This window comes from Microbacterium sp. H83 (genome assembly GCF_001650405.1).
Lineage (GTDB): Bacteria > Actinomycetota > Actinomycetes > Actinomycetales > Microbacteriaceae > Microbacterium.
In genome coordinates, this window is record NZ_LWCU01000013.1 from 1 (window position 1) to 56124 (window position 56124).

At 69.7% G+C, this 56124-nt stretch carries 57 protein-coding genes and 1 rRNA gene (1 of these 58 only partly in view); 33 read left to right on the forward strand and 25 right to left on the reverse strand.

All coding sequences use genetic code 11. The annotated features are described in order from the left end of the window. A 5S ribosomal RNA gene (rrf, locus tag A4X16_RS07085) occupies positions 1–83 on the forward strand; the annotation flags it as partial. Between the two features lie 55 nt (positions 84–138). On the opposite strand, the gene A4X16_RS07090 is transcribed toward rrf, so the two are convergent. After that, the gene (locus tag A4X16_RS07090; RefSeq protein WP_231880296.1) at positions 139–915 is read right to left on the reverse strand and encodes an IclR family transcriptional regulator; all 777 of its coding nucleotides are present in this window, start codon (positions 913–915) and stop codon (positions 139–141) included. A 52-nt stretch (positions 916–967) separates the two neighbouring features. On the opposite strand from A4X16_RS07090, the gene hutH reads away from it, so the two are divergent. From hutH to A4X16_RS07110, 4 genes are read left to right on the forward strand one after another with little or no spacing between them, the layout of a single operon-like run. Continuing rightward, a complete protein-coding gene (gene hutH, locus A4X16_RS07095) occupies positions 968–2509 on the forward strand; it encodes a histidine ammonia-lyase (RefSeq protein WP_067118505.1) in 1542 nt (513 codons plus the stop codon). Then, complete coding sequence (hutU, locus tag A4X16_RS07100) at positions 2502–4175, forward strand: urocanate hydratase (protein ID WP_067118508.1); 1674 nt, start codon at positions 2502–2504, stop codon at positions 4173–4175. Before hutH ends, hutU begins: the two co-directional genes overlap by 8 nt. After that, positions 4172–5383 carry an imidazolonepropionase gene (gene hutI / locus A4X16_RS07105; RefSeq protein ID WP_067118510.1) on the forward strand — a complete coding sequence of 404 codons (1212 nt, stop codon included), beginning with the start codon at positions 4172–4174 and terminating at the stop codon, positions 5381–5383. Before hutU ends, hutI begins: the two co-directional genes overlap by 4 nt. After that, positions 5364–6269 (forward strand): arginase family protein, encoded by a 906-nt coding sequence (locus A4X16_RS07110; protein WP_067118513.1) that lies wholly within the window; start codon positions 5364–5366, stop codon positions 6267–6269. Before hutI ends, A4X16_RS07110 begins: the two co-directional genes overlap by 20 nt. Before the next feature lie 12 nt (positions 6270–6281). Here A4X16_RS07110 and A4X16_RS07115 read toward each other — a convergent pair whose 3' ends face one another. Further along, entirely contained in the window at positions 6282–7559 is a 1278-nt protein-coding gene (locus tag A4X16_RS07115) for a DUF445 domain-containing protein (protein ID WP_067118516.1), read from the reverse strand. A 34-nt stretch (positions 7560–7593) separates the two neighbouring features. On the opposite strand from A4X16_RS07115, the gene A4X16_RS07120 reads away from it, so the two are divergent. Continuing rightward, the gene (locus A4X16_RS07120) at positions 7594–7866 is read left to right on the forward strand and encodes a metal-sensitive transcriptional regulator (protein WP_067118698.1); all 273 of its coding nucleotides are present in this window, start codon (positions 7594–7596) and stop codon (positions 7864–7866) included. A gap of 18 nt (positions 7867–7884) precedes the next feature. On the opposite strand, the gene A4X16_RS07125 is transcribed toward A4X16_RS07120, so the two are convergent. Further along, the gene (locus tag A4X16_RS07125; protein WP_067118518.1) at positions 7885–9432 is read right to left on the reverse strand and encodes an amino acid permease; all 1548 of its coding nucleotides are present in this window, start codon (positions 9430–9432) and stop codon (positions 7885–7887) included. Between the two features lie 158 nt (positions 9433–9590). Here A4X16_RS07125 and A4X16_RS07130 point away from each other — a divergent pair, with 158 nt between their 5' ends. The 5 genes from A4X16_RS07130 to A4X16_RS07150 are packed head-to-tail and all read left to right on the forward strand — an operon-like array spanning position 9591 to position 14623. Continuing rightward, a complete protein-coding gene (locus tag A4X16_RS07130) occupies positions 9591–10946 on the forward strand; it encodes a glutamine synthetase family protein (protein ID WP_067118521.1) in 1356 nt (451 codons plus the stop codon). After that, positions 10927–11679, forward strand: a complete 753-nt coding sequence (locus A4X16_RS07135; protein WP_067118524.1) for a gamma-glutamyl-gamma-aminobutyrate hydrolase family protein — start codon at positions 10927–10929, stop codon at positions 11677–11679. Before A4X16_RS07130 ends, A4X16_RS07135 begins: the two co-directional genes overlap by 20 nt. Continuing rightward, positions 11676–13034: an aldehyde dehydrogenase family protein gene (locus A4X16_RS07140; RefSeq protein ID WP_067118527.1), complete on the forward strand. Its 1359-nt coding sequence runs from the start codon at positions 11676–11678 to the stop codon at positions 13032–13034. The genes A4X16_RS07135 and A4X16_RS07140 overlap by 4 nt, the downstream gene beginning before the upstream one ends. 46 nt (positions 13035–13080) lie before the next feature. Next, a complete protein-coding gene (locus tag A4X16_RS07145; protein WP_067118530.1) occupies positions 13081–13860 on the forward strand; it encodes a 3-oxoacyl-ACP reductase in 780 nt (259 codons plus the stop codon). A gap of 34 nt (positions 13861–13894) precedes the next feature. Then, positions 13895–14623 carry a FadR/GntR family transcriptional regulator gene (locus A4X16_RS07150; RefSeq protein ID WP_067118533.1) on the forward strand — a complete coding sequence of 243 codons (729 nt, stop codon included), beginning with the start codon at positions 13895–13897 and terminating at the stop codon, positions 14621–14623. Here A4X16_RS07150 and A4X16_RS07155 read toward each other — a convergent pair. From A4X16_RS07155 to A4X16_RS07190, 8 genes are all read right to left on the reverse strand, one after another. After that, positions 14620–16008, reverse strand: coding sequence for an aspartate aminotransferase family protein (locus tag A4X16_RS07155; protein WP_067118536.1), 1389 nt, complete (start codon positions 16006–16008; stop codon positions 14620–14622). The genes A4X16_RS07150 and A4X16_RS07155 overlap by 4 nt on opposite strands. Before the next feature lie 19 nt (positions 16009–16027). Then, positions 16028–17512 (reverse strand): CoA-acylating methylmalonate-semialdehyde dehydrogenase, encoded by a 1485-nt coding sequence (locus tag A4X16_RS07160; protein ID WP_067118539.1) that lies wholly within the window; start codon positions 17510–17512, stop codon positions 16028–16030. 131 nt (positions 17513–17643) lie between these two features. Beyond that, a complete protein-coding gene (locus A4X16_RS07165; RefSeq protein ID WP_067118542.1) occupies positions 17644–19038 on the reverse strand; it encodes an aspartate aminotransferase family protein in 1395 nt (464 codons plus the stop codon). Continuing rightward, entirely contained in the window at positions 19035–19502 is a 468-nt protein-coding gene (locus tag A4X16_RS07170) for an Lrp/AsnC family transcriptional regulator (RefSeq protein WP_067118545.1), read from the reverse strand. Before A4X16_RS07170 ends, A4X16_RS07165 begins: the two co-directional genes overlap by 4 nt. An 81-nt stretch (positions 19503–19583) precedes the next feature. Continuing rightward, the gene (locus A4X16_RS07175) at positions 19584–20744 is read right to left on the reverse strand and encodes an acyl-CoA dehydrogenase family protein (protein ID WP_067118548.1); all 1161 of its coding nucleotides are present in this window, start codon (positions 20742–20744) and stop codon (positions 19584–19586) included. Beyond that, positions 20741–21499 (reverse strand): alpha/beta fold hydrolase, encoded by a 759-nt coding sequence (locus A4X16_RS07180; protein ID WP_067118551.1) that lies wholly within the window; start codon positions 21497–21499, stop codon positions 20741–20743. Before A4X16_RS07180 ends, A4X16_RS07175 begins: the two co-directional genes overlap by 4 nt. A gap of 54 nt (positions 21500–21553) precedes the next feature. Beyond that, positions 21554–22483, reverse strand: a complete 930-nt coding sequence (locus A4X16_RS07185; protein WP_067118553.1) for a sugar kinase — start codon at positions 22481–22483, stop codon at positions 21554–21556. Next, entirely contained in the window at positions 22480–23688 is a 1209-nt protein-coding gene (locus A4X16_RS07190) for an MFS transporter (RefSeq protein WP_197491794.1), read from the reverse strand. The genes A4X16_RS07185 and A4X16_RS07190 overlap by 4 nt, the downstream gene beginning before the upstream one ends. Positions 23689–24079: 391 nt before the next feature. Here A4X16_RS07190 and nrdH point away from each other — a divergent pair, with 391 nt between their 5' ends. The 12 genes from nrdH (at position 24080) to A4X16_RS07240 (ending at position 35771) form a co-directional block, all read left to right on the forward strand. Then, positions 24080–24313 (forward strand): glutaredoxin-like protein NrdH, encoded by a 234-nt coding sequence (nrdH, locus tag A4X16_RS07195; RefSeq protein ID WP_067118559.1) that lies wholly within the window; start codon positions 24080–24082, stop codon positions 24311–24313. A gap of 28 nt (positions 24314–24341) precedes the next feature. Then, complete coding sequence (gene nrdI, locus A4X16_RS07200) at positions 24342–24791, forward strand: class Ib ribonucleoside-diphosphate reductase assembly flavoprotein NrdI (RefSeq protein ID WP_067118562.1); 450 nt, start codon at positions 24342–24344, stop codon at positions 24789–24791. Positions 24792–24811: 20 nt separating this feature from the next. Next, a complete protein-coding gene (gene nrdE / locus A4X16_RS07205) occupies positions 24812–26932 on the forward strand; it encodes a class 1b ribonucleoside-diphosphate reductase subunit alpha (RefSeq protein WP_067118701.1) in 2121 nt (706 codons plus the stop codon). 15 nt (positions 26933–26947) lie between these two features. Then, complete coding sequence (locus A4X16_RS17455) at positions 26948–27742, forward strand: NUMOD3 domain-containing DNA-binding protein (RefSeq protein ID WP_082914345.1); 795 nt, start codon at positions 26948–26950, stop codon at positions 27740–27742. Between the two features lie 20 nt (positions 27743–27762). Next, positions 27763–28740, forward strand: coding sequence for a class 1b ribonucleoside-diphosphate reductase subunit beta (gene nrdF, locus A4X16_RS07210; RefSeq protein WP_067118565.1), 978 nt, complete (start codon positions 27763–27765; stop codon positions 28738–28740). 251 nt (positions 28741–28991) lie between these two features. After that, on the forward strand, positions 28992–29288 hold the full coding sequence (locus A4X16_RS07215) for a hypothetical protein (RefSeq protein ID WP_157560014.1): 297 nt from the start codon (positions 28992–28994) through the stop codon (positions 29286–29288). 36 nt (positions 29289–29324) lie between these two features. Then, a complete protein-coding gene (locus A4X16_RS07220; protein ID WP_067118571.1) occupies positions 29325–29702 on the forward strand; it encodes a BlaI/MecI/CopY family transcriptional regulator in 378 nt (125 codons plus the stop codon). Positions 29703–29713: 11 nt separating this feature from the next. Next, on the forward strand, positions 29714–30526 hold the full coding sequence (locus tag A4X16_RS07225) for a M56 family metallopeptidase (RefSeq protein ID WP_067118574.1): 813 nt from the start codon (positions 29714–29716) through the stop codon (positions 30524–30526). 71 nt (positions 30527–30597) lie between these two features. Then, positions 30598–30771 (forward strand): hypothetical protein, encoded by a 174-nt coding sequence (locus tag A4X16_RS17765; protein WP_157560016.1) that lies wholly within the window; start codon positions 30598–30600, stop codon positions 30769–30771. Next, positions 30768–32831: a cytochrome c oxidase assembly protein gene (locus tag A4X16_RS07230; protein WP_082914346.1), complete on the forward strand. Its 2064-nt coding sequence runs from the start codon at positions 30768–30770 to the stop codon at positions 32829–32831. Before A4X16_RS17765 ends, A4X16_RS07230 begins: the two co-directional genes overlap by 4 nt. Beyond that, positions 32828–35086, forward strand: a complete 2259-nt coding sequence (locus tag A4X16_RS07235) for a heavy metal translocating P-type ATPase (RefSeq protein WP_067118577.1) — start codon at positions 32828–32830, stop codon at positions 35084–35086. Before A4X16_RS07230 ends, A4X16_RS07235 begins: the two co-directional genes overlap by 4 nt. 58 nt (positions 35087–35144) lie before the next feature. Next, positions 35145–35771 (forward strand): DUF5134 domain-containing protein, encoded by a 627-nt coding sequence (locus A4X16_RS07240; protein ID WP_067118580.1) that lies wholly within the window; start codon positions 35145–35147, stop codon positions 35769–35771. Between the two features lie 25 nt (positions 35772–35796). Here the strand turns inward: A4X16_RS07240 and A4X16_RS07245 are convergent, their stop codons facing one another. Both A4X16_RS07245 and pgi read right to left on the reverse strand, forming a co-directional pair. Next, positions 35797–37062, reverse strand: a complete 1266-nt coding sequence (locus tag A4X16_RS07245; RefSeq protein WP_067118583.1) for an FAD-dependent oxidoreductase — start codon at positions 37060–37062, stop codon at positions 35797–35799. Positions 37063–37076: 14 nt separating this feature from the next. Continuing rightward, positions 37077–38756, reverse strand: coding sequence for a glucose-6-phosphate isomerase (pgi, locus tag A4X16_RS07250; protein ID WP_067118588.1), 1680 nt, complete (start codon positions 38754–38756; stop codon positions 37077–37079). 58 nt (positions 38757–38814) lie between these two features. Here pgi and A4X16_RS07255 point away from each other — a divergent pair, with 58 nt between their 5' ends. Continuing rightward, complete coding sequence (locus A4X16_RS07255) at positions 38815–39144, forward strand: DUF7882 family protein (RefSeq protein ID WP_067118591.1); 330 nt, start codon at positions 38815–38817, stop codon at positions 39142–39144. 3 nt (positions 39145–39147) lie between these two features. On the opposite strand, the gene A4X16_RS07260 is transcribed toward A4X16_RS07255, so the two are convergent. Further along, complete coding sequence (locus A4X16_RS07260) at positions 39148–39759, reverse strand: flavodoxin family protein (RefSeq protein WP_067118594.1); 612 nt, start codon at positions 39757–39759, stop codon at positions 39148–39150. 107 nt (positions 39760–39866) lie between these two features. On the opposite strand from A4X16_RS07260, the gene A4X16_RS07265 reads away from it, so the two are divergent. After that, positions 39867–40070: a hypothetical protein gene (locus A4X16_RS07265; protein WP_067118597.1), complete on the forward strand. Its 204-nt coding sequence runs from the start codon at positions 39867–39869 to the stop codon at positions 40068–40070. A 4-nt stretch (positions 40071–40074) separates the two neighbouring features. Here A4X16_RS07265 and A4X16_RS07270 read toward each other — a convergent pair whose 3' ends face one another. From A4X16_RS07270 to A4X16_RS07280, 3 genes are read right to left on the reverse strand one after another with little or no spacing between them, the layout of a single operon-like run. Continuing rightward, positions 40075–40677 (reverse strand): GNAT family N-acetyltransferase, encoded by a 603-nt coding sequence (locus A4X16_RS07270; RefSeq protein WP_067118600.1) that lies wholly within the window; start codon positions 40675–40677, stop codon positions 40075–40077. 8 nt (positions 40678–40685) lie between these two features. Further along, entirely contained in the window at positions 40686–41078 is a 393-nt protein-coding gene (locus tag A4X16_RS07275; RefSeq protein ID WP_067118603.1) for an ImmA/IrrE family metallo-endopeptidase, read from the reverse strand. A 42-nt stretch (positions 41079–41120) separates the two neighbouring features. Beyond that, the gene (locus tag A4X16_RS07280; protein ID WP_231880297.1) at positions 41121–41498 is read right to left on the reverse strand and encodes a helix-turn-helix domain-containing protein; all 378 of its coding nucleotides are present in this window, start codon (positions 41496–41498) and stop codon (positions 41121–41123) included. 94 nt (positions 41499–41592) lie between these two features. On the opposite strand from A4X16_RS07280, the gene A4X16_RS07285 reads away from it, so the two are divergent. Genes A4X16_RS07285 through A4X16_RS07295 form a run of 3 tightly spaced genes read left to right on the forward strand, consistent with a single transcriptional unit; the run spans position 41593 to position 43183 of the window. Continuing rightward, a complete protein-coding gene (locus tag A4X16_RS07285; protein ID WP_157560018.1) occupies positions 41593–41811 on the forward strand; it encodes an XRE family transcriptional regulator in 219 nt (72 codons plus the stop codon). Between the two features lie 10 nt (positions 41812–41821). Continuing rightward, on the forward strand, positions 41822–42751 hold the full coding sequence (locus A4X16_RS07290) for an aldo/keto reductase (protein ID WP_067118610.1): 930 nt from the start codon (positions 41822–41824) through the stop codon (positions 42749–42751). A gap of 51 nt (positions 42752–42802) precedes the next feature. Next, entirely contained in the window at positions 42803–43183 is a 381-nt protein-coding gene (locus tag A4X16_RS07295) for a PLD nuclease N-terminal domain-containing protein (RefSeq protein WP_067118613.1), read from the forward strand. On the opposite strand, the gene A4X16_RS07300 is transcribed toward A4X16_RS07295, so the two are convergent. From A4X16_RS07300 to A4X16_RS18250, 6 genes are all read right to left on the reverse strand, one after another. Then, positions 43180–43926: a DUF1731 domain-containing protein gene (locus tag A4X16_RS07300; RefSeq protein WP_067118709.1), complete on the reverse strand. Its 747-nt coding sequence runs from the start codon at positions 43924–43926 to the stop codon at positions 43180–43182. The genes A4X16_RS07295 and A4X16_RS07300 overlap by 4 nt on opposite strands. A gap of 56 nt (positions 43927–43982) precedes the next feature. Continuing rightward, complete coding sequence (locus A4X16_RS07305; protein WP_067118616.1) at positions 43983–44612, reverse strand: DUF4166 domain-containing protein; 630 nt, start codon at positions 44610–44612, stop codon at positions 43983–43985. Positions 44613–44649: 37 nt separating this feature from the next. Further along, positions 44650–45666 carry an NYN domain-containing protein gene (locus A4X16_RS07310; protein ID WP_067118619.1) on the reverse strand — a complete coding sequence of 339 codons (1017 nt, stop codon included), beginning with the start codon at positions 45664–45666 and terminating at the stop codon, positions 44650–44652. Beyond that, positions 45659–46654 (reverse strand): Gfo/Idh/MocA family protein, encoded by a 996-nt coding sequence (locus A4X16_RS07315; protein WP_067118623.1) that lies wholly within the window; start codon positions 46652–46654, stop codon positions 45659–45661. Before A4X16_RS07315 ends, A4X16_RS07310 begins: the two co-directional genes overlap by 8 nt. 37 nt (positions 46655–46691) lie before the next feature. Continuing rightward, positions 46692–47306, reverse strand: coding sequence for an LLM class flavin-dependent oxidoreductase (locus A4X16_RS07320; RefSeq protein ID WP_231880298.1), 615 nt, complete (start codon positions 47304–47306; stop codon positions 46692–46694). Between the two features lie 285 nt (positions 47307–47591). Continuing rightward, positions 47592–48089, reverse strand: a complete 498-nt coding sequence (locus A4X16_RS18250; protein WP_067118625.1) for a PLP-dependent transferase — start codon at positions 48087–48089, stop codon at positions 47592–47594. A 174-nt stretch (positions 48090–48263) separates the two neighbouring features. Between A4X16_RS18250 and A4X16_RS18255 the strand changes: the two genes are divergently transcribed. Genes A4X16_RS18255 through A4X16_RS07345 form a run of 4 tightly spaced genes read left to right on the forward strand, consistent with a single transcriptional unit; the run spans position 48264 to position 50621 of the window. After that, positions 48264–48566, forward strand: a complete 303-nt coding sequence (locus tag A4X16_RS18255) for a hypothetical protein (protein ID WP_067118630.1) — start codon at positions 48264–48266, stop codon at positions 48564–48566. Then, complete coding sequence (locus tag A4X16_RS07335) at positions 48566–49858, forward strand: putative T7SS-secreted protein (RefSeq protein ID WP_067118633.1); 1293 nt, start codon at positions 48566–48568, stop codon at positions 49856–49858. Before A4X16_RS18255 ends, A4X16_RS07335 begins: the two co-directional genes overlap by 1 nt. Then, positions 49855–50340, forward strand: a complete 486-nt coding sequence (locus A4X16_RS07340) for a hypothetical protein (RefSeq protein WP_067118636.1) — start codon at positions 49855–49857, stop codon at positions 50338–50340. Before A4X16_RS07335 ends, A4X16_RS07340 begins: the two co-directional genes overlap by 4 nt. Further along, positions 50337–50621 (forward strand): WXG100 family type VII secretion target, encoded by a 285-nt coding sequence (locus A4X16_RS07345; protein ID WP_067118641.1) that lies wholly within the window; start codon positions 50337–50339, stop codon positions 50619–50621. The genes A4X16_RS07340 and A4X16_RS07345 overlap by 4 nt, the downstream gene beginning before the upstream one ends. 4 nt (positions 50622–50625) lie before the next feature. Here A4X16_RS07345 and A4X16_RS07350 read toward each other — a convergent pair whose 3' ends face one another. Both A4X16_RS07350 and hrpA read right to left on the reverse strand, forming a co-directional pair. After that, positions 50626–51570, reverse strand: a complete 945-nt coding sequence (locus A4X16_RS07350) for a quinone oxidoreductase family protein (RefSeq protein ID WP_067118644.1) — start codon at positions 51568–51570, stop codon at positions 50626–50628. Positions 51571–51594: 24 nt separating this feature from the next. Continuing rightward, the gene (gene hrpA / locus A4X16_RS07355) at positions 51595–55542 is read right to left on the reverse strand and encodes an ATP-dependent RNA helicase HrpA (protein ID WP_442922905.1); all 3948 of its coding nucleotides are present in this window, start codon (positions 55540–55542) and stop codon (positions 51595–51597) included. Here hrpA and A4X16_RS07360 point away from each other — a divergent pair. Beyond that, positions 55535–56124 carry the 5' portion of a heparan-alpha-glucosaminide N-acetyltransferase domain-containing protein gene (locus A4X16_RS07360; RefSeq protein ID WP_231880299.1) on the forward strand. The gene runs 583 nt beyond the window's last position, so the window shows 590 of its 1173 coding nt (coding positions 1–590); its start codon is at positions 55535–55537; its stop codon lies beyond the right edge, outside the window. The genes hrpA and A4X16_RS07360 overlap by 8 nt on opposite strands.

The window sequence follows — 56124 nt, forward strand, 5'->3', positions numbered from 1 at the left end:
ACATTCCGAACCCGGAAGCTAAGCCTCACAGCGCCGATGGTACTGCAGGGGGGACCCTGTGGGAGAGTAGGACACCGCCGGACTCCTTTTAGACAGAGAAGCCACCCAATGCTGGGTGGCTTCTCTGCGTTAACGCGTCTACCGCTTGAGGCGGGACTCGAGCACGGATGCCGTCTCCGCGACGGCCTCCGCGAGCACCTTCTCGTCGAGCTCCTGGTCGGCCCAGGTCACCGCGACAGCGGCGATCGGCCAGCCGGTGTGGTCGCGGACCGCCGCGCCCACGCTGCGCAGGCCGTCGGCGACCTCGCTGTCCTCGGTCGCGAAGCCCCGTGCCCGTACGGTGCGCAACAGCTCTCGCAGCTCCCGCGGGGTGCGAGGGCCGAGCCCTGTGCGATCCGGGAACGCGGAGGTGTCGGGATACAGCGCCCGGACCTGCTCACGGGGGAGAGCGGCGAGCATCGCGCGTCCCGACGCGGTGAGGTGTGCCGGAAGGCGCACGCCGACGTCGGTGACGAGCGCCGGACGTCGGGGGGCGCGCTCCTCGACGATGTACAGGACATCGCCTCCGCTCATGACGGCGAGGTGCGCGCTCTCACCGAGCGCATCGGAGAGACCGGCCACCAGCGGCCGTCCGATCCGTGCCAGCGGCTGCTGACGCGCGTACCCGCCGGCGAGCTCGAACGCGGAGGTGCCGAGACCCCAGCGCCGCTCCTCCCGGAGATGCAGGACGAAGCCGTGCGCGGCGAGCGTCGTCAGCAGATGGTAGACCGTCGACCGGGGCAGCCCGAGCTCGCGGGCTATCGCGGACGCTGCCACCGGTGCCGGGCGTCCCGCCAGATAGCGCAGGATGCGCAGAGTTCCGTCTGCCGCCGGCACCTGGCCGACTGTCGTCGAATTGTCTGGGATCACAGACACAGGATGTCACGATCGCCTGTCCGATGCGACCGGACGGGTGTGGAATCGAGACATGAGTCACGCTTCCCCCGTCGTCATCGGCGACAGCCCGCTGAGCACCGCCGACGTCGTCGCGGTCGCACGCCACGGCGCCGCGGTCACCATCAGCCCTGCCGCTCTCGATCGTGTGGAGCAGACGCGTCGGGTGGTCGACGGGCTCGCCGCCGACCCGCATCCGCACTACGGCGTGTCCACCGGCTTCGGCGCCCTCGCGACGACGTTCATCCCCGGCGAGCGTCGCCTGCAGCTGCAGGCCAGTCTGATCCGTTCGCACGCGGCCGGCACCGGAGCAGAGGTCGAGCGCGAGGTCGTCCGCGGACTCCAGCTCCTCCGACTCCAGACCCTGGCATCCGGCCGCACCGGCGTGCGCGCGGTCGTCGTCGAGACGTACGCGGCTCTGCTGAACGCCGGCATCACTCCTGTCGTGCGGGAGTACGGCTCGCTCGGGTGTTCGGGAGATCTCGCGCCCCTCGCGCACATTGCCCTCGCCGCGATGGGCGAGGGCGAGGTCCGCGATCGCACGGGGGAGCTCGTGCCGGCATCCGCAGCGCTGGCGGCATCCGGCATCGTGCCGCTCACTCTCGTCGAGAAGGAGGGCCTCGCCCTCATCAACGGCACCGACGGGATGCTGGGGATGCTGGTGCTCGCGCTCCACGACCTCGAGGCTCTGCTCCTGACCGCCGACGCGGCAGCCGCGATGTCGATCGAGTCGCAGCTGGGCACGGACGCGGTGTTCGCGGCCGACCTCATGGCGTTGCGGCCTCAGACGGGTCAGGGGGAGTCCGCCGCCCATCTCCGCGCCTTCCTGCGTGACTCGCCCCTCGTCCACAGTCACAAGGGTCCCGAGGACGGCCGGGTGCAGGACGCGTACTCGCTGCGCTGCTCGCCGCAGGTGCACGGCGCCGCGCGCGACACGATGGCCCACGCCGCTACCGTCGCCGGGCGCGAGCTGGCCAGCGTGATCGACAACCCGGTGATCACCCTCGACGGACGCATCGAGTCCAACGGCAACTTCCACGGCGCCCCGGTGGCCGCCGTGCTCGACTTCCTGGCCATCTCGGTGGCGGACGTCGCCTCCGTGTCGGAGCGACGCACCGACCGTGCGCTCGACCCCTCGCGGAGCCGAGGTCTTCCGCCGTTCCTCGCCGACGAGGTGGGCGTCGATTCCGGGCTGATGATCGCGCAGTACGCCGCCGCCGGCATCGTGTCCGAGCTCAAGCGACTCGCCGTCCCTGCATCCGTCGACTCGATCCCGTCGTCGGCGATGCAGGAGGACCACGTGTCGATGGGGTGGGCCGCCGCGCGCAAGCTGCGCCGGGCGATCGACGGACTCGCACGCGTGCTCGCGATCGAGATCCTCACCGCAGCCAGGGCTCTCGACCTCCGGGCGCCGCTGCAGGCGGGGCCGGCGACCGGCGCGGTGCGCGATCTCGTGCGCACCGTCGCGGCGGGGCCCGGCCCCGACCGACACCTCTCACCCGAGATGGAGGCCGTGACCGCGCTCGTGCAGTCCGGCGCCGTCGCCCGTATCGCGAAGGAGCATGCGCATGACTGACATCACCACCCCGAGCCCGGCGGGTCCGCGCGTCGTGCGCGCAGCGCGCGGCAACCAGCGCACCGCGAAGAGCTGGGGCGCGGAGGCCGCGAAGCGGATGCTGATGAACAACCTCGATCCCGAGGTCGCCGAGCATCCGGAGGACCTCGTCGTCTACGGCGGCACCGGGAAGGCCGCCCGCAGCTGGGAGGCCTACGACGCGATCGTGCGCACGCTGGACGAGCTCGAGCCCGACGAGACGCTGCTCGTGCAGTCGGGCAAGCCGGTGGGCGTGTTCCGCACCCACGAATGGGCGCCGCGTGTGCTGATCGCCAACTCGAACCTCGTGGGGGACTGGGCAACCTGGCCCGAGTTCCGCCGGCTCGAGGAGCTCGGCCTCATGATGTACGGCCAGATGACCGCCGGCTCCTGGATCTACATCGGCACGCAGGGGATCCTGCAGGGCACGTACGAGACCTTCGCCGCGGTCGCGCGCTCGCTCGGCAGGGACTCCCTCGCGGGGACCCTGACGCTCACGGCTGGCGCAGGCGGCATGGGAGGCGCGCAGCCGTTGGCCGTGACCCTCAACGAAGGCGCCGTGCTCATCGTCGATGTCGACGAATCCCGGCTCGCCCGCCGCGTCGAGCACGGGTACCTCGACGAGTACACGACCGATCTCGACGCGGCCGTGTCCCGGGTCGTCGCCGCCAAGGAGGCGGGCGAGGCCCTGTCGGTCGGCGTCGTCGGCAATGCGGCGGAGGTGTTCCCGGAACTGCACAGACGCGGAGTGCCGATCGACATCGTCACCGATCAGACGAGCGCGCACGATCCGCTCGCGTATCTGCCGGTCGGCATCCCCCTCGCCGAGTGGAAGGCCGAAGCCGGCCGCGACCCGGCAGGGTTCACCCACCGCTCGCGGGAGTCGATGGCGCAGCACGTCGCCGCGATGGTCGCGTTCCAGGACGCCGGAGCCGCGGTCTTCGACTACGGGAACTCGATCCGCGCCGAGGCGCAGCTGGGTGGATTCGCCCGTGCCTTCGAGTTTCCGGGGTTCGTCCCCGCCTACATCCGCCCGCAGTTCGAGGAGGGGCGGGGACCGTTCCGCTGGGCCGCCCTCTCGGGCGACCCGGAGGACATCCACAGGACCGATCGAGCGATCGCCGAGCTCTTCCCCGAGGACAAGGCGTTGCACCGATGGCTCGACAAGGCGGGGTCGGCGGTGCACTTCGAGGGTTTGCCCGCGCGCATCTGCTGGCTCGGCTACAAGGAGCGTCACCTCGCCGGGCTGAAGTTCAACGAGATGGTCGCATCCGGCGAGCTGTCCGCACCGATCGTCATCGGCCGCGATCACCTCGACTCGGGTTCGGTCGCGTCTCCGTATCGCGAGACCGAGGCGATGAAGGACGGATCGGATGCCATCGCCGACTGGCCCATGCTCAACGCCCTGCTGAACACGGCATCCGGCGCATCCTGGGTGTCTCTGCACCACGGTGGCGGCGTGGGCATCGGCCGATCGATCCACGCGGGCCAGGTCTCGGTGGCCGACGGGTCGGCTCTCGCGGCCGAGAAGCTCGAGCGCGTGCTCACGAACGATCCCGGCACGGGCGTGATGCGCCACGTCGACGCCGGGTACGAGCACGCCCGCGACATCGCGCGCGAGCGCGGCCTGAAGGTGCCGATGCTGTGAGCACCACGCTGATCACGAACATCGGAGAGCTGACGACGAACGTGCCGTCGACCGACGGCGACCGCCTCGGCACCCTGCACGATGCGGCGGTCCTCATCGACCGCGACCGGATCGCCTGGGTCGGAACGACTCAGGGCGCCCCGACCGCGGACACCACGGTCGACGCCGCAGGGCGGGCGGTCGTGCCCGGCTTCGTCGACAGCCACAGCCACGTCGTGTTCGCCGGGGATCGAGCGGCCGAGTTCGAGGCCAGGATGGCGGGCGAGAAGTACGCGGCCGGCGGCATCCGCTCCACGGTCGCGGCGACCAGGGCCGCGAGCGACGACGACCTCCGCACGCGTCTGCGGGGCTTCGTCGACGAGATGCTCGCGCAGGGTACGACGACGGTGGAGATCAAGAGCGGCTACGGCCTGAGCGTCGCCGCCGAGGAGCGCCTCGTGCGCCTGGCCGCCGAGGTGACATCCGAGGTCACGTATCTCGGTGCGCACGTGGTGCCGGCCGAGTACGCCGACCGTGCCGACGAGTACGTCGACCTGGTGACCGGTCCGATGCTCGACGCATGCGCTCCGCACGCGAAGTGGATCGACGTGTTCTGCGAGACCGGCGCGTTCACGGTCGAGCAGTCGCGGCGCGTGCTCGAGGCGGGCATCGCCGAGGGTCTCGTCCCCCGAGTGCACGCGAGCCAGCTCGGCCCCGGCGACGGCGTGCGCCTCGCGGTCGAGCTCGGCGCGGCATCCGTCGACCACGGCACGTACCTGACGGATGCGGACATCGCGGCGCTCGCCGGATCCGACACGGTGCTCACGCTGCTGCCGGGGGTCGAGTTCTCGACGCGTCAGCCGTACCCCGACGCCCGTCGGCTGATCGACGCGGGCGTCACGGTGGCGATCGCCTGCGACACCAACCCGGGATCGAGCTTCACCTCGTCGATGCCGTTCTGCATCGCGCTGGCGGTCCGCGACATGGGGATGACGCCCGCCGAGGCGGTGTGGGCGGCGACCGCCGGGGGAGCGCGGGCGCTGCGCCGCGACGACATCGGCGTCCTCGCACCCGGCGCGCGCGCCGACCTCGTGCTGCTGTCGGCGCCGACCCGCATCCACCTCGCGTACCGTCCGGGTGTCCCCCTGATCGACGGGGTCTGGAAGGACGGTGTCGCGGTCGCTGCGAAGACATCGGGGACGGAGGGCCATGGCGCTGTCGCACGATGACCTCTGGCCGCGCGCCGGATCCTGGCCGGATCACGCCTCGGGACAGGAGGCGGATGCGGCGCTGCTCGGCGTGCCGACCTGGCGCACCTCGCTCTCCCCGACCGGCGCGCACGCGACGCCCGCAGCCGTCCGAGAGGCGCTGACCCGGTACAGCGCGACGCTGATGGGCCCGCCGGCCGTCGATCTGAACGAGGCCCTGCGGGTCGTCGACGGCGGCGATGTGACGGAACCGGACGGCGACGCCGGCATCTCGGCCACCGTCGCTCGCGTGCGGGAGATCGCCGAGGACGCTCGTCTCGTGATCGCGCTCGGGGGCGACAATGCACTGACCTACCCGGTCGCTCGAGGAGCCCGGGCCACCGGACTCATCACCATCGACGCCCACTTCGACCTGCGCGACGGCGTCTCGAACGGATCGCCCGTGCGACGACTGATCGAGGATGCTCCCGACGGCGAGCGGATCGATCCGACGCGGGTCGTCCAGATCGGCATCGCCGACTTCGCGAACTCCGCCGCCTACGCGGCGCGCGCCGCCGAGTGGGGCATCCGTGTGATCACCCTCGACGAGGTCCGACGACGGGGCACCCCAGAGGTGGTCGCCGAGGCGATCGGCGTCGCGGGATCCGGTGCCGCGGCCCGCGTCCATCTCGACGTCGATGTCGACGCGGCCGACCGTGCGGCGGCGCCCGGATGCCCGGCGAGCGTCCCCGGCGGCTTCGCCGCGGGGGAGCTGCGCGCGCTCGTGCGGGCGATCGTCGCGGATCCGCGCGTGGTCAGCGCCGACATCGCCGAAGTCGACGCGACCGCCGATGCCGACGACCTGCGCACCGTGCGGCTGGCGGCTCTGTGCGTGCTCGAGATGCTCGCGGCCCTCGCCGGGCGCTGATCACCCGGCGCGTCAGGCGCCGGGGATCAGCAGGTGCGCCACCGTGAAGATGGCCAGACCGGCGAGCGCGCCGACGAACGTGCCGTTCAGCCGGATGTACTGCAGGTCGCGACCGACCATGAGCTCGATCTTCTCGGTCGTCTCGACCGGATCCCACCGCTCGACGGTGTCGGTGATGATCGAGGCGATGTCGTGGCGGTACCGGTCGACGACGAAGACGGCGGCGTCCGAGACCCAGGTGTCGACACGGCGCTGCAGCGCGGCATCCGTCGTCAGGCGCTCGCCGATCTCCTGCAGCGCCTGCGCCGCACGGACCCGCAGTCCGCTCTCGGGATCGGCGAGGGCTGTGAGCAGACCGGCTTTGGCCGTGTTCCACGCCTCGGCGGCGAGGGCTCCGACCCGGGGGCTGTCGAACAGCGTCGCCTTGGCGTTCTCGAGCTTCGCCCTCGTCGCGGGATCGTTCTGCAGGCTGTCGGCGAGCCGCACCAGGTAGCCGTCGACGGCGAGACGGGCCGGATGCTGCGGATCGGCCTGCATCGCGCGCACGAACTTGACCGCCTCGTTGTACGCGGTGTCGTCGACGAAGCGGTGCGCGAGCTTCGGCACCCACCCGGGCAGTCTGCGCGAGATGAGTCCGGCGAACGACGTCGCATTCGCGTCGAGCCAGCGTCCGACGCTGTCGACGGCGAGGTCGACCGCACCGTGGTGCGCGCCGGCCTCGACGATCTTCTCCAGCCACGCGCCGGCCGGAGGACCCCACTCGGGTGTGACGAGGTGCTCGCGCGCGAGGTCCGTGATGAGGTCGCGCACGTCGTCGTCACTGAGGGCGTTGAGCACGGCGGTCGCGATCGCCGCGCCCTCCGTGCCGACGCGCTGGGCGTGCGCCGGCTCTCGGAGCCACTCGCCGGCTCGCTGCGCGATGGCGGTGCTGGCGAGCTTGGTGCGCACGACGCCCGCTTCGAGGAAGTTCGTCTCGACGAACTCGCCGAGGGTCCGGCCGATCTCGTCCTTGCGGTTCGGGATGATCGCGGTGTGCGGGATCGGGAGTCCGAGCGGCCGACGGAACAGCGCGGTGACGGCGAACCAGTCGGCGAGGGCGCCGACCATGCCGCCCTCCGCAGCCGCGCGCACGTAGCCCAGCCACGGCTGTCGCTCCTGGAGCCAGAACGCGACGACGAAGACCACCGCCATGAAGATCAGCGCGCCGAGCGCCACCGCCTTCATGCGCCGGAGGGCGCGCAGCCGCACCTGATCTGCGGGAGAGAGGAGCGCCATCGGTGTTCGCGGCATGACGCCATCCTTTCACGCGGACTACGCTCGACACGTGATCGAAGACATCAAGAAGCGCGCGCTGCACCGCACCAGCATCCTCGAAGGGCAGATGCGCGGCGTCGCGCGGATGATCGAGAACGAGGAGTACTGCATGGACATCATCACGCAGTCCCGCGCGATCCAGCGCTCGCTGGAGTCGCTGAACCGTCTGCTGCTCGAGAACCACCTCCGCACGCACGTGACCCACATGTTCGACGAGGGCGGGGAGGAGCGCGACAAGGCCGTCGACGAACTGCTCAAGGCGTTCGACTTCGACCGCAGGTAGCGCCCTCCCCGTCGTCGGTCACCGCGTGCCGTCGAAGACCTCGCCCTCCATGGCGTCGTAGCCCTCGGCCTGCGGGTCTCCGTGCGAACCTCCGGACAGCGCGTACTCCTCCTCGGGGGAGAGGACGAGCCGATGCCGGAAGAAGAGCCCGAACCCGAGCAGGATGACGGCGTACACGATGGCGATCGCGATGATCGCCGGACCGAACGTCGGGTTCAGCAGGAAGCCCACGAAGATGAGGGCGGCGATCACGAGGGCGATGACCGCTCCGGGAACGCCCCACGGAGACACGTACGGACGGTCGACGTTCGGGAACTTCCTGCGCAGGATGATGAACGACACGAGCTGCAGGCCGTAGGCGACGACCGCGCCCCAGACCGCGATGTTCAGGACGATCGCGCCGGCGACCGTGCCCGCGCCCTCCGAGTCGACCGCGGTGAGCACGTCGAGCACGATCAGCGCGACGAAGCCGATGGCGGCGCCGACGGTGAGCGCGACCCACGGGGTCTGCCGCTTTCCGGTGAGCGAGAGGAAGCGCGGGTAGTACCCGGCACGCGACAGCGAGTACATGTTGCGTCCGTAGGCGAACATGATGCCCTGCAGCGACGCGAGCAGACCGATCAGCGCGAATAGGGCGAGGACGGCGGCGAGCTGGTCTCCGACGATCGCGCGGAACCCGTCGAGCAGCGGCTCGCCGGCGACGCCGGTCGCCTCCGCCCCGATCACGCCGGTGTTGAGGAACAGCACGAGCAGGCCCGTCACGATGAGGGTGCCGCGGGCCCAGAAGCCGGCCTTCGGGATGTCGCGCGTCGGGTTGTGCGACTCCTCGGCGGCGAGCGGCAGCTCCTCGATCCCGAGGAAGAACCACATCGCGAACGGCAGCGCGAACAGGATCGGCAGCACGCCGTGCGGGAGGAAGGCGGTCTGCCCCTCATCGGGGACGATGTCCCACAGCGCGTCCCACGAGAAGGCGCCTGAGAAGAGGGCCATCGCCGAGAAGACGAGGATGATCCCGATGGAGATCACCGACACCACGATCGCGAACCGGAAGGAGATCGCGGCTCCCGCGGAGTTCAACGCGATGAACACGACGTAGAGGATCAGGTACCAGGCCCACCCCGGCAGCTCGAGACCGAGCAGCTCGCTCGTGATGCCGTTTGCATACGACGCGGAGAAGTAGACGATCACCGCGGTGGTCGCGACATACTCGATCGTCTCGGCGGCGCCGGTCACGAGACCGCCCCAGGGGCCCATCGCCGATCGTGCGAACGAGTACGCACCGCCCGTGTGCGGCATCGCGGCCGCCATCTCGCCGATCGCGAAGATCATGCCGTAGTACATCGCCACGAGGATCACGAAGGCGATCAGCATCCCGCCGAAGCCGGCGAAGTCGATGCCGAAGATCCAGCCGGAGAAGTCGCCCGAGATGACGGCGGCGACGGCGAGACCCCAGAGCCCCCAGACTCCGGCGGATCTCTTGAGGGTGCGTTTCTCGAAGTACTCGCTCCCGGCACGTGTATAGGTCGCTCCGGCGACCTTGCGGGATTCACTGCTCTGCTCAGACATCCGCTCTCCGTTCGCATGCATGCGGGCGCCGGGTGTGCACCTTGCGGATGATTGTGACAGTCAATGGTGGTTTCGTCTACCTTTAGACGGCGCGGTGATCTACTCTGAGGGCGAAGCCGGTCGGCCGATCGCCTCACCGCACGAGAACGGAGCGTCAGATGTCGGGGAACCTCAGCATCGAGCAGCTGGACGCCGGCATCGCCGCCGGCGAGATCGACACGGTGATCGTGGCCTTCGCCGACGCCCAGGGGCGTCTGGTCGGCAAACGCGTGTCGGCCCGGCTGTTCCAGGAGGACATCCTGCATCACGGTGCGGAGGCCTGCGACTACCTACTCTCGGTCGACGTCGACATGAACACGGTCGACGGGTATGCGATGTCGGGATGGGACCGCGGGTACGGCGACATGGTGCTGCGCCCGGATGCCGAGACGCTGCGCCGCATCCCGTGGCTGCCCGGCACGGCGCTCGTGATGGCCGACCTCGTCTGGCAGAACGGCGAGCCCGTCGGCCCGTCCCCGCGCGCGATCCTCGACCGGCAGCGCGACCGGCTCGCGGAACGCGGGTGGACCGCGTACTCCGGCACCGAGCTCGAGTTCATCGTGTTCGAGAACACGTATCGCGACGCCTGGGCCCGACGCTACGAGGGACTCACGCCCGCTTCCGACTACAACGTCGACTACAACCTGCTCGCCTCGACCCGCATGGAGCCGCTGCTGCGCGACATCCGCAACGGCATGGACGGAGCGGGGCTGTACTGCGAGGGCGTGAAGGGCGAGTGCAACCTCGGCCAGCAGGAGATCGCCTTCCGCTACGCCGAGGTGCGCGAGACGGCCGACCAGCACGCGATCTACAAGAACGGCGCCAAGGAGATCGCGGGGCAGCACGGGCAGGCGCTCACCTTCATGGCGAAGTTCAACGAGCGCGAGGGCAACAGCTGCCACATCCACCTGTCGCTGCGCGATGCGTCGGGCGCACCCGTGATGGCGGGGGAGGGAGAGCACGGGTTCAGCCCCGTCATGGAGCACTGGATCGCCGGCATCCTCGCGACGCTGCGCGAGTTCACCCTGCTGTTCGCGCCGAACATCAACTCCTACAAGCGCTTCGCGAAGGGCAGCTTCGCGCCCACCGGCGTGGCGTGGGGCATCGACAACCGCACCTGCGCCCTGCGGGTCGTCGGCTCGGGGTCCGCCCTCAGAGTCGAGAACCGCGTGCCGGGCGGCGACGTCAATCCGTACCTGGCGATCTCCGCGATCATCGCCGGCGGTCTGCACGGCATCGAGAACGAGCTGCCGCTGCCCGAGCGCTTCACCGGCAACGCCTACGAGGCCGGGGTCGACCACCTGCCGACGACGCTGCGGGAGGCCGCGCAGCTGTTCCGAGAGTCGACCGTCGCCCGCGCGGCGTTCGGCGACGACGTCGTCGAGCACTACCTCAACCAGGCGCGCATCGAGCTCGAGGCCTACGACGCCGCCGTCACCGACTGGGAGCGCATCCGTGGCTTCGAGCGCCTCTGACACCGCGCCGCTGATCGGCGTCACCACCTACCTCGAGCGTGCGCAGCAGGGGGTCTGGGACGTGCGGGCGGCGTTCCTCCCCGAGCAGTACCTGACGGGGGTCACCTCGTCGGGCGGCATCGCCCTGCTCCTCCCGCCGCAGGACCCGGATGCCGCGGACGCCGCGATCGCGGGCCTCGACGGTCTCGTGCTCTCGGGCGGAGCGGACGTCGCCCCCGAGCTGTACGGCGCCGATCGCCATCCGCTCACCGACCCGGCGCGCGTCGACCGCGACGCCTGGGAGCTCGCCCTGTTCCGGGCAGCCGAACGGCGCGGCATCCCGGTGCTCGCGATCTGCCGCGGACTGCAGCTCGTGAACGTCGCGCGCGGCGGCACGCTGCAACAGCACCTCCCGGAGTCGCTCGGCACCGAGAAGTACCGCATCGGCGGCGGAGTCTTCGCCGAGAACGACGTGGACGTCTCGACCGACACCCCGTTCGCGCAGATCATCGGAGAGACGGGGATGCGCGTGCACAGCTACCACCACCAGGGCGTCGACCGGCTGGGCGACGGCCTCGTCGCCGCCGCGCACTCCGACGACGGCCTCGTGCAGGCCGTCGTCGACACCTCCTCCGGCCACGTGGTCGGGGTGCAGTGGCATCCGGAGGAGAACGCCGAGGACCGTCGGCTGTTCGCCGACCTCATCGCCCAGTCCCGCGCCTTCGCCGCGCGGCGGAAGGAGGACGCCCGATGAGCGCGTTCACAGTGATCGACCCGTCGACCGGAGCCGCGATCCGCGAGGTCGCCCGCGCGGGAGTCGGGGAGACGGATGCCGCGATCGCGCGCGCCGTCTCGGCCCAGCGCCGGTGGGCGGCGCTCGCCCCCGTCGCCCGGGCCGATGCGCTGCGCGCGTTCGCCCGCACGGTGGAGGCGGCGGTCGAGGAGCTCGCGCAGCTCGAGGTGCGGAACTCCGGGCATCCGATCGGCTCCGCGCGATGGGAGGCGGCGCACGTCGCGCAGGTGCTGAACTACTACTCGGCGGACCCCGAGCGGCTGTCCGGTCGGCAGATCCCGGTCGCCGGCGGTCTGGATGTGACCTTCCACGATCCGTACGGCGTGATCGGTGTGATCGTGCCGTGGAACTTCCCGATGACGATCGCCGCCTGGGCGTTCGCGCCCGCGCTCGCCGCAGGCAACGCCGTCGTGCTGAAGCCCGCAGAGCTCACCCCTCTCACCGCGATCCGGCTCGGCGAGCTCGCCCTCGAAGCGGGGCTTCCCGAGGGACTCTTCGAGGTCGTCACCGGATCGGGCTCGGTCGTCGGTCAGCGTCTCGTCGAGCATCCGGATGTGCGCAAGGTCGTCTTCACCGGCTCCACGGAGGTCGGGATCGGGGTCGCCGCCGGATGCGCCCGCGCCCTCAAGCCCGTGACTCTCGAGCTCGGCGGCAAGAGCGCCAACATCGTCTTCGAGGACGCCGATCTCGAGAAGGCTGCGGCCGCCGTCCCGGGATCGGTGTTCGACAATGCCGGCCAGGACTGCTGCGCCCGCAGTCGCCTGCTCGTGCAGCGCTCGGTGTACGACCGGTTCCTCGAGCTGCTCGAGCCCGCGGTCTCGGCGTGGCGCGTCGGCGACCCGTCGCACACGGACACCGACATGGGTCCGCTCATCTCGGCCGGGCACCGCGACACCGTCGCGTCGTTCCTCGACGGCGCCGACATCGCGTTCCGGGGCACCGCTCCGACGGGGGACGGATTCTGGATGGCGCCGGCCGTGGTGCTCGCGCAGCCCGGCGACCGCATCGCTCAGCAGGAGGTCTTCGGCCCCGTGGTCGCCGTTCTGCCGTTCGAGGACGAGGCCGATGCGATCCGGCTGGCGAACGACACGATCTACGGGCTCGCCGGGTCGATCTGGACCGAGAGCCTCGGCCGGGCGGTGCGTGTCTCGCGCGGAGTCCAGAGCGGCGTGCTGTCGGTGAACTCGCACTCGTCGGTGCGCTACGCCACCCCGTTCGGCGGCATGAAGGCCTCGGGTCTCGGGCGCGAGCTCGGACCGGACGCCGCCGAGCACTTCACCGAGACCAAGAACGTGTTCTTCGCGACCGACGACTGACCGCGACACCTCCTTCCCGCATCCCACCCTGCAACGGAGTACCCACATGAGCATCGATCTGACCCAGCGACTGAAGGACCGCGTCGCCATCATCACCGGCGGAGCGAGCGGCATCGGCTTCGCGACCGCCCAGCGCTTCGCCGCGGAGGGGGCCTTCGTCGTCATCGCCGACGTCGACCCCGCGACCGGCGAGAAGGCCGCCGCGGAGGTGGGCGGTGCGTTCCGTCCCGTCGACGTCGCGGACGAGACGAAGGTGAACACGCTGTTCGACGGCGTCGCCGAGGAGTTCGGCCGCATCGACATCGCGTTCAACAACGCCGGGATCTCGCCGGCCGACGACGACTCCATCGAGACCACCGAGCTCCCCGCGTGGGACCGCGTGCAGGACGTGAATCTCAAGAGCGTCTACCTCTGCAGCCGAGCCGCCCTGCGGCACATGGTGCGGGCAGGTCGCGGGTCGATCATCAACACCGCGTCGTTCGTCGCACTGCTGGGGTCGGCCACCTCGCAGATCAGCTACACCGCGTCGAAGGGCGGCGTGCTGGCGATGTCGCGCGAGCTCGGGGTGCAGTTCGCCCGTCAGGGCGTGCGGGTCAACGCGCTCTGCCCCGGGCCGGTGAACACTCCGCTGCTGCAGGAGCTCTTTGCGAAGGATCCCGATCGGGCGCAGCGTCGCCTCGTGCACGTGCCGATGGGGCGATTCGCCGAACCGTCGGAGCTCGCCGCGGCCGTGGCGTTCCTCGCGTCGGACGACTCGTCGTTCATCACCGCGAGCGCCTTCGTCGTCGACGGCGGCATCACGAACGCCTACGTCACCCCGCTGTGAAGCGGGATCATGTCGCTGTGACAGGCTGAGACGCATGAGCGAGCACCCGAGCGACGGCGATCTCGTCGAGGTGCGTCGCGCGGTCTATCGTCCGCTGCGCCGGGGCAACGCCCTGGAGGATGCCGTCGCCCGCCTGGTGCAGACCATCCGCCTCGGCGTGGTGGCGCCGGGGGAGTCGCTGCCGCCGGAGCGCGAGCTCGCCGCGTCCTTCGGAGTGAGTCGCGACACCGTGCGCGAGGCCATCCGGGAGCTCGCGGACACCGGCTATCTCGTCCCCAAGCGCGGTCGGTACGGCGGCACGTTCGTCGCCGACCCACTCCCGCAGCCCGCGGACGACGGAGCGGTGACCGTGCAGGAGATCGACGACGTGCTCGGGCTCCGCCGGGTGCTCGAGACCGGCGCCGCGCGCGCCGCTGCGGGCCGTCCGCTGGATGCCGCGACCCGGGCCGACCTCTGGGCGCGGCACGAGGCGGCGCTGCCGGCCGGCCCGGAGGAGTACCGGCGCCTCGACACGCTGCTGCACCTCGCGATCGCCGAGGCCGCCGGCATCCCGTCGCTGGTCGCACTCGTCGCCGAGAACCGCGCCGACGTCAACGCGTGGCTCGACACCTTCCCGCTCCTGCCGAGGAACATCCAGCACTCCGGCGAGCAGCACGAGAGCATCGTCACGGCGATCCTGGCCGGTCGGCCGGATGCCGCGGAGGCCGCCATGCGCGACCACCTGGCCGGGTCCGAGGCGCTGCTGCGCGGATTCCTGATCTAGCCGGCGGCGTGCGCGTCGGCGACGGCGAGAGCCTCGTCGATCACGGAGAGGCCGCGCACGAGCTCGTCCTCCTCGATCACGAGCGGCGGCGCCACGTGCACGCGATTGAAGTGCGTGAACGGCCAGACGCCCGCCTTCTTGGCGGCGGCGGCGAAGGCGGCGACAGGCGCGGCATCCGGCCCGCTGGCGTTGAAGGGCACGAGCGGCTCGCGCGTCTCCCTGTCGCGCACGAGCTCGACCGCCCAGAAGAGGCCGCGCCCGCGCACCTCTCCCACGCTCGGGTGCGTGTCGGCCCAGCGCCGCAGCGTCGGCTCGACGACGCGCTCGCCGAGGTCGCGCACGCGCTCGAGGATGCCGTCGCGCCGGAAGACCTCGAACGTGGCCACACCTGCGGCGCACGCGAGCGGGTGGCCCGAGTAGGTGAGCCCGCCCGCGAACGGCGTCGTGTCGAACGCCCGGGCGACGCGCTCGGATATCACGACGCCGCCGAGCGGGACGTAGCCGGAGTTCACGCCCTTCGCGAAGGTGATGAGGTCGGGGCGGCCGTCGTAGGCGTCGATGCCGAACCACTCTCCGAGGCGGCCGAAGCCGACCATGACCTCATCCGCGATGTAGAGGATGCCGTAGCGGTCGCACAGCTCGCGCACGCCTCGCAGGTAGCCGGGCGGCGGCACGAGCACGCCGTTCGTGCCGACGACGGTCTCGATGATGATCGCCGCGATCGTCTGCGGTCCCTCGAGCTGGATCGTCTGCTCGAGGTGCGCGAGCGCGCGCTCGGACTCCTGCTCCGGTGTCTCGGCGTGGAACGGCGAGCGGTACAGGTACGGCCCGAAGAAGCGCACGGCGCCGGAGTCCGGCGTCCCGTTCGCCCATCGCCGCGGATCGCCCGTCAGCGAGATGGCGGTCGAGGTGGAGCCGTGGTAGCTGCGGTACATCGACAGCACCTTGTGCCGGCCCGTCGACTGGCGGGCCATGCGCACGGCGTACTCGTTCGCCTCGGCCCCGCCGTTCGTGAAGAACACCTTCTCGAAGCCCTCCGGGGCGACCTCGACGATGAGGCGGGCGAGCTCGCCGCGCACGTCGTTCGCGATCGCCGGCTGGATCGTCGTGAGTCTCCCCGCCTGCTGCTGGATGGCGGCGACGAGGTCGGGATGCTGGTGCCCGAGGTTGAGGTTCACGAGCTGGCTCGAGAAGTCGAGGTAGGCGTTGCCCTCGTAATCCCAGAACGTCGACCCCTTGCCGGTTGCGACGGGGAGCGGATCGATGAGCCCCTGCGCGCTCCACGAGTGGAACACGTGTCCGCGGTCGTCCGCGCGGACCTGCGCCTCCGCCTCGGGTGCCGGCAGCGGGTGGGAGACGCCGTGGCGGTCGGTGAAGTTCGTCATGTCTCGGTGCCTCCGCTGCTCAGTGGTTGCTCGGGAAGCCCAGGTCGATCTGCGAGGGCGTGTGATCGGGCCAGCGCGTGGTGACCACCTTCGACCGAGTGTAGAAGTGCACGGACTCCGGTCCGTAGATGTGCGCGTCACCGAACAGCGAATCCTTCCAGCCGCCGAACGAGTACGCGCCGACGGGCACGGGGATCGGCACGTTCACGCCGACCATGCCGACCTCGATGTCGAACTCGTACTGCCGTGCGGTTCCGCCGTCTCGCGTGAAGATCGCCGTGCCGTTGCCGTAGGCGTTGGCGTTCACGAGATCGACGGCCTCCGCGTACGAGTCGACCCGCACGACGCTCAGCACCGGGCCGAAGATCTCGTCGTCATAGACGGACATGCCGGGCGCGACCCGGTCGATGAGCGACACCCCGATGAAGAACCCGTCGGAGTCGAACCGCTTCTGCGTGCCGTCGACGACGACCGCGGCTCCCTCGGACGCCGCGCCCGTCACGTACGACGCGACGCGGTCGCGGTGCTCGCGGCTGATGAGCGGACCCATCTCGCTGGCGGCGTCCGTGCCGGGGCCGATCACGAGTCCGTCGATGCGCGCGGCGATCGCCGCGACCAGGTCGTCCGCGATGTCGCCCACGGCGACCAGCACCGAGACCGCCATGCAGCGCTCTCCGGCCGACCCGTAGGCGGCGGACACGGCGGCATCCGCGGCCGCGTCGATGTCGGCATCCGGCATCACGACCATGTGGTTCTTCGCGCCGCCGAGCGCCTGCACCCGCTTGCCGGCCGCTGCGGCGCGCTGGTAGATCGAGCGGGCGATGGGGGTCGAGCCGACGAAGCTCACCGCGTTCACGCGCGGCGAGTCGAGCAGGGCGTCGACGGCCTCCTTGTCGCCGTGCACGACGTTGAGCACGCCGTCGGGCAGCCCCGCCTCCTGGAACAGCCTCGCGAGCCAGATCGCGGCCGACGGGTCCTTCTCGCTGGGCTTGAGCACGACGGTGTTGCCGCACGCGATCGCCGAGGCCACCATCCACAGCGGCACCATCACGGGGAAGTTGAACGGGGTGATCGCCGCGACGACCCCGACCGGCTGCTTGACGGAGTGCACGTCGACGCCTCGGGACACCTGCTCGCTCCGCTCGCCTTTGAGTAGGTGCACGAGTCCGGCCGCGAACTCCACGTTCTCGATGCCGCGAGAGACCTCGCCCGCGGCATCCGACAGCACCTTGCCGTGCTCGGAGGTCACGATCGCGGCGAGCTCGGGCGTGCGGTCCTTGAGCAGCTGACGGAGTCGGAAGAACACGTCGGCGCGCTTGATGACGCTGGTCTCGCGCCACCCGGGCAGGGCGGCGGCGGCCGCCGCGACGGCCTCATCGACCTCGGCCGCCGACGCCAGCGCGACATGCCGGGCGACCGCGCCGGTGGCGGGGTCGAACACCTCGCCGGTGCGGGCGGCCTCGGCGCGCTCGGCGCCGTTGATGAAGTGACGGACGGTGTCCACGGTTCTCCTTCGAAGGGGGTGTGCGGGGGTGGAGCGCAGGTGCTGTTCCGTTCCGGGGGCCGACACGCCACGCGGCGGACGCGCGGACGCGACGCATCCGACCGTCGGTGTGTCGGCCCCCGGAGTGGGCGTCAGAGGACCGACTGCGCCTCGGTCAGCACGCCGCGCAGGATCTGGCCGATCTCGCGGAACTCCGCCGGGCCGACCGTGAGCGGCGGCGCCAGCTGGATCACGGGGTCGCCGCGGTCGTCGGCGCGGCAGTACAGGCCGGCCTCGAACAGCGCGGGGGAGAGGAAGCCGCGCAGCAGGCGTTCGGACTCCGCGTCGTCGAAGGTCTCGCGCGTCGCGGTGTCCTTCACGAGCTCGATGCCGAAGAAGTAGCCGTCGCCGCGCACGTCTCCGACGATCGGGAGGTCGAGGAGCTTCTCGAGCTCCGCGCGGAACAGCGGCGAGTTCTCGCGGACGTGGGCGTTGAGGCCCTCCTCGTCGAAGATGGCCAGGTTCTCGAGGGCGACGGCCGCCGAGACCGGGTGCCCCCCGAAGGTGTACCCGTGCGGGAACGACACGTCGCCGTGCGAGAAGGGCTCGTAGATGCGGTCGCTGACGATGGTCGCGCCGATCGGCGAGTATCCGCTGGTCATGCCCTTCGCGCACGTGATCATGTCGGGCACGTAGCCGAGCCCCGTGCAGGCGAACGTGTGTCCCAGCCGTCCGAACGCGCAGATGACCTCGTCCGAGACGAGCAGCACGTCGTGCCGGTCGCAGATCTCACGGACGCGGGCGAAGTACCCGGGGGGCGGCGGGAAGCATCCGCCCGAGTTCTGCACCGGCTCGAGGAAGACCGCCGCGACCGTGTCGGCGCCTTCGAAGAGGATCATCTCCTCGATGCGGTCGGCCGCCCAGCGCCCGAAGGCCTCGAGATCGTCGCTCGGGGCGCCCATCTCGGCGGCGCGGTAGAAGTTCGTGTTCGGCACCCGGAAACCTCCGGGCGTGACGGGCTCGAACATCGCCTTCATCGCCGGGATGCCGGTGATCGCGAGCGCACCCTGCGGGGTGCCGTGGTACGCCACCGAGCGCGAGATGACCTTGTGCTTGGCGGGCTTGCCCTGCAGCTTCCAGTAGTGCTTCGCGAGCTTGAACGCGGTCTCGACCGCCTCGCCGCCGCCGGTCGAGAAGAACACCCGGTTCAGGTCGCCAGGGGCCTCGGCGGCGAGCCGGTCGGCGAGCTCGATCGCCGCCGGATGCGCGTACGACCACAGGGGGAAGAACGACAGCTCGGATGCCTGCGCCGCGGCGGCCTCGGCGAGCCGTCGCCGACCATGACCGGCGTTCACGACGAAGAGCCCGGCGAGCCCGTCGATGTACTCCTTGCCCTTCGCATCCCAGATGCGGTGCCCGTCGCCCTTGACGATGATCGGCACGCCGCTCTTCTCCATCGTCGACTGGCGCGTGAAGTGCATCCAGAGGTGATCCTTGGCCATCGCCTGCAGCTCGGCCTCGGACGGAGTGGTGCGGTGCGTGCTCATCTGGTCCCCCAGTTGTAGAGCTGCTTCTGCAGCTTGGCATAGATGAAGGTCTCGGTCGACAGCACCCCGTCGATCGGGCGGATGTGGTCGTTGATCATGGCCAGCAGGTCCTCGTCGTCCTCGCAGACCACCTCGGCGAGGATGTCGAACGAGCCGACGGTGATCACGACGTAGTCGATCGCCGGGATCTCGGCGATCGCCTCGGCGACGACCCGGGTGTCGCCCGAGACGCGGATGCCGATCATCGCCTGTCGCGGGAAGCCCAGCTGCATCGGATCGGTGACGGCGACGATCTGCATGACGCCGGACTCGGTGAGCCGCTGCACGCGCTGGCGCACGGCCGCCTCGCTGAGTCCCACGACACGGCCGATGTCGGAGTAGGAGCGGCGCCCGTCCTCCTGCAGCAGCTCGATGATGGTCTTCGCCACATCATCCAGTGGGGGATGCTTCTTCGAGGTCGGCATGATGCGATCCTCGCACTCACAGGCGCTCGCGGCAACCGGATCCGCAGAAATCGCGGTCGGTCAGTGTCGAAAACGGAGGGATCAGGCCTCGACGGGTCCGAGCCACGCGCTCGCCGCCGTCGCGTGCGCCGACTCCGGGTCGGAGGGGTGGAAGGCGCCCGCGAGGACGTCGCGGTACAGGCGCGACAGCTCGGAGGAGGAGAAGTACGATCCGCCGCCCGCGACGAGCATCGCCTGATCGACCACGTGCTTGGCCGTCGTGATCGCGCGGTGCTTGACGCCCGAGAGCAGGGTGAACCACCGGGCGCCGTGGTCGACGCTCTCGTCGACGTCGCGCGCGAGCGAGGCGATCTGCGGCGGCAGCGCGTCATACGACAGTCCCATGTCGGCGATGCGCCAGCGGATGTCGGGATCCTGGCTGTACGTCGTGCCCGTCCTCTTGGACCGCCGCGTCCGCGCGGTGAGCACCGCGAGGTCGAGCGCGCGCCGGGCGATGCCGGTGTAGACCGATGCGAGGAGGATCTCGAACACCGAGAAGATGCCGAACACGATCGGGTCGGGGGTGGGGCCGGGATCGATGCGGCGCACGACGTGGGCGGCATCCGCCGTCGCGCCGTGCAGGCGGGTCGTCCTGCTCTGCGTCGCCCGCATGCCCAGGGTGTCCCAGTCGTCGCCGGTGACGACGGCGTCGGTGCGGTCGACGAAGGCGAAGACGAGCTTCGGCGCGTCGGCGCTCGTGGTGTCCAGGCCGTGCAGGCCGAGCCTCGTCCACACGGGGGCGAGCGACGTGAAGATCTTCGTGCCGGTGAAGGAGTAGCCGCCGTCGCCCGCGGGGATCGCCTCGGTGTCGCTGCCGAACAGCACGAGGTCGTTGCCGCCCTCGCTGATGCCGAACGCGAAGACCTCGCCCGCGACCGCGCCGTCCTGCACGAACTCCAGGCCGGTCACGCCACGGTCGGAGAAGACCTTCGCGACTCCGGTCCAGACGAGGTGCATGTTGATCGCGAGGGCAGTGGCCGGTGCGGCCGTCGCGAGGCGCTGCTGCAGGATCGCGGCCTCTGCGAGGCTCAGCCCGGCGCCGCCGCGCTCGGCCGGCACGAGGATCGAGAGGTAGCCGGCATCCCGCAGCTCCGCGAGGTCCTGCTCGGGGAAGGTGTTCTCGCGGTCGTGGATCGGCGCGCGCTCGCGGATGCGCTCGAGCAGCTCGTCGGGAAGGTGGGTGGTCGGGTCGAACATGCTCATGCGAGCGCCTCTCTCAGCTGGCGGACGGTCTCGTCGGGCTTGTCCCGGTGCAGCGAGTGCCCGGCTCCCTCGACGACCGAGAGCGTGATGAGGGGATTGGCGGCGAGCACCGACGCCGCCACCTCGCCGGTGAAGATGCTGTACACCGCGGGGTCCGAGCCGATGATGTGAGTGGGGACGGTGAGCCGCGCGGCGTGGGCGGTGACGTCCCACGGCGTGTTCTGGGCGCTCGTCTGCTCGACCGCCCAGGCGCTCGTCCGGTGCACCGCGTCGACCTTCAGCTCCCAGTCCTGCGGATGCCAGTGCGGGTGCTCCTGCCGCACGAGCTCGATGCGGTTGTCCGCGAACGCGCGCTCCTGGCTCCGGCGGACGATGCTCGCGTCGCGGCCTCCGACGAGGAGGGCGGGGTCGAGGAGCACGAGGCGACGGGTCCATCCCGGCGCGGATGCCGCGGCGACCGTGCTCGCGGCACCGCCGAGGGAGTGTCCGATCACCGCGTCCCAGGCGAGATCGTGCGGCGGCCGGGTCGCGGCGAGGTCGGCGCCGTACGCATCGACGCTGTAGTCGAGCGCGCGCGGCGCGTCGCCGTGTCCGCGGAGATCGACGGCGGTCGCATGCCATCCCTCGGTCGCGAGCGCATCGCCGAGCCGCCACATGAGAGCACCGGACGAGCCGAGCCCGTGGACCAGGAGAGCGCGACGATCGGACGACGGGTCGCCCCACGAGATCCGGGGCAGCGTGAGCGGAGCGGGCATGTCCTCAGCCTACGACCGGCGCCGCGCGCGAGGCGGTTCTCCGGACGACGTCCCTCAGTCGAGCGGCGGCATGTCGCCGTGGGTCGTGAGCACCCGGGCGGCCGCGGCGTGCCCCGCGGCGAGCCGCTCGGCGACCGCGGCTCCCTCGAGCGTGGCGGCGAGGAAGCCGGCGGCGAACGCGTCGCCCGCGCCCACCGGCTCGACGACCTCGACGCGCGGTGCCGGGACGAACACCGGCTCGTCCTCGCCGGTGAAGGCGGTCGCCCCCACGTCGCCGTCCTTCACGACGAGCAGCCCGCAGTGCGGGAGGTACGCCCTGATCTCCGCCGGCGTGACGGTGCCCCAGATCCGCTCGGCCTCGTCGCGCCCCACGAACGCGATGTCCGCGGCATCCGCGAGCCCCGTCAGCGTCTCGGCCGCATCCTCCTTCGTCCACAGGGCCCTGCGGTCGTTGACGTCGAACGAGACGATCGCGCCGGCGGCCCGCGCGTCGATCGAGAGCTGGTCGACCATGGCGCGGCAGGACGCCGACAGGGCCGGCGTGATGCCGGTGGTGTGCACGATGCGGACACCCGTGAGGCGCGAGGCGCCGAGGAAGCCCGGGGCCATGAGGGAGGCCGCGGATCCGCGGCGGTAGTAGTACACGGACGACGACTCGACGCCGGGGTCCTTGAACATGACGCCGGTCGGAGCGTCGCGGTCGGTCGTCACCCAGAGCTCGACCCCGCGGCGCTCGAGCTCGGTGCGGATCCGCGCGCCGATCGGATCGTCGCCGAGACGGGACGCCCACGCCGCCGTGCGTCCGGCCGCGACGAGTCCCACCGCGACGTTGCCCTCGGCCCCGGCGAGTCCGAGTGCGGCGGTGTCGGTCTCCGCGAGCGGCGCGCCGAGGGCCGTAACGAGACCCATGGATTCGCCGACGCAGACGACGTCGGGCGCCGAGGCGGAGGGGGAGGTGGGGGAGGACGACGGAGCGATGCTCATGAAGGGGTGACCGCCAGGGGTTCGGTGTCGGGGTGGGGGCTCGCGTCGCGGTGACGCAGATCGGGGAAGGAGCGGACGAAGACGATCGAGACGATCAGGCCGACCGCGGCGAACAGGGTGGCGGCGAGGTACGCACCGCGGGGATCGGTCGCATCGACGAGGAAGCCGGCGACCGCCGAACCCGCGGCGGCGCCGATGAGCTGGCCCGTTCCGGCCCAGCCGAAGGCCTCGGCGGTCTCGCTGAACTTGACGCTCGCGGAGGTGATGGCGAAGAGCACGGCCAGGGCCGGTGCGATGCCGATGCCGGCGACGATGAGCGTGCCGCCGAGCCAGAACTCGTTGAGGGACAACATGGTGAGCGAGAGGCCGACCGTCACGATGAGCAGTCGCCGCGCCATCGCCCACGGCCCGATCGGGATGTGACCGAATGCGAGGCCTCCGGCGAGGCTGCCGACGGAGAACACGGCGAGCACGAGTCCCGCCGCGAGGCTGCCGTGCTCGAAGGTCGCGACCACGCCGACCTCGACCGCGGAGCAGGCGCCGATCAGGAGGAAGCCGACCACGGTGGCCAGCATCACCGGCGGCTTGAGGACGACCGTGCCGAGGGCGTTGCGGCTGCGGGGGATCCGCACCCGACCCACTTCGGGGGAGAGGATGAACCACGCGCCCCCGCCGACGAGAACGATCGCGACGAGGAGCAGGCCCTCCGCCGTGCCGACCTGCGTGGACACGAGGGTGATCACGACGGGCGCGATGACCCAGATGATCTCCTGCAGGGAGGCGTCGAGCGAGAACAGCGGCGTGAGCTGCTTCGCGTTGACGAGCTTCGGGTAGATGGTGCGGACCGCCGCCTGGATCGGCGGGGTCGAGAGGCCGGCGATCATGCCGAGCACCATGTATCCGGGGACGTTCAGGGGGAGGAGCGCGAGGCCGAGGATTGCCACGACGCACACGCTGAGAGTCAGCGTGAGGACCCGCCGCATGCCCCACGCCCCCATCCACCGGCTCGTGATCGGGCCGGCGACGGCCTGGCCCACGCTGGTGGCCGCCAGCACGAGGCCGGCGGATCCGTACGACCCCGTCTGCTGCTCGACGTGCAGCAGGATCGCGAGGGAGCTCATCCCGTTGGGGAAGCGAGCCGTCAGCTGAGCAGCGATCATGCGCGCCACGCCGGGCGTGCGAAGAAGGTCCTGATATCCCGCCACGGGTCAACGCTACCGGGACCGGCGGGCGCCCGAGGAAAGGGGGCGATCGCCGACACGCCGCGACACGCCGGAACGCAGTTTCCACAGGAATCCGAATGTCGGAGACCCGCCGTATCGTCCCGCCTGTGGATGGATCGCGTTCAGGTTTCTCCCAGCCGCGATTTCCCGCGGTTCGGAGAGCTCTCCGAGGGTGCTCCGCCTGTGGAAGAAACGGTGGAGAACCTGTGTTGTATCAGTGGAGAGCAGTGGAAAACTACACGGATGTAACTACTACCCCTTGTGGTCACCCCGAATGTCCGTCCCCATATGTAGTATTGAGATCCCGGTGAGGGTCTACCGGAAATCGCCTGGTGGGAGCCAGGCCCAGAGAGATGTGAGGGGAAGCCGAGAGATGTCGATCACGGTCTACACGAAGCCGTCCTGCGTTCAGTGCAACGCGACCTACCGCGCCCTCGATGCCAAGGGCATCGAGTACGAGATCCACGACCTGTCGGAGGACCCGGCGGCGCTCGAGCAGGTCAAGTCGCTCGGGTACATGCAGGCACCGGTCGTCGTCACCGACGAGGACCACTGGTCGGGCTTCCGTCCCGACAAGATCGACGAGCTCGCCTCTCGTCTGGCTTGATCCCGAGCAGCGAAGCGGGGTTGACGAGATGACTGCCGTCGCGACCGCAGCGCCGCTCCTGGTCTACTTCTCGAGCGCGTCGGGAAACACCGCGCGCTTCATCGAGAAGCTCGGGTTCCCCGCCCGACGCATCCCGCTCCACCGTCAGGAGGAGGATCTCGTCGTCGACGAGCCCTTCGTCCTCGTCACCCCCACGTACGGCGGGGGTGAGGGGCGGGGCGTCGAGCGCGGAGCCGTGCCCAAACAGGTCATCCGGTTCCTCAACGACGAGCGCAACCGTTCACACATCCGCGGGGTCATCTCCGCGGGGAACACCAACTTCGGCGAGTCCTTCTGTCTCGCCGGCGACATCATCAGCCGCAAGTGCCACGTGCCTCACTTGTACCGGCTCGAAATCTTCGGCACACAGGACGACGTTGATCGCGTGAGCGACGGATTGGAACGACGGTGGGCAACGCAATTGAAGAGCACGCAGTGACCGACACGGCGACATTCAAGATGAACCCGGCATACGAGGGCCTCGACTATCACGCCCTGAACGCGATGCTCAACCTGTACGACGCGAACGGCAAGATCCAGTTCGACGCCGACAAGCGGGCGGCGCGGGAGTACTTCCTGCAGCACGTCAACCAGAACACCGTCTTCTTCCACTCTCTCAAGGAGCGCCTCGACTACCTCGTCGAGAAGGAGTACTACGAGCCCGCCGTCATCGAGCAGTACTCGATGGAGTTCATCCAGAAGCTCAACGACCTCGCCTACGGCAAGAAGTTCCGCTTCGAGACGTTCCTCGGCGCCTTCAAGTACTACACGAGCTACACGCTCAAGACCTTCGACGGCAAGCGCTACCTCGAGCGCTTCGAGGACCGCGTCGTCATGACCGCCCTCGGCCTCGCCGACGGCGACGAGAAGCTCGCCGTGGCCCTGGTCGAGGAGATCATCTCCGGCCGCTTCCAGCCGGCCACACCGACCTTCCTCAACGCCGGCAAGGCGCAGCGCGGCGAGCTCGTCAGCTGCTTCCTGCTGCGCATCGAGGACAACATGGAGTCGATCGCCCGCGGCATCAACTCCGCCCTCCAGCTCTCCAAGCGCGGCGGCGGCGTCGCCCTGCTGCTCTCGAACATCCGCGAGGCGGGCGCTCCGATCAAGCAGATCGAGAACCAGTCGTCCGGCATCATCCCGGTCATGAAGCTCCTCGAAGACAGCTTCAGCTACGCCAATCAGCTCGGCGCGCGTCAGGGTGCGGGCGCGGTGTACCTCAACGCGCACCACCCCGACATCATGCGCTTCCTCGACACCAAGCGCGAGAACGCCGACGAGAAGATCCGAATCAAGACGCTGTCGCTCGGCGTCGTCGTGCCGGACATCACGTTCGAGCTCGCCAAGAACGGCGAGGACATGTACCTCTTCTCGCCGTACGACGTCGAGAAGGTCTACGGAGTGCCGTTCGGCGACATCTCCGTCACCGAGAAGTACCGCGAGATGGTCGACGACCCGCGCATCAAGAAGACGAAGATCAACGCGCGCGAGTTCTTCCAGACCATCGCCGAGATCCAGTTCGAGTCGGGCTACCCGTACGTCATGTTCGAGGACACGGTGAACAAGGCCAACCCGATCAAGGGCCGGATCAACATGTCCAACCTCTGCAGCGAGATCCTGCAGGTGAACACGCCGACCACGTACAACGACGACCTGTCGTACGACCAGATCGGCAAGGACATCTCCTGCAACCTCGGCTCGATGAACATCGCGCTGTCGATGGATGCCGACGACCTCGGCCAGACCGTCGAGACGGCCATCCGCGCGCTGACCGCGGTGAGCGACCAGAGCCACATCCGCTCGGTCCGCTCGATCGAGGACGGCAACGACCGGTCGCATGCGATCGGTCTCGGCCAGATGAACCTGCACGGCTACCTCGCTCGCGAGCACGTCTACTACGGCTCCGAAGAGGGCATCGACTTCACGAACATCTACTTCTACACGGTGCTGTTCCACGCGCTGCGCGCGTCGAACAACCTCGCGATCGAGCGCAAGCAGGCCTTCGACGGGTTCGAGGACTCGACGTACGCGTCGGGGACGTTCTTCGACAAGTACATCGAGCGCGCCTGGGTGCCCGAGACCGAGAAGGTCAAGGAGCTGTTCGCCGGCAAGCACATCCCGACGCAGGAGGACTGGGTGGCGCTGAAGGCGTCGATCCAGGAGCACGGCATCTACAACCAGAACCTGCAGGCGGTGCCGCCGACCGGCTCGATCTCGTACATCAACAACTCGACGTCGTCGATCCACCCGATCGCGTCGAAGATCGAGATCCGCAAGGAAGGCAAGCTCGGTCGCGTCTACTACCCGGCTGCGTTCATGACGAACGACAACCTGGAGTACTACCAGGACGCGTACGAGATCGGCTACGAGAAGGTCATCGACACGTACGCCGCCGCCACGCAGCACGTCGACCAGGGCCTGTCGCTGACGCTGTTCTTCAAGGACACCGCCACCACGCGCGACATCAACAAGGCGCAGATCTACGCATGGCGCAAGGGCATCAAGACGATCTACTACATCCGTCTGCGTCAGCTGGCGCTCGAGGGCACCGACATGGCGGAATGCGTCAGCTGCATGCTGTAGTCGGGTGAGACGAACATGCCGGAAGTGAAGGATCGCGTAGGCGAGTCGCCGATCATCGGTGTCGTCTACGCGGTCCGTCGCTACGCAGCCTCCGAGTACCGGTATGTCGGGATCACAACGAAGACTGTCGGCATCCGCAGCAGGCAACATCTGAAGTCGGCGCGGGCGGGGCGGAAGACACCTTTCTGCGACTGGATCCGGGCGCACGATTCAGAGAGTGAAGAGGTCTACTTCGAACCCGTCGAGCTCGTGGCGGGTGACCGGCTTGTCGACCTGGGTCTCGCGGAGCAGCGGTGGATCGCGAAGCTGCGAGCGGAGGGCCACCGACTCCTGAACCTCTCAGATGGCGGCCTTGGGCCTCGAGGGTACGTATGGACAGAAGCACAGCGTGCAGCGGCGGGACAACGATCTCGGGGACGGACACGGCCCGATATCGGATCTGGTTCGGATCATCCGAGCTGGGGGACTCGACGCTCCGATGAGCAGCGAGCGAAATGGTCCGTTCAGCGCAAGGGCATGAATGCGGGGGAGCGGAATCCAAACTTCGGAAAGTTCGGCCCTGAGCATCCAAAGTTCGGACACCGGATGTCCGAAGAGTCGAAGGCAAGACTCTCGGAGATGCGGAAAGGTGAGTTGAACCCCAACTTCGGCAAGTCCGCGAGCGCCGAGACCCGAACCAGGATGTCGATCGCCCGCAAGGGTAAGAAGATGCCGTCCAGCCGCCGCAGCGCTCACACCAGATATCACTCCAACAAGGACGTGTTCAAAGACACGTGCGCATACTGCGTCGAAGACCGTCAGAATACTTAGGACGAAATGAGGAAAGACGAATGACCGGGCAGAAGCTTCAGCTTGTCAACGAGGTCCAGGCGATCAACTGGAACCGCATCCAGGACGATAAGGACCTCGAGGTCTGGAACCGTCTGGTGAACAACTTCTGGCTGCCCGAGAAGGTGCCGCTGTCGAACGACGTGCAGTCGTGGAACACACTGACACCGGAGGAGCAGCTCCTCACGATGCGCGTGTTCACCGGACTGACGCTGCTCGACACGATCCAGGGCACCGTCGGCGCCGTGTCGCTGATCCCCGACGCCATCACCCCGCACGAGGAGGCCGTGTACACCAACATCGCCTTCATGGAGTCGGTGCACGCGAAGAGCTACTCCTCGATCTTCTCGACCCTCGCGTCGACGAAGGAGATCGATGAGGCGTTCCGGTGGTCCACGGAGAACCCGAACCTTCAGAAGAAGGCTCAGATCATCATGGACTACTACCAGGGCGACGACCCGCTCAAGCGCAAGGTCGCGTCGACCCTGCTGGAGTCGTTCCTGTTCTACTCGGGCTTCTACCTGCCGATCTACTGGTCGTCCAAGGCCAAGCTCACGAACACGGCCGACCTGATCCGCCTCATCATCCGTGACGAGGCCGTGCACGGGTACTACATCGGCTACAAGTTCCAGAAGGGTCTCGAGAAGGAGACCGAGGAGCGTCGCCAGGAGCTGAAGGACTACACCTTCAACCTGCTGTTCGAGCTCTACGACAACGAGGTGCAGTACACGCAGGACCTCTACGACGGCGTCGGGCTGACCGAGGACGTCAAGAAGTTCCTGCACTACAACGCCAACAAGGCGCTGATGAACCTCGGCTACGAGGCGATGTTCCCCTCGACCGTGACGAACGTGAACCCGGCGATCCTGTCGGCTCTCTCGCCGAACGCCGACGAGAACCACGACTTCTTCTCGGGCTCCGGCTCCTCCTACGTCATCGGCAAGGCCGAGGCGACGGAAGACGACGACTGGGACTTCTGAGGTCCTGTGCGGCGTCACGCATTATGGCGCCGCCACACGTTGAAGTTGGCACGCGTCATAGGGCCTGGCACTGATTCGGTACTTGGCGCTAGAAACCATTGGGAGTGGGGTGGAAGGCTGAGGCCGAACAAGCCGCATCCCACACCCAATGAATCGCCCCGGCATGTCCGGAGAGTGCTTTTCTGGTGTCAGCCGGCTTTGGTGACGACCTGGTACTGCCCGGCAACGGGGTTCGCGAGACGCTCACCCGCATGGATACGCTCGACGAGTGGTTGGCCGATGATCTCGGCGAACCGCTTGTGCGCGCCGAATTCGGTGTTCTGGACGGTGGGCCGCTACCCGGACCGATCGCCGACCCGAGCGTGCTCAAGCTCGTCGGCACGACCACGATGGTGAACTTCGCGCATTTCGGGATGGGTATCGACGAGGTGGCGCTCGAGGGAAGCACGAGGCTGCGACGATGTGCAACCCAGGCGGCCGCAACCAGGACGGATCCGTCTACTCCTCGCAGCATTGCCAGGGCAGGCACTGCGCTCGGTCCGGTCTAGCCTTACGGTGCGTTACCGTGGGGGTGGAGGTGAGCGATGACGGGTGCACGGACCAGGGAATGGGGCGAGCTCGAGCGGGAGCTGCTGCAGCTGCTGCGGGAGCAGAGCGAACCGGTCAGCGCCCGTCAACTGCAGGAGCTGTTCTCGGGGCAGATACCGGCGTATACGACGCTGATGACCGCGCTGACCCGCCTGGAGCGCAAGGGGCGAGTGGTGCGCATCGAGCAGTCGCCGCGGAAAGTGCGCTTCGCCACGCCGCGGCAGGCCGGTCAGGATGCGGGAGCAACGATGATCTCCGCCCTCGACCAGGCGGAGGATCGGAAGGCAGCGCTACTGGCGTTCGCGGGCAACCTCGATGCGCAGGACATCGCGCTGTTGCGTTCCGCGTTCTCGGGCACGGGCCGCACACCGTGACAGCCCAGGGAATGCTCCTGTTCGCGGCCGGGTGCGCGGGCACTGCGATCCTGACAGCAGTGCTGAGCCCGGTGGCGCTGACCGTGGGCCGGTGGCAGCTGCTGCACCCGCGAGCCGCGCTGACCGCCTGGTTCACCGCATTCTTTCTCGGCGTCAGCCTCGCCTTCGCCGCGGTGGCCGGCAGCGTCGCGGCAGCGGTGACAACTTCAGAGGTCAGCTCGCCCGGCCAAGCAGTTCTGCTGACCGGCGGCGGATGGCTCGGTCTCGGGGTGTTGGGGGCGATGATCGCGTTCGTATCCACGTCGGCCGCCGCATCGACCGGAGTCGAACCGACAGGAGACGCCGGGGTCGCGTTGTCGCGTTCGCGGGAGGAGCGGAAGGGATTCACCCTGGTCCGGTTCCGCTCTGACCGGCTCATCGCCTGTGCCGTCCCAGGACAGCGCCCGGAGATCCTGGTCTCTTCCGGAATCGAGGACGCCCTCTCGGAGCCGCAGCTGCAGGCAGTGCTCGCGCACGAATACGCGCACCTCAGGCAACGGCACGGGTGGGCCCTCCGGATCGCGCAGATCAACGCACTGTCCCTGCCCCGTACCCGCCCCGGACGCGCGCTGCATCGTGCCACCGTGCTGCTGATCGAACTGGCGGCGGACGACACAGCCGCCCGGCAGGCCGGCGCCGCCCATCTTGCCAACGCACTGACCATCCTCGCGAACACCACCGGCGATGAGAGCATGCACCTGCGTGCCGTACGACTCACCTCCCGGCGCTGGCCGTCGGCTCGGCATCGACGATTGCCGCAGGCGATTCGGATCGCAGCCGCCTGACACCTCGATCGCGCCACGATGCATGACCTCCTCCCAGCATCGTCTTCTCGGACATCTTGTAGAGTTGAAAGGTGCGTGACGATAAGGGCATGGTGGGTATGGATGAGTCCGAATCCGTCGTGAATGGGATGACCTGCGCGCACTGCGCGCAGGCGCTGCGGGCAGAACTCGGCGGCGTGCCGGGAGTGATCGGGGTCGCCGATGCCGGCTATCCGGTGATGTCAGGGACAACCGACCGACTGTGACCGATCCGACCCCGACCCCGCCCGCACTCGCCGCGCCCTCCCCGTCTGACCGCCGGATCACCCGTCCCGTGTGGCGGCCGCTGATCCTGATCACCGCGCTCGTGGCGGCACTCGCCATAACACCGGCGGTGGTCACCACGATCATCGCCGGGGAAGCCCCCTATGACCGACTGCTCACCAGTTTCCCTGGCATGGACGTGGGGATCTCCACCGCGATCGGGCAGGGTATCGCCGACCTGACGTCGACCATCACCGTCGGCGCGGTGCTGTGGATCCTGTTCTTTCGGAACGTGCGCGGGCGGGACGCGGCGCGAATCCAGGAGACGGTCGAGCTGACCGTGCTGCAGGTCGCCTCGGCGGCATGGGCGACATCGGCCGGCGCGATGGTGCTGTTCGAGATGCTGGACAGCACTGGGATTCCGTTCTCGCGCCTGGGAGAGCCAGGTGCGATCTCGTTCCTGTACGACGCGAGCGCGTTCCCGAAAGCATGGACGGTGGCATTCGTCGCGGCGTCGGTGACTTTCGCGGCCAGCATGTTCGCTGACCGGTGGACGGGTTTGCTGATTCCTCTGTGGACATCGGTGTTCGGCGTGCTGGCGCCGGTGGTGGTGGGGCAGATCCTGGTCGGGCCGAACCATGACCTCGGCAGCGACGGGGGCATCTACCAGACACTGCTGGCCAGCGCGGCATTCGGGCTGCTGCTCGTCGGGAGCGTCCGTGTCCTCACGGGCAGGCTGATCGAACCCGCGATCCTGGCCCGGCTGGGAAAGACGCTGATCGTGATGCTGCCAGTGATCATGGCCAGCGATCTGCTGTTGGCCTGGTTCAAGCTCGCCGGCTCCGGGCTGCTGGACTCGGTCACCGGGTGGCAGATCCTCGTACGCGGACTGTGTCTGCTGATCGTGGTCACAGCGACCGCGACCGGGTGGGTGTGGGGCCGGCGGGGCCGGCTGACCGCACGGCGGATCACGGGGCTCCTGACCGTGGCGACGATCGCGATCGGCGGGTGGCTGGGCGTCACTGCGGCGATGACCCGGATCCCTCCGCCGCAGTATTTCGTTCCGACGAGCATCTCACAGGTGTTCCTCGGGTTCGATGTTCCCGATCCGCCCACCGCGTGGGTGCTCTTCACGCAGTGGCGGCCGAACATCCTGTTCCTCGCCGCTGCGATCGCCGCGATCACCGTGTATCTGTGGGCCGTGCGCAGCCTGCGCCGCCGGGGGGACGCATGGCCGGTGGGGCGGACGGTCGCGTGGATCGCCGGGTGGGCCGTGGTGGTGTTCGTGACCAGTTCGGGGTTCGGGAAGTACTCCGCCCCGGATTTCGGGGTGCACATGATCGTGCATATGAGCCTGAACATGGCCGCCCCGATCCTCCTCGTCCTCGGCGGAGTGATCACGCTGCTGCTGCGCGCGACCCGCTCCGATCCGACCCGGCCGGCCGGATTGCACGACTGGATCACGTGGACGCTGCACTGGCCGGTGCTGCGGATCCTGTTCAACCCGCTCGTCGTATTCATCTTGTTCGTGGGCTCCTATTACGGGCTGTACTTCACCGGCATCTTCGGGGAGTACATGCGCTTCCACTGGGCGCACCAGCTGATGAACGTGCACTTCCTGATCGCCGGATACCTGTTCTATGCGCTCGTCATCGGCGTCGACCGTCCCCCGCGACCGCTGCCGCACATCGGCAAGCTCGGTTTCGTGCTCGCCGCGATGCCGTTCCACGCGTTCTTCGGGGTGATCCTCATGACCGGCGACATCCTGATCGCGGAGAACTTCTACCGGTACTTCGGTCTGCCCTGGTCAGACCTGCGCGCCGCGCAGTATCTCGCCGGCGGGGTCGCGTGGGCCGGGGGCGAGATCCCGCTGCTGCTGGTGATCATCGCGCTGGGAATCCAATGGTCCAGACAGGATGCGAAAGACGCCCGCCGCAAGGACCGGCACCTGGACACCGGTCGCGACGACGAATTCGACCAGTACAACCGGATGCTGGAGCAGCTGGCCGCGCGAGGAGCCGCGCGACCCTCGCCAGGGAACGCCGAGGAGAACGACACATGACCACTACGCCGGCGCCTGTGATCGAGGCCGTGCAGCTGGACGTGTCCGGAATGACCTGCGCCGCCTGCGCAGGTCGGGTCGAACGCGCCCTGAACGGATTGGAGGGGGTGAGCGCGAGCGTCAACTACGCCACCGAACGCGCCTTGGTCGCCGGGCTGTCCCCGGATCGCATCGACGAGGCGGTCGCCCGGGTGGAGAAGGCCGGTTACGGAGCGCATCCGCACGATGAGGCGGACGACGCCTGGTCCCGTCGTGCCACCGAGGTCCGAATCAGCTCGCTGCGACGACGACTGCTGATCTCGGCGATCCTCACCGTCCCGCTGATGGACATCACCATCGTCCTCGCCCTGGTCCCGGGATGGCGTTTCCCCGGCTGGGAACTGGTGTGTCTCCTCTTGGCACTGCCGATCGTGGGGTGGGCGGCCTGGCCATTCCACAAGGCGACCCTGCGCAACCTGCGACACGGCACCGTGAGCATGGACACGCTCGTCTCCCTCGGTATCGCGGCATCGTTCGGGTGGGCGGTCGCCACCCTCCTGTTCGGTCTGGGACAGGACGGCGCCGGGTACTGGCTCGGGTTCGGCGTCACGCCCGAGGGGGCGAACTCCATCTACCTGGACGTCGCCGCCGGGATGACCACCTTCCAGCTCGCCGGCCGCTACTTCGAGACCCGCTCCCGCCGCAAGGCCGGCGACGTGCTCGGCGCGCTGAACCAGCTCGCCGCCACTCACGTCCGCATCCGCACCGGCGACACCGAGACCGTCCAGCCCGCCACGACGCTGCACGCAGGCGACGTCTTCGTCGTCCTGCCGGGGGAGACCGTTCCCGCCGACGGCGTGATCCTCGAAGGGGCCGCAGCCGTGGACACCAGCATGCTCACTGGCGAACCCGTTCCCGCAGACCTCGCACCCGGTGATGCGGTGGTCGGCGGCACGATCAGCACCAACGGGCGCCTGGAGGTGCGGGCGACCTCGGTAGGTGCGCACACCCAGCTCGCGCAGATGGCCGCGCTGGCCGAGCAGGCCCAGGCGCGCAAGGCTCGAGTGCAGACCCTCGTCGACAGAGTCACGAGCTACTTCGTACCCGCGGTGATCGTCCTGGCGATGCTCGTCGTGGCCGGATGGATGCTCGCGGGGACCTCCTTCGAGCACGCGTTCGGGATCGGCATCTCGGTGCTCATCATCGCCTGCCCGTGCGCGCTCGGACTGGCGACCCCGACCGCTCTCATGGTCGGTATCGGCCGGGGCGCGACCCTCGGCATCCTGGTCAAGGGACAGGACGCCCTCGAGGCCAGCGGCACGATCACCACCGTAGTCCTCGACAAGACCGGCACCCTCACCACCGGAGCGATGACCGCCCACCAGCTCACCCCCGCGGATGGCGTCGCCGAGCTGGAGCTCCTCGGCGCCGCGGCGGCGATCGAGCGCGGCTCGGAGCACATCATCGCCCGTGCGATCACAGCCGCGGCCGAGAGGCACGGCATCGAGCTCGATCCGGTCGAGGGGTTCACGGCGCATCCGGGCCGCGGCGCCTCCGGCCAGATCCGCGGTGAGGAGGTTCTCGTCGGCAACCGTGCATTCCTGCTCGAGCAGAGCATCGCCGTGCCGGCTGAGGCGGACGCGCTCGACGGCGGCGGCGTCGACCAGGCCGTTGAGACGTCCGTGCACGTCGCCCGTGCCGGCGTCCACCTCGGCCGGATCGGGCTGCGGGATGCCATCAAACCCGACGCCCGCACCGCTGTCCGCGCCCTGCATGCCCAAGGGATGAAGACGGTCCTCCTCACCGGCGACACCCCGGCCGCGGCCGCGAGCGTCGCCGCCCGCCTCGGCATCGACACCGTGCTCGCCGGGGTGATGCCCGCCCAGAAGGCCGATGCGATCCGCAGCCTGCAAGAGAAGGGGGAGCGAGTGGCGATGGTCGGCGACGGCATCAACGACGCCGTCGCCCTCGCCGCCGCCGACCTGGGACTCGCCGTGGTTTCCGGCTCCGACATCGCCCTCAAGTCCGCCGATGTCATCCTCGTCCGTGATGACCTCGCCGTCATCCCCGACGCCATCGGACTCTCCCGCCGCACACTGCGCACCATCAAGACCAACCTCGGCTGGGCCTTCGGATACAACATCGCCGCGATTCCCATCGCGGCCGCCGGACTGCTCAACCCCCTCATCGCAGCCGGCGCGATGGCGCTGTCCTCTGTCCTCGTCGTCTACAACAGTCTCCGCCTGCAGAACTTTCGCCGCAGCGGCGGCGACTGAGGCCGCCGCGCGCGGGAACAGGCGCAGCTATATCTACAACTTGTAGTACACTGGCGGAGTGATCGCTGCTCCATGGAATCTCATCCTGACCATCGCGTTCGTGTTCACCGGCCTGGTGTGCCTGATCGACCTGATGCCTCGACTCGCGCGTGCCCGTGGGCGGAAGGGACCGTTCGACGGCGAGATCCTCGTCGATGTCAATCACATCCTGATGTCCGCTGCGATGATCTGGATGTCATGGTCGATGGAATCCGAGCTGGCGCTGTGGATCCAGGTCGCCGTGTTCACAGCCCTCACCCTCGCCCTCCTGCCGCTCCTGGGGCGCACTCGCAATGCTCCCGCCCGCATCGGCTTGCTCGGGCATCTCATCTTGAACGCGGCGATGATCTGGATGCTCGCCGCGATGCCGCTGCTGATGGCCGGAATGAACATGGGCCACGACATGGACTCCGGGATGGACATGGGCGGACAGATGCCCATGGATGACACCACGGTCGGTCCGATGATGATGGGCACCCCCATGTGGGCCGATATCGTCAACGTGTTCTTCGTCGCCCTCAGCGCCGCGACCATGCTCTGGTGGCTCTACCGGCTGGCGTGCAGCCGCCACCACCGCCTGCACGCCACCTGCCACATCGTCATGGCCGCAGGCATGGGCGTCATGCTCATTCTGATGAACGGGTGACTGGCCAGGCTGTGCGGATGCATCGTCATGGTGCGGCGCGTCGCGCTGACCCCGCGTCGGCGAGGACTGCGCGTGCGGCACGCTCGCCCGACGCGAGAGCACCCTGGATCGAGGCGGTGTCGCGGTGATCGCCGGCGATGTAGAGGCGTTCCGCGTGGCGCGGCGATCGCGCCGGCTGCAGGGGCGCCGGCTGGGCCGGCAGCGCGTCGACGATGTCGTCCCTCCGCAGCAGGTCCCAGGCGCCGACATCGGCATCCCAGATCTCGCGCAGATGCCGACGCACCTGTTCCTCCGTCGCAAGGGTGCCGTCGTGGGGAAGCAGGCACGTCGCGGCGACGAGGTGGCGTCCGGCCGGAGCGTACGACGGAACGGTGTGCGTCATCACGACGGTGTTCACCACGGGACCGCGGCCGCGGCCGTCGACGGCGAGCAGCGCGGAGGCGGTCGGCGGCTCGTCGGCGGCGAACCACCACGTCTGCAGGCCGTTCGTCGCCGGTCGCGGCAGATCGGTGAGGTCGGCGACGGCATCCGGTCCGACCGCGACGACGGCGCGACGGGCGCGGACGGCATCGCCGCCGCGCGGGTCCACCCGAACGCCTTCGCCGACCACGGACACCCGCTCGGCCCGAGCGCGGAGACGGATGTCGGCGCCGGCTGTGCGCGCACGTGCGGCCAGCTGCTCGGGCACCGCGGCGATCCCCTCGGCGGGGAGGCCGGGGCGACCGAGGGCGAAGTACCGCAGGAGCAGCCGAGCGAACGCGTTCGACGTCGTGCCGCGGTCCTCGGCGATCACCCCGGCGAGGAACGGCGCGAGCACCGCGGTGCGCAGCGGGCCCCGGAGCCCCACCGCGTCCCATCCCTCGCGGAGGGACACGTCATCCTGGGCGAGGCGCGACAGCGGCTGTACCAGCGCCGGCGCCGCCCAGCGGGCAAGTGCGACGGCATCCGCAGTGCTCAGCAGGCCGCTGCGCAGCGTGGTGAGGATCGACAGCGGATGCCGCAACGGATGCCGCAGCTCGGCCATCCCGTGGTCGGTGCGCACCCGCACTCCGACGGGAAAGCTCCCGAGCGCCAGGGCGTCCAGGTCGACGCTGCGACGGAGTGCCGGGTACGCCGGGTTGAGCACCTGGAAGCCGCGATCCACCCGGAAGCCGTCAACCAGGTCAGTGCGCTGGCGTCCGCCGACCGCATCGCCCGCATCGATCACCACGACATCGAGCCCGGCGTCGGCGAGGAGCCCCGCGCAGCGCAGGCCCGCGAGTCCGGCGCCGATCACGACCACGTCATGCATGACGCCGGCCGCCCCTACGTCCGGTTCGCGGCGTAGTACGCGAGCAGCGCCCTCGTCGACGCGTCCTGCGCGGCGACGGCATCCGCATCTCCGCCGATGGCGGGCGCGATCTGCATCGCGAGCTGCTTGCCGAGCTCGACACCCCACTGGTCGAACGAGTTGATGCCCCAGATCGTGCCCTGCGTGAAGGTGATGTGCTCGTACAGCGCGATGAGCTGACCCAGTACCTGCGGGGTGAGGGCCGGCGCGAAGATCGAGGTCGTCGGCCGATTGCCCGCGAACGTGCGGGCGGCGATGAGGGCGCCGGTGGTGCCCTCCGCCTCGACCTCCTCCGCCGTCTTGCCGAACGCCAGCGCCTTCGTCTGGGCGAGGAAGTTCGCGAGGAACAGCTCGTGCACGTCCTGCTCGCCGTCCTCGAGCGGGTACGCCGGGTTGACGAACGCGATGAAGTCGGCGGGGATCAGTCGCGTGCCCTGGTGGATGAGCTGGTAGAACGCGTGCTGACCGTTCGTGCCGGGCTCGCCCCAGAACACCTCGCCCGTGTCCGTCGTGACCGGCGATCCGTCCCAGCGCACCGACTTGCCGTTCGACTCCATGGTGAGCTGCTGCAAGTACGCGGGGAAGCGGCTGAGCTGCTGCGCGTAGGGGAGCACCGCGTGCGACTGGGCCCCGAAGAAGTTGACGTACCAGACGTTGAGCAGCCCCATGAGCACCGGGACGTTGCGCTCGAGCGGGGTGGTGCGCACGTGCTCGTCGACCGCGTGGAATCCGGCGAGCAGGTCGCGGAACGCATCCGGTCCGAGCACGATGGCGAGCGAGAGGCCGATCGCGGAGTCGACCGAGTAGCGGCCGCCCACCCAGTCCCAGAACCCGAACGCGTTGACGGGATCGATGCCGAACGCCGCGACCTTGTCGAGGGCGGTCGACACCGCGACGAAGTGGTGCGCGACGGCGTCGGTGCGGGAGTCGTCGTCGCCAGAGATCGCCCCGGATGCCGTGAGACCCGCCCACAGCCAGTCCCGCGCGAGGCGCGCGTTGGTCAGCGTCTCGAGGGTCGTGAACGTCTTGGAGGCGACGATGAAGAGCGTCGTCTCGGGGTCGAGGTCGGCCGTCTTCTGCGCGAGGTCGGTCGGGTCGATGTTCGACACGAAGCGCGCCTGGATGCCGGCATCCGCGTAGGGCTTCAGCGCCTCGTAGACCATGACGGGGCCGAGGTCGGACCCGCCGATGCCGATGTTCACGACATGGGTGACCTTCTTGCCGGTGACTCCGAGCCACTCGCCCCCGCGCACGCGGTCTGCGAAGGCCGAGAGCGAGGCGAGCACGGACTGGACGTCGACGTCGACGTCCTGCCCGTCGACCGTGAGGGCGGGCTCCGCGCCCTGCGGGCGCCGCAGCGCCGTGTGCAGGACCGCCCTGTCCTCGGAGGTGTTGAGGTGCTCGCCGGCGAGCATGGCGGCGTAACGCTCGGCGACGCCCGTCTGCTCCGCCAGACGGAGGAGCGCGGCGATGACGTCATCCGTCACGAGGTTCTTCGACAGGTCGACGTGGAGGTCCGCCAGCGGGAAGGACAGGCGGTCGACGCGCTGCGGATCGGCGGCGAACCAGGACCGCAGATCGGGGGCGAGCCCCTCGTGCAGCTGCGTGAGCTCGGACCAGGCGGATGTGCGTGTCGGATCGACGGGAGCGGTCATGGCTCCACGGTACCGCTGGATGCGCGGGGGAGATGCCCCGGCGGGGTACTGTTTCCTCATGGGACGACTGCGGTACGACGGCACCTCCGAGCCGATCCTCATCGACGATGAGACGCTCGCGCACCTCAAGGTGATCATCGGCACGAAGCTGCGCCGCCAGGAGAGCTTCATGCTGACCTGGCGCCCTCGCGAGGGCGGCGATCCGGGACGCGTCACGGTGTGGGTCCATCCCGCGATCCCGCTGCAGTTCCTCTTCCAGTCGGGCGACCACCAGCCCATCGAGAAGCGCCGTGTCGAGGACATGATGCGCACCCTCAACGCCTCCGGCGAGCTGGTGATCGACGACTACGTGCAGACGAGCGTCGTCGACGGCGGCGTGCCCGCCTGACCTCTACTCCGCGGGGTACGCCTCGGCCTTGAGGATCCGCGCGAGGTGGGCGGCGTTGCGCGCAGCGGTCGCCGTCGCCGCCGCCGTCTTCTCGGGCGTCTCGGGGAGATCCTTGTAGTCGACGCCCTGCATCGCCTCGCCGTTCCAGTAGACCGACGTCTGCGCGGGCACGGTGTACCCGACATCGTTCAGCGCCTGGAAGAGGATCGCCGAGATGTGGTGCGCGCCGTCCTCGTTGCCGACGACGCCGGCGATCGCGACCTTGTCGAACAGGATCGGTCGACCGTCGTCGTCCGTCTCGCCGAGCTCGGCATCGAGCCGCTCGAGCACGCGCTGGGCGACACTCGAGTGCTGACCCATCCACGTGGGCGTCACGAAGACCAGGATGTCCGCGGCGAGGACCTTCGTGCGCAGCGTCGGCCACTCGTCCCCCTCGCCCATGTCGGCCTCGACGCCGGGGCTGATCGCCAGGTCCACCGCGCGCACGGTCTCGCCGGTCACGCCATGGGTCGCGAGGGCGGCCAGGATCTGCGAGGCGAGCAGGTCGGTGCTCGACTCCGCGGGGGAGGGCTTGAGGGTGCAGGAGATCGCCAGGGCAGTCAGTCGTTCGCTCATGCGTCGACCCCATCACGCCGCGGGACGCGGCAACAGGGGCTGTTGCGCGGAGCCCGCCTGCGCTAGAGATATCCTGGTAAGACCCCGCCGTTCAGTCAGGAGACCCCGTGATCCTCAGCTTCATCTTCTTCTTGGTCCTCTTCCTCGGAGGGTTCTGGCTGCTGGGTCTTGCGCAGTCGATCCCGGACTTCCAGGGGCTCGTCTTCGTCGCCGGCATCCTCGCCGTCAGCCTCGCGCTCGCCTTCGCCATGCGTCAGCGCGGCTCGGCGACGCGTCGTGACGACAACTGGTCGGGCAACGCCACCGAGTGATGCTCTAGGCGCGTCGCGCGAGCCTGGCCTCGAGCGTCGCGCGCACCGCGGGCCACTCCGGCTCGATGATCGAGTACTCGACGCTGTCGCGAAGCGCCCCGTTGCGGTACCGGCTGATCGCACGCATCACGCCGTCCTGCTTCGCCCCCAGCCGCTCGATCGCCGCACGGGACTGGAAGTTCACCCACTGCGTCGTCAGACCCACTCGGTACACCCCGAGCTCCTCGAAGGCGTGTCGGAGCAGCAGGAGCTTCGACTCGGCGTTGGTGCCGGTTCCGTGGGCCGACGGCCGGTTCCAGGTATAGCCGATGTGGAGTCGAGGGACGTCGTCGACGATGTCGTAGTACGAGGTCAGTCCGAGGGTGCGTCCCTCGGCGTCGAACGCGGTGAACGGGATCATCCCGCCCGTGGCCACGAGGCCGATCCGGCGGTCGATCTCGGCCTCGAGGCCCTCCGGCGACGGCACCGACGTGTACCACGCGTTCTTCCACAGGTCGCCCTCGCGCAGCGCGTCGAGCAGGCCGTCGTGGTGCGATCTCTCGAGAGGGCGCAGCTCGACGAGCCGGCCGGTCAGGGTGAGGGGCGCCGGGGTGATGCGGAACGTCATGCTGACATTCAATCAGCGCCGAGCGGGTGGGCGCGGACGAGCATCCGCTGGTAGGCACTCACGATCTCGACCGTGACGCCGAGCTCGAAGGCGAGGCTCGCGAGGTGCGGGCCCCGCACTCGCTCCGCCTGGGCGTACGCGCCGGGCGTGATCAGCTGGCGCGCCGCCCACTCGTCGGCGCGGTGCTCCTGTCGCGCGCGCAGCACGGGGTCGGCGGTCGGCGCGTGGCCGAGCACGGCATGCGCGAGCTCGTGCGCGAGCACGCTGCACGCCGTCCGTGCGCTCATGCCCGGTGCCAGCCGGATGGTCGACGTCGTCGGCTCGAACCCGCCGCACGAGGGCCCGGGGCGCTCGATCACACGCAGGCCGTGCTCCTCGACCAGGCGGAGGAGACGATCCATGCGTCCTCCCGGTGGTGGTGCGTGGCGATCGCCCGCAGCGTGTCAGTCGTAGAGGTCGTCGGTGTCGTCACCGTGCGCGACGTCGGAGTCGAAGGCGACCTCTGGGCGATTATCGCGGGTGCCGGGGACATCGGAGCGCGGGCGCAGAGGAGTGATCGTGGCGGAGCGCCGACCCGCCTCCGCGCGGAGCCGCTCCTCCGCCCGGCTGAGCACCATGTACGGCTCGACGTCGACGGCCGCGCTCACGGCGTACACGACGGGGACCGGGATGGCGCGCTTGCCGGTCACGTAGTTGTCCAGGGCGCTGCGGGCGATGCCGATCTCGCGCGCCATGGCGGCGATGCTGCTGCCCGCGGCCCCGATCTCCGCGCGGAGCTGGCGACCCACGGCGGCGTTGTAGTGCTCGGCCGGTGTCTTCACGTGAGTCACGATAGCACCGGCGCGACGCCAGGATGCCGTCATATTGCGCTCTGATCAGCTTGAATGCGTCCGTGTGCGGCGTTACTGTCTATGGGTGACGACACATACGCGACGAATGGTGGCATCCGCGGTCGCCGCCGCTCTGACCCGAGCCGGGCGGACGCCCGAGTGGCTGGCCGCGCAGACGTCCCTCTCGCTCGACTCCCTGCGACGCAGACTCGACGCAGACCACGACTTCACGATCACGGACCTGGCCGAGATCGCGGCCGCGCTCGACGTTCCCGTCTCCGCCTTGCTGCCGAGCGGGCGCTAGCGTAGGAGCCATGAAGACCGTTCCCTTCGGCACCTCGTCCGCCCCCGCCGTCATCGCCGGCATGATGCGCATCGACGACAAGGACGACGCGCAGATCCGCGAGCTCTACGACGCCGCTCGAGGAGCCGGCATCGACTTCTTCGACCACGCCGACATCTACGGCGGGAGCATGCACCTCTGCGAGTCGCGCTTCGCCGAGGCGCTGCAGCTCGGCGCTGCGGAGCGCGACGAGATCGTGCTGCAGACGAAGTGCGGCATCAATCCCGCCGAGGGGTCCTTCGACTTCTCGTACGACCACATCATGCGCCAGGTCGAGGGGTCGCTGACGGCGCTGCGCACGGACCGCATCGACGTGCTGCTGCTGCACCGCCCCGATGCGCTCGTCGAGCCCGAGGAGGTCGCGCGCGCATTCGACGAGCTCGAGGCGGCGGGCAAGGTGCGCGCCTTCGGCGTCTCCAATCACACGCCGCGCCAGATCGATCTGCTGCGCACCGCGGTCGACCAGCCGCTCGTGGCGAACCAGCTGCAGCTGTCGATCACGCACGCGCCGATCATCGCGCAGCCGATCGCGATGAACATGGCCGACGAGCCGCAGAGCGTCGTGCGCGACGGCGGCGGCATCGTCGAGTACTGCCGCATCAACGGCATCACGGTGCAGGCGTGGTCGCCGTTCCAGGGCGGGTTCTTCACGGGCGTCTTCCTCGGCAACCCGGAGTACGCCGAGCTCAACGCGGTGATCGACCGTCTTGCGGCCTCCCACGGCGTCTCGCCGATCGCGATCGCGACGGCGTGGATCACGCGGCATCCCGCGAAGATGCAGGTCGTGCTCGGCACCACCACGCCGCAGCGTGTCCAGGATGCCGCGGCGGGCGCCGAGATCGAGCTGACGCGCGCCGAGTGGTACGAGCTGTTCCGCGCGGCGGGGCATCTGCTTCCCTGACCGCCGCGAACCGCCGAGCCGCGGCGGCTCGCCGTCGTCTACCCTGAACACATGCCGTTCCTGTTCTCGCTCCTCATCATCGCGCTGATGGTCGGCGCGATGATCGACATCATCCGGCGCGAGGACTCCCAGGTGCGGTTCCTGCCGAAGCTCGCGTGGCTCGTCATCGTGGTGCTGCTGCCCCTGATCGGCAGTCTGCTGTGGTTCGCGATCGGCCGCGAGTACTCGGAGGCGGGACTCCGGATCCCGCGGATGCGTCCTGCCGGACGGCCGTCGCCGCAGCCCGGGCCGCCGCCCGCTCCGGCGCCTCCCATCGACACGCGGACGACCGAGCAGCAGATCGCCGACCTCGACCGCGAGATCGAGGAGTGGCGGCTGCGGGCCGAGATCGAGAAGCGCAGGAACGAGGGTGAGGAGCCCGCAGCGGGCTAGGCGCTCTGCTCGCGGTCGAACGACTCGCGGACGGCACCCTCCAGCTCGGGGTGCGCGAAGGCGAAGCCGGCGGCGGTGAGCGTCTCGGGGAGGACCCATCGGCTCTTCAGCACCAGCTCCGTCTCGGTGCGGATGCCGATCGCGCCGAGCTCCAGCATCCACCGCGGCATCGGAAACGCGATGCGCACGCCGAGCACTCGCCGCACGGTCGCCATGAAGGCGGCGTCGTCGACGGGATGGGGAGAGGCCGCGTTGATCGAGCCGTCGAGCTCGGGGTGCTGCTCGAGGAAGTCGATGATGCGGGCCACGTCCTCGATGTGCACCCAGCTGAATCGCTGACGGCCGCGAGCGGCGCCGAACACGTGCCCGGTGCCTGCTGCGCGACGTGCCCTGCTCACCGGCCAGCGACCGTCGTGGTGGGCGCCGCCGAGCCCGAGCCTCGCGAGAGTGCGCAAGGGCCTCAGCACCCCGCCGTGGCCCAGCACGATCGCGCTGCGCAGAGCCACACGGCGGGTCGACGGCAGATCGTCGGCGAACAGCGCGCGCTCCCAGGCCTTCGCGACCTCGACCGAGAAGCCGGAGCCGATCTCCCCGCCCCCGGCGAGTCCGATCACGAGGGAGGCGCCGTCGACAGCCGCGTCGACGGCGTCCTGATCGCCCCAGGCGATGTCGGCTCCGGTGCGGGAGATCGTGACGACCTCACGGCCCGCCGCCCGGAATCGCGGCACGAGGTATCGGCCCATGAAGCCGGTCGAGCCGCCGATCACGACCCGGCCGCCGGGTGCGTCGATGTGGTCGGTCACGCGGTCTCGCTCTCGATCGTGTACTCGAAGAAGCCGATGTACTCGTAGACGCGGCCGAGGAGCGGCGCGTCGATGGTCATGGCGACGTGGTGGCGTGCGCGCTCGTCGTCCCATCGCTCGACGAGTCCGATGCGCGGGCGGAGGAACGCCGGCGCCGCCAGCCGCAGAGGCCCGAGGCGCAGGCCCACCCTGCGGATGGTCAGCACCACCGCGCCGTCGCGCACGTCGATGTCGAACGTCGTGACGACGGTGCGCCGCGGGCCGATCTCGTTGCGGAGGACGCCGTTCGGGCCGAGCGCGACCGTGTCGGGCATGACCCAGGTGCGCCCGGGCAGCTCGAAGTGACGGACGGCGTCGGCGCGGCCGTCGACCGTGCGGTTCTCGATGCGGAACGGGACGTCGCGCTCCCATCCGGCGAACGCGACGCCGAGAGCCTCGGCGATGCGGAACGCGGGCCGGAGCCATCGGTGCCGCGATCCCGCCGTCGTGAAGGTCCCGCGCCCCACGCCCACGTGTCCCGGCGGGATGGTGCGGAAGTACCACGCGGTCTTCGGATGCAGCTCCGCGATGCGCGTCCCGAGCGCACGCTCGTACGGCGAGGCGGAGGCGGAGTCGGCGTCGGTCACCGCTCCAGCCTACGGATAGTCGACCGACTGAACGGCCTCAGGCGGTCGCCTCGCGGAGCCGCACGAGCCTCTCGTGTCCGGTCTCCTCGAGCTCGGCGATGCTCTCGCGCGACTTCAGGAACTCGGAGAACGAGCGGTAGCCCAGCGCCTTCTCGCTGAACGACGGGTCCATGCGGCGCATGTGCGTCTTGACCGCCGAGCTGTGCAGCCACTCGTCGGCGTCCGCCTTGCCGTGCCCGAGCCGGAGCGCGCGCTGCAGCAGCTTGGTCGCCTCGCCCTGCTCGTCGAGCGAGGTCTGCTCGTCGAGGGTGGTCTGCTCCTCGAGCTTGCGCTGCTCCTCGATCCGGCGCTCCTCGGCCTTGGTCGGCGACTTCGCCGCCCTGGTCGTCTTCGCGGGAGGACGCGACTTCGCCTTGGCGGCGGGCTCCGCCACCGGCTCGGCGACCGGCTCGGCGACGACCTCGGGAGGTGCGGCGGACTTCACCGGTCGGACCACGCCCGGCAGCGAGTCGTAGGCCTCGAACTCGTCGCAGGCGGCGGCGAGCGACTTCGCGGTCGAGCCTGCGACCCCGACGCCGATCACGTACCGGCCGAGACGCTTGCACCGCTGCGCGAGGGGCACGTAGTCGCTGTCGCCGGCGACGATCACGACGTGCGTGAGATCCGGGAGCCGGAACATGTCCTCCACGGCGTCCACCGCGAGGCGGATGTCCGCGCCGTTCTTGGCATACGCCGCCGCGGGGAAGAGCTGGACGAGGTCCACGGCGCGCGCGACCAGCTGCGACCGGTACTCCGCGTTCACGGGCGCCGACCAGTCGGCGTAGGCGCGCGTGAGCACGAGAGTGCCGAACGAGGCGGCGTAGTCGATGATGGCGCCCACCTCGATCATCGCGCGACGGAGACGCTCGGTGACCTCGGGATCGTCGGGGTTGTCGGCGATGCGCTGGCGGTCCTTGCCGTACGCGTTGCGGCCGTGCACGCGGTCGTACCAGGAGATGACGATGTTGTCGAAGTCCAGGTACACCGCCACGCGGGCGTCGGTCGCCTCAGCCATCGGTCCGCCCCTCCTTCGGGTACCGCACTCCGATCTGGGCGCGGATCTCGTCGAGCGTGCCCATGATCGCGACGCTCTCCGCGATCGGGAGGATGTCGCCCTCGAGAAGGCCGTCGCCCACGAGGCGCTCGGCCGCCAGGGCCTGGAACTGCATGCCGCGTCCGTCGACCTCGGAGGCGTACTCCTCCATGACCGCGCCGTCGGGCCCGACCACGCGGAAGGTCGTGGGCGTGTACCAGACGGTGTCGATGTCGATGCGCGCCCTGGTGCCGATGACGCTCGCGACGTTCGGACCCGCGGCGCGGGAGGAGGAGAGCGTCGTGGAGACCGCGCCGCCCGCATGAGTCATGACCGTGGCGACCTCGGCGTCCGCCCCGGTCTCGACGAGACGGCCGACCGCTCGGACGTCGGCGGGCGCGCCCAGGATGTCCCACACGAACGAGATCGGGTAGATCCCGAGGTCGAGGAGCGCGCCGCCGCCGAGCTCCAGCGCGTTCAGCCGGTGCGAGGGATCGGAGGGGAGCAGCTGCGTGTGGTCGGCGCTCACGGCGCGGATCTCGCCGAGGGAGCCCGCGGCGATGATCTCCCGGATGCGCACCATGTGCGGCAGGTACCGCGTCCACATCGCCTCCATCGCGAGCAGCCCGCGCTCGGCGGCGAGCGTGCGCAGATCGTCGGCCTCGGCGCGGTTCAGCGTGAACGCCTTCTCGACGAGCACGTGCTTGCCGGCCTCGAGGGCGAGTCGCGCGTTCTCGTGGTGCATCGGGTGCGGCGTCGAGACGTAGATGATGTCGACGTCGGGGTCGGCGACGAGCGCCTCGTACGACGGGTGGGCGTGCGCGATGTCGAAGCGCGCCGCGAAGGCGTCGGCCGACTCCTGAGAGCGCGAGCCGACGGCTACGAGGTCGAGCCCTGCGGTGCGCAGATCGGATGCGAAGGAGCCGGCGATGCCGCCGGTCGCGAGGATTCCCCAACGAAGACCAGTCATCGTCTCAGCGTAGAGGGTCGCGCCGACGGCCGGGCGTTCAGCGTGCCGCGGCGAGCGACCGCTGCGGCACCAGGGGGAAGACCTGCTCGGCGATGCGCTCGAGCTCCTCGTCGAGCGGCGAGGCCTGGACGAGCAGCAGGGTGATGCCGGCATCCGCGTACTCGTGGATGCGCTCGGCGACCTGCTCGGCGGTGCCCACGAGGTCGGGACGCAGCCCGCGCGTGCCGACCGAGTACTCGCGCCGGGTGAGCTCGAGCGACAGCTTCGAGTTGCGCTGGAACTCCTCGAACGAGGCGTAGCCGGGCGAGTCGGGGTCGACGGTCGTGATCCGCTCGAGCTCGCGTCGGGCCTCGGCCTCGGTGTCCCGCACGATCACGTACGCCGGCATCCCGAACTCGGCGATCGGGCGTCCGTGGAGTCGCTCCGACCGTGCGTTCATGTCCGTCACGTTCGCCCGCACCTCGTCGAGCGTGCCGCCGTGCATGACGTACGCGTCGGCGAACCCGGCGATCGACTCGCGGCCGGCCTCGCTCTCGCCGCCGGCGAAGATCACCGGGTGCGACGAGGGCTTCGGCTCGACGATCGTGCCGTCGAGCGAGTAGTGGGCTCCGTCGAACGAGAACGGCGTGTGCTCCCAGAGCCCGTTCAGCACCTCGTTCGGTGACCGCGAGGATCGCCGCCGACAGCGACCACGCCTCGAGACTCGGCGCGTCCACGCCCTTGCGATCGTTCAGGTAGAGCTCGGGCACGAGGGTCGTGTGGAAGCCGAGACGGTCGGCCGTGACCGACACCTCGCGGATGTACTCCCAGGTGGCGGCCATCCGGCCCTCGTCGGCGACGTTGCGGAGGAACCCGCCGTACACCGGCGTCCAGTACCCGAGATCGAGGGCCATCGTGGTGCTCCTGTGGTCGTGTGGTCGTGGGGGAGGGAAGAGGGTCAGGCCGGTGCGAGCGCCTGGTCGAGGTCGGCGATCAGATCGGCCGGATCCTCGAGTCCCGCGGAGAGCCGGATCGTGGTGAGGGAGATGCGGGCGGCGGCGCGCTGAGCCGGCGTGAGGTGCGAGTGGGTCATGGATGCGGGGTGGTTCACGAGGCTCCGGGCGTCGCCGATGTTGGCGACCAGCCGGATCACGCGCAGACCGTCGACGACGTGCGCCACCTTCCGCTGCGTCTCGGCGTCCTCCGGGATCGCCAGGTCGAACGAGAACACCGACGGTCCGCCCCGGGGCAGGTATCGCTGCGCGTTCGCGTGCCACGGGTTGTCCTCGAGCCCCGGGTGGTGCACGGCGGCGACGGCGGGATGCTGCGCCAGGTGCCGCGCCAGCGCGAGGGCCGTCGCGCTCTGGCGGGCGACCCGCAGATCGAGCGTCTCGACGCCCTGCAGGATCTGCCACGCGTTGAACGCGACAGCGATGCCGAAGCGCTCCCAGAGCACCAGATCGCCGACTCGCTTGTAGGGGCGGGTGAACTGGGGCTACCGGGCGGGCTCCGCGCCGGCGTCGAACGTGCCGAGGTCGACCACGACGCCGCCGAGCGGCCACGCCGCGAGAGTATCGGGATATCTCTTGGCGTCCTCATATGACGACGTAGCGCTTGCTAATGTCGGCGCATGGCCAACGGCAGCGGCACCTTCTACGACGTCGACACCGACGTGCTGCGGGCCATGGCGTCGAAAGCTCGCCGAGCCGTCGGAGGGCTGAGTTCCTTCACGGTGGCGGCCCCCGGCGACGCTGGCCACGAGTGGGTGGCCACGGCCGCGTCGGGATTCGGTTCTGCCTGGTCCGAGGGACTCGCTGCCCGAGTGACCGACACCGAGGACTTCGCCGAACGGTTGCACACGACCGCACGCGTCTTCGATGAGGGCACCGATGCGGCGAAGGCCGAGATCGACGCGATGATCTGGGACGGCTGATGGAGCTGGGGCAGACGCAGTCCGCGATCGATCTCGTACCGGGCTCGGTGTCCGATGCCCGGGCGACCGCGGCGGAGTGGAAGGCGCGCGGCGCTGAAGCGACCCGAGTGCGCGACGAGCTCGCGAAGTTGGACGACGACGGCACGTGGAAAGGCTCCGCCTACGAGGCATACCTCGACCGGTTCGAGCGCCAGCTGCTGCACTGGAAGCGGGCAGGGGAGTGGCTTCGGTCGGGGGCCAGCGCGCTGTTCACCTGGGCCGATGCGTTGCAATGGGCGCAGGACGAAGCCGACCGCGCGATCAGTCTGTGGAATGAGGCGGAGCAACAGGCCGCCGCGGCGCTGACCGCCCACCGCACCCGTATGCGGGAGTTGCGTGTCGGGCAGGGGCTGCGGCATCCCGAGGCGGAGGTGCCGTTCGTCGATCCCTCCGGTCCCGCACACGACAAGGCGCGCGAGGTGCTGTTCAACGCGCGGATGACTCTCGAGGTCTACGCACGGGACTGCGCGATCAGGCTCGACGAGGCCGCGGATGCGGCGCGAATGCCACTGACCGACGCGGAAGCAGCGACGCACGCGCAGCACGTGATGACCGAGGCGATCGTCGACCTCGCCGTCGTGCAGCCGTTCCAGGCGACGATGCACATGCTCGCAGTCTCCGCGCAGACGCTGTGGGAGCATCCCGACATCATCCTCGAGCTCCTCGGCGGAGCTGCCGCGTTCCTCGGTGGTGCGGCGCTCGCTGTCGGTGGAGGCGGACTCACCGTCACCGGCGTGGGGGCGCTCGCCGGAGCGCCTGGCTTGGTGGTCGCGGGTGTGGGCGTCGCTGGCGTCGGCGCGGCGATGATCGGCGACGCTGCTGGACGCTGGTCCACCGAGAGCCACACGACCGGAGACCGCATTCCTGGCCTGGACCGTGGTGACCGCCGAGACTACGAGGGAAAGTTCGCGAAGGGCGAGGGCAGTCCGCCCTGGGTCGACAAGGAGCGGATCGGGCTCGATGAGTATATGGACCGGGAAGGGACCGATGTGATTCGTTCCAAAGCGAAAGTCGACTACGAGGGCTCGCCGCAGAACGGGCGGACGTACGACGGCCTGGTGAAGAATGATGATGGCCCCAACACGTACACCGGAATCGAAGTGAAGTCCGGAACCGCTATCGAGGGATACAGCAGACCGGGCAGCACGCAGCGACAGTTCGATGAAGGCGTTGCCGGGGGTACACCCGCCCGCGGAAACCTGGATGGGGAAGAGATCCTCGTCACACGAGTGGAGATTGAGATTGTGCCGTGACCAACCACAGGACTCACGCCCAGCAGTTCACGAGCGGTCAGATGGGGTGGATCACGGGCGATAGACGCCCCGCGCCCGAACACCTGCGTCTCATGCTTCGGCGCCTGGATGCTGAGAACGAGTACACGTACGCGATCTGGAGGGGAGCGGACCCGGATAGCCTCGTCGGGTTTCGCGATCGGGCGAGTGATTCGTTCATGCAGGCTGCAGGATCCGCCGACGCGATGACTGTCGAGGCGCGGCTTCCCGGCCCCGACGGCGAGAGCCACCTCTACACGGTCGGAAGATCCGAGCCCGCGGACGGCACGACCACCCTCATCCCGATCAGCGCCGACCGGGCGGTGCGGGTGTTCTCGAACGAGGTCTTCACCGCGGACGAGGCCGCGCTGATCTTCTACACCTACTACCTCACCGATACTGTCGCGCAGCCTTACGTGCTGCGCGAGCTGGACCTCTCTCACGAACTCTCGGAGCTGCGATGAAGGTCTCGTTCCGTCACGACGGCGTCGCGCAGACCATCGCCCAGCTCGCGCTCGCCGTGAAAGCCCTCGAGCATGAACTCGCCACCCTCGACTCCGAAGCCGCGCGCCTGACTTCCTCATGGAATGGAGAGGCGCAGCGAGCTTACGACCGCGCCCAGCAGGAGTGGTCCCGAGCGATCGTACGCATGAAGGTGCTGCTGGCCGAGGCCACCCGCCGCCTGATCGCCGCGAACTCCCTCTCCCTGGCCACAGCCGACACGGCCACCCGGATCTGGGCCTGAGGCTCTACGGGATCAGGACGATCTTCCCCGAGGCGGCACCGGACTCCACCAGTTCGTGAGCCTGCGCCGCTTCGGCGAGGGGGAGCTCGGGCCCGAGCTCGATCGTGAAGTCGCCTGCCGCGAGCAGGTCGACCGTCGCCTGCAGAGCCTCGGCCCGCCAGGCGAGCTCCTGCTCCGTGAGCGGCTGCGGTGCGCCGCCGGAGAACGCGCGAATGCCGAAGGACGCCGCATCGGGACCGCGCACGATGGTCGCGATGCGTTCGCGGTCGGCGACCAGCGCGAGCGACGCCTCGATCGCCTCGTCGGTGCCGGCGCAGTCGAGCACGACGGTGACGCCCTCGGGCGCCGCCTCACGGACGCGGTCGATCAGACCGTCGCCGTACGCCACCGGGATGGCCCCGAGCTCGCGCAGCAGATCGTGGCGCGCGGGGCTCGCGGTCGCGACGACCGTGGCGCCCCACGCGACGGCGAACTGCACCACGGCCTGGCCCACCGACCCCGACCCGCCGTGCACGAGCAGCACATCGCCGGCCTGCACGTCGAGCGACTTCAGCGACTGGTACGCGGTGCCCGCGGGAATGCCGATGCCCGCGCCCTCCGCGGCGGTGACCGCGTCGGGGAGGAGCACGAGATGCTCCGCCGGCACGGCGAGCAGGCTCGCATAGGTGCCGCGGGTGTCGCGGATCGCGACGCGGTCGCCGACGACGAACCCGTCGACGTCCTCGGCGAGCGCCTCGATGACTCCGGCGCCGTCGAAGCCGACGCCCCGCGGCTCCTCGATGGGCGGAGACGGGCGCTTCGCGGCGCGGAGCTTGGCATCGATGGGATTCACGCCCGCCGCCTCGATGCGCACCACGGCCTCGCCGCTCAGCGCGATCGGATCCGGCACCTCCATCTCGTGCAGCACATCAGGGGAACCGAACTCTGTGTAGACGATCGCGCGAGCCATGCCCTCAGGCTACCCCCGGCCGGATCACGCCTTTCCCGACAGCGCCTTCATGATGCGCTGCGGCGAGACGGGCTGCGCGGTGCCGAGCCGCTGGGCGAACACGCTCACCCGGTACTCCTCGAGCAGCCACCGCGTCTCGACGAGCGCCGCGGGCGCGCTTGCCGCCGGCGGGATCGTGCCGCCGGCATCCTCGAAGGCCCTCGCCATCCGCTCGTACTCGCTCATGCGCGTGCGGTCCTTGCCCGGCTCGTTCGCCAGAGTCTTCAGCCGGTCGAGCATGCCGTCGAGGTAGCGGGGGAAGTGCGCGAGGCGCTGCGTTCCGGCGGCCGAGACGAAACCCGGATGCAGCAGACCGGAAAGCTGCGTGCGGATGTCGTTCAGCGGGCCGAGGAGCGCCAGGGAGTTCTGCGACTTGATCCCGCGCTCGACGTCGCGCGACCTCGTGAGGATCCGCGCGACGAGCGACACGCACGAGAAGAGCTCGTCCACGAGGGTCGCCGAGACGGCGTCGCGGATGCGGGCGAAGTCGGCGTCGGTGCGCACGACGCCCCCCGGCGCGGTCACGTCGATCGTCTGCTGCACCACCGCCGCGCGGCAGTCCTCGATCAGCGCGGCCGCCGACTGATAGGGCGAAGCGGCGAGCGCGAGCTTCTCCTGGCTGGTGAGGTGCTGCTGCACGTACGAAGAGGGCGACGGCACCCCGAGCAGCACGAGCCTCAGCACACCGGCGCGGGTCGCTGCCGCAGCGGCATCCGCCGTCGCCTCCACCCGCACCGCGACGGTCTTGCCCTCGTCGACGATCGCCGGATAGCCGCGCACCACGCCGCCCGCGACCCTGGTGTCGAGCACCTCGGGCAGATCGCCGAACGACCAGGCGGTGAGCCCGGTCTTCTCGATGGACGTCGCGGAGATCGCGGGCTGCGGTCCCCGTGAGGGGCCCGGCCCGCGCGACGGGGCGGCGATCGACCGGGCGACGCTGCTGCGGGCGCGGTCGGCGAGCTGCTGCTGCAGCGCGCTCAGGTCGCGATCCGAGCCGACGACCCTCCCGCGCTCGTCGACGGCGCGGAAGTTCATGCGCAGGTGCGCGGGCACGCGGTCGTCCTCGAAGTCCGCGGCCGAGACGAGCTGGTTCGCGAGCGGCTGGATGAGCCGCGCGAGCGCCTCCTTGAGGGCGCGGGGCGGCAGACCGCCGTGCGATTCGGGGCCGTCGCCCGCGAGCTCCGCGCCGAACTTGTCGGCCCAGTCGGCGGCGGGCACCACGTGCCGCCGGATGGCCTTGGGCAGGGCGCGGAGCAGACCGGTCACGAGCTCCGCGCGGAGGCCGGGGACCTGCCAGTCGAAGCCGCGGTCCTCGATCTGCGCGAGCAGGGCGAGCGGGATCACGACGCTCACGCCGTCGTCGGCGGCTCCGGGCTCGAACCGGTAGGCGAGTCCCAGCACCTGGTCGCCCTGCGTCCACTTCGTCGGGAAGTCGCGCTGGTCGGCGCGACTGTCGTCGTCGATCAGGTCGGCCTCGCGCATCACGAGCAGCTTCGGGGTCGCGCCGAGCGCGTCTCGCCACCACCGCTCGAACGAGCGGACGTCGAAGACGTCGGCGGGGATGCGCTCGTCGTAGAAGCGGAAGACCGCCTCGTCGCCCGCGAGGATGTCGCGGCGGCGCTCGCGCTCCTCGAGCTTCTCGAGGCGCTTGCGCAGCTCGGCGTTGCTGCGCCAGAACGCGCTCACGCGCTTGTCGATCCGCGTCGGATCCCACTCGCCCTCGACGAGGGCGTGACGGACGAACATCTCCCGCGACGCCGCCCTGTCGATGCGCGCGAACTGCACGCGTCGGCGGGGGATGATCTCGACGCCGAAGAGAGTCACCTTCTCGTAGGCGACAGCGGCCCCGGAATCCTTGGACCAGTGCGGCTCGGTGACCTGTCTCTTCGCGAGATCGCCGGCCAGCGCCTCCGCCCAGGCGGGATCGATCGCGGCCACCGTGCGGGCGTACGTGCGCGAGGTCTCGACGATCTCGGCGGCCATGACCGCCTGCGGGCTCTTCTTGCGCAGGCCGGAGCCGGGGAAGATCGAGAAGCGGATGCCGCGCGCGCCGCGGTATTCCGCGATCCTCCTCTTCTTCGGATCCGTGCCCTTCGCGGGGCCCTTGCCCGCGTTCCTCTCGTCGAGGATGCCGATCTGCGACAGGAGTCCTGCGAGCAGCGCGCGGTGGATCGCGTCGGGGTCCGCGGTGCCGCCCGCGCCGGCGGAGTCCTTGTCGCGGACGAGCGAGCGCAGCTGCCGGTGCACGTCGAACCACTCGCGCACCCGGACGTAGTTGAGGTGCTCAGACCGGCACAGCCGTCGGAACGCGCTGGAGCCGAGCTCGCGCTGCTGCTCCCTGAGATGGTTCCAGAGGTTGAGGGTCGCGAGGAAGTCGCTGGTGGGGTCGGCGAATCGTGCGTGCATCCGATCCGCCTCGTCGCGCACGCTCTGCGGCGCCTCCTGTGAGGGGCGCTCACGGACGTCCTGGATCGACATGCCGGCGACGATGGCGAGCACATCGCGCTGCACCGGGGCGCCGCCGGCCCGGCCGGCCTCGATCAGCATCCGGGCGAAGCGGGGATCGATGGGGATCCGCGAGATCTCGCGTCCGATGCGGGTGAGCCGCGGCGCGTCGCCCGTGCCGCCGACCGCGCCGAGCTCGGTGAGGAGATCGAGGGCGGCCTTGACCCCGCGCGAGTCCGGAGGGGTCAGGAAGGGGAAGGCCGTGATGTCGCCGAAGCCGAGCGACAGCATCTGCAGGATCACCGAGGCGAGGGACGTGCGCAGGATCTCCGGTTCGGTGAACTCCGGGCGACGATCGAAGTCCTCTTCGCTGTAGAGGCGGATCGCGATGCCCTCGCTGGTGCGCCCCGCCCGGCCGGATCGCTGGTTCGCCGACGCCTGCGACACGGCCTCGATCGGCAGTCGCTGCACCTTCGACCGGTTGCTGTACCGCGAGATGCGCGCGGTGCCGGTGTCGATGACATAGCGGATGCCGGGGACGGTGAGGCTCGTCTCGGCGACGTTCGTGGCGAGGACCACCCGACGGCGCACACCGGCGACGCGGCTCCGCTCGAACACGCGGTGCTGCTCGGCGGCGGAGAGACGGCCGTACAGCGGCAGCACCTCGGTGGGGGAGCGGTCCTTCTGGTATGCGCCGCGCACGGCGTCCGCGGCATCCCTGATCTCGGCCTCTCCGGGCAGGAAGACGAGCACGTCACCGGGGGCCTCGCGGTCGAGCTCGCGGAGCGCGGCGACGATGGCCGACACCTCGTCGACCTCTTCGGCGGCCTCGCCCTCCTCGGTCTGGGCGCGGTAGCGGATCTCGACGGGGTAGGTGCGGCCCGAGACCTCGATGACCGGGGCGGGTTCGCCCGCCGGCGTGGCGAAGTGTCGCGCGAAGCTCTCGGGATCGATGGTCGCCGAGGTGATGATCACCTTGAGGTCGGGGCGCTCCGGCAGGATGCGCACGAGGTAGCCGAGCAGGAAGTCGACGTTGAGCGAGCGCTCGTGCGCCTCGTCGATGATGATCGTGTCGTATCGGCGCAGCAGGCGGTCGCGGTGGATCTCGTTCAGCAGGACGCCGTCGGTCATCAGCGCGATGCGGGTGTCGTCGGACACCTTGTCGGTGAAGCGCACCTTGTACCCGACGAGCGAGCCGAGCTCGACCTGGAGCTCCTCGGCCACGCGCTCGGCGATCGTGCGCGCCGCGAGCCGCCGCGGCTGCGTGTGCGCGATGCGCTCGCGACCGAGCTCCAGGCAGATCTTCGGCAGCTGGGTCGTCTTGCCCGATCCGGTGGCGCCGGCGACGATGACGACCTGATGGTCGCGGATGGCGTCGGCGATCTCGTCCCTGGCGGCGCTGACGGGCAGCTCGGGAGGATACGAGATCACGGGAGAGGACATAGCCCTCCATCGTATGACGGACTCGTACGATGAGGCGGTGACCACTTCCGCCGCGACCGACCCTGTGATGCGCTGGTTCCGAGAGTTCGGCCGCGCGCCGCGCATCCTCGGACTCGACGTCGCACGCGGCCTCGCCATCCTCGGCATGGTCGGTGCGCACGTGGGGGAGATGCCGTCGTTCGATCCGCTCGACCCGTCCACCTGGCTCGCTCTCGTGCGCGGCCGGTCATCGATCCTGTTCGCCGTTCTCGCCGGGGTGTCGATCGCGCTGATGAGCGGTCGCAGCGCGATCCCGGGGCGGGAGAGCATGCCCGGCATCCGTCTGCAGCTCGTGGGCCGCGGCGCCGTGATCCTCGTCGTCGGGCTCGCGCTCGAGATGCTCGGGACCCCGATCGCGATCATCCTCACGCTGTACGGCCTGCTGTACATCGCGGTGATCCCGTTCCTGCGGTGGAGCCCGGGGCGGCTGCTGGTCGCCTCGGGGGTCCTCGCGCTGGTGGGTCCCGCGGTGCTCGCGCTCCTCGCCGCCCTCACCCTCTTCCCCTCGGGGCCCGGCATCGGTCTCGTGCTGTACGGCTCGTATCCCCTCACCGCGTGGATGGCGTTCGTGCTCGGCGGCATGGCCCT

Bases quoted from the DNA above. Each gene is read 5' to 3' on its own strand.
- hutH (WP_067118505.1), top strand. From the start codon at position 968: ATGAGTCACGCTTCCCCCGTCGTCATCGGCGACAGCCCGCTGAGCACC.
- hutU (WP_067118508.1), top strand. From the start codon at position 2,502: ATGACTGACATCACCACCCCGAGCCCGGCGGGTCCGCGCGTCGTGCGC.
- A4X16_RS07110 (WP_067118513.1), top strand. From the start codon at position 5,364: ATGGCGCTGTCGCACGATGACCTCTGGCCGCGCGCCGGATCCTGGCCG.
- A4X16_RS07115 (WP_067118516.1), bottom strand. From the start codon at position 7,559: ATGCCGCGAACACCGATGGCGCTCCTCTCTCCCGCAGATCAGGTGCGG.
- A4X16_RS07125 (WP_067118518.1), bottom strand. From the start codon at position 9,432: ATGTCTGAGCAGAGCAGTGAATCCCGCAAGGTCGCCGGAGCGACCTAT.
- A4X16_RS07130 (WP_067118521.1), top strand. From the start codon at position 9,591: ATGTCGGGGAACCTCAGCATCGAGCAGCTGGACGCCGGCATCGCCGCC.
- A4X16_RS07140 (WP_067118527.1), top strand. From the start codon at position 11,676: ATGAGCGCGTTCACAGTGATCGACCCGTCGACCGGAGCCGCGATCCGC.
- A4X16_RS07145 (WP_067118530.1), top strand. From the start codon at position 13,081: ATGAGCATCGATCTGACCCAGCGACTGAAGGACCGCGTCGCCATCATC.
- A4X16_RS07150 (WP_067118533.1), top strand. From the start codon at position 13,895: ATGAGCGAGCACCCGAGCGACGGCGATCTCGTCGAGGTGCGTCGCGCG.
- A4X16_RS07155 (WP_067118536.1), bottom strand. From the start codon at position 16,008: ATGACGAACTTCACCGACCGCCACGGCGTCTCCCACCCGCTGCCGGCA.
- A4X16_RS07165 (WP_067118542.1), bottom strand. From the start codon at position 19,038: ATGAGCACGCACCGCACCACTCCGTCCGAGGCCGAGCTGCAGGCGATG.
- A4X16_RS07170 (WP_067118545.1), bottom strand. From the start codon at position 19,502: ATGCCGACCTCGAAGAAGCATCCCCCACTGGATGATGTGGCGAAGACC.
- A4X16_RS07175 (WP_067118548.1), bottom strand. From the start codon at position 20,744: ATGAGCATGTTCGACCCGACCACCCACCTTCCCGACGAGCTGCTCGAG.
- A4X16_RS07180 (WP_067118551.1), bottom strand. From the start codon at position 21,499: ATGCCCGCTCCGCTCACGCTGCCCCGGATCTCGTGGGGCGACCCGTCG.
- A4X16_RS07185 (WP_067118553.1), bottom strand. From the start codon at position 22,483: ATGAGCATCGCTCCGTCGTCCTCCCCCACCTCCCCCTCCGCCTCGGCG.
- nrdH (WP_067118559.1), top strand. From the start codon at position 24,080: ATGTCGATCACGGTCTACACGAAGCCGTCCTGCGTTCAGTGCAACGCG.
- nrdI (WP_067118562.1), top strand. From the start codon at position 24,342: ATGACTGCCGTCGCGACCGCAGCGCCGCTCCTGGTCTACTTCTCGAGC.
- nrdE (WP_067118701.1), top strand. From the start codon at position 24,812: ATGAACCCGGCATACGAGGGCCTCGACTATCACGCCCTGAACGCGATG.
- A4X16_RS17455 (WP_082914345.1), top strand. From the start codon at position 26,948: ATGCCGGAAGTGAAGGATCGCGTAGGCGAGTCGCCGATCATCGGTGTC.
- nrdF (WP_067118565.1), top strand. From the start codon at position 27,763: ATGACCGGGCAGAAGCTTCAGCTTGTCAACGAGGTCCAGGCGATCAAC.
- A4X16_RS07215 (WP_157560014.1), top strand. From the start codon at position 28,992: ATGGATACGCTCGACGAGTGGTTGGCCGATGATCTCGGCGAACCGCTT.
- A4X16_RS07220 (WP_067118571.1), top strand. From the start codon at position 29,325: ATGACGGGTGCACGGACCAGGGAATGGGGCGAGCTCGAGCGGGAGCTG.
- A4X16_RS07225 (WP_067118574.1), top strand. From the start codon at position 29,714: ATGCTCCTGTTCGCGGCCGGGTGCGCGGGCACTGCGATCCTGACAGCA.
- A4X16_RS07235 (WP_067118577.1), top strand. From the start codon at position 32,828: ATGACCACTACGCCGGCGCCTGTGATCGAGGCCGTGCAGCTGGACGTG.
- A4X16_RS07245 (WP_067118583.1), bottom strand. From the start codon at position 37,062: ATGCATGACGTGGTCGTGATCGGCGCCGGACTCGCGGGCCTGCGCTGC.
- pgi (WP_067118588.1), bottom strand. From the start codon at position 38,756: ATGACCGCTCCCGTCGATCCGACACGCACATCCGCCTGGTCCGAGCTC.
- A4X16_RS07255 (WP_067118591.1), top strand. From the start codon at position 38,815: ATGGGACGACTGCGGTACGACGGCACCTCCGAGCCGATCCTCATCGAC.
- A4X16_RS07260 (WP_067118594.1), bottom strand. From the start codon at position 39,759: ATGAGCGAACGACTGACTGCCCTGGCGATCTCCTGCACCCTCAAGCCC.
- A4X16_RS07270 (WP_067118600.1), bottom strand. From the start codon at position 40,677: ATGACGTTCCGCATCACCCCGGCGCCCCTCACCCTGACCGGCCGGCTC.
- A4X16_RS07275 (WP_067118603.1), bottom strand. From the start codon at position 41,078: ATGGATCGTCTCCTCCGCCTGGTCGAGGAGCACGGCCTGCGTGTGATC.
- A4X16_RS07290 (WP_067118610.1), top strand. From the start codon at position 41,822: ATGAAGACCGTTCCCTTCGGCACCTCGTCCGCCCCCGCCGTCATCGCC.
- A4X16_RS07295 (WP_067118613.1), top strand. From the start codon at position 42,803: ATGCCGTTCCTGTTCTCGCTCCTCATCATCGCGCTGATGGTCGGCGCG.
- A4X16_RS07300 (WP_067118709.1), bottom strand. From the start codon at position 43,926: ATGGGCCGATACCTCGTGCCGCGATTCCGGGCGGCGGGCCGTGAGGTC.
- A4X16_RS07310 (WP_067118619.1), bottom strand. From the start codon at position 45,666: ATGGCTGAGGCGACCGACGCCCGCGTGGCGGTGTACCTGGACTTCGAC.
- A4X16_RS07315 (WP_067118623.1), bottom strand. From the start codon at position 46,654: ATGACTGGTCTTCGTTGGGGAATCCTCGCGACCGGCGGCATCGCCGGC.
- A4X16_RS18255 (WP_067118630.1), top strand. From the start codon at position 48,264: ATGGCCAACGGCAGCGGCACCTTCTACGACGTCGACACCGACGTGCTG.
- A4X16_RS07335 (WP_067118633.1), top strand. From the start codon at position 48,566: ATGGAGCTGGGGCAGACGCAGTCCGCGATCGATCTCGTACCGGGCTCG.
- A4X16_RS07345 (WP_067118641.1), top strand. From the start codon at position 50,337: ATGAAGGTCTCGTTCCGTCACGACGGCGTCGCGCAGACCATCGCCCAG.
- A4X16_RS07350 (WP_067118644.1), bottom strand. From the start codon at position 51,570: ATGGCTCGCGCGATCGTCTACACAGAGTTCGGTTCCCCTGATGTGCTG.